50 protein-coding genes and 3 tRNA genes (1 of these 53 running past the window's edge) are annotated in these 57,671 nt (G+C 52.5%); 8 read left to right on the top strand and 45 right to left on the bottom strand.

The features are described from left to right. From JNK54_01940 to JNK54_01885, 12 genes are all read right to left on the bottom strand, one after another. A protein-coding gene (locus tag JNK54_01940) for an NUDIX domain-containing protein (GenBank protein ID MBL8023031.1) crosses the window boundary here: on the bottom strand, positions 1-2,021 show its 5' end (the start). 3,448 nt of this gene lie to the left of the window's left edge; the window shows 2,021 of its 5,469 coding nt (coding positions 1-2,021); the start codon lies at positions 2,019-2,021; its stop codon lies beyond the left edge, outside the window. A 113-nt stretch (positions 2,022-2,134) separates the two neighbouring features. After that, positions 2,135-5,572, bottom strand: coding sequence for a hypothetical protein (locus tag JNK54_01935; protein ID MBL8023030.1), 3,438 nt, complete (start codon positions 5,570-5,572; stop codon positions 2,135-2,137). Between the two features lie 148 nt (positions 5,573-5,720). After that, a complete protein-coding gene (locus tag JNK54_01930) occupies positions 5,721-6,872 on the bottom strand; it encodes an aminotransferase class V-fold PLP-dependent enzyme (protein ID MBL8023029.1) in 1,152 nt (383 codons plus the stop codon). Between the two features lie 7 nt (positions 6,873-6,879). Then, positions 6,880-7,920, bottom strand: coding sequence for an NAD(P)-dependent alcohol dehydrogenase (locus JNK54_01925; GenBank protein MBL8023028.1), 1,041 nt, complete (start codon positions 7,918-7,920; stop codon positions 6,880-6,882). Positions 7,921-7,927: 7 nt separating this feature from the next. Then, positions 7,928-9,331 carry an ammonia-forming cytochrome c nitrite reductase subunit c552 gene (locus JNK54_01920; protein MBL8023027.1) on the bottom strand — a complete coding sequence of 468 codons (1,404 nt, stop codon included), beginning with the start codon at positions 9,329-9,331 and terminating at the stop codon, positions 7,928-7,930. 11 nt (positions 9,332-9,342) lie between these two features. Then, positions 9,343-9,804: a cytochrome c nitrite reductase small subunit gene (gene nrfH / locus JNK54_01915; GenBank protein MBL8023026.1), complete on the bottom strand. Its 462-nt coding sequence runs from the start codon at positions 9,802-9,804 to the stop codon at positions 9,343-9,345. Continuing rightward, positions 9,804-12,569 carry a bifunctional acetate--CoA ligase family protein/GNAT family N-acetyltransferase gene (locus tag JNK54_01910; protein MBL8023025.1) on the bottom strand — a complete coding sequence of 922 codons (2,766 nt, stop codon included), beginning with the start codon at positions 12,567-12,569 and terminating at the stop codon, positions 9,804-9,806. Before JNK54_01910 ends, nrfH begins: the two co-directional genes overlap by 1 nt. Before the next feature lie 94 nt (positions 12,570-12,663). Further along, positions 12,664-14,553, bottom strand: a complete 1,890-nt coding sequence (locus JNK54_01905; GenBank protein MBL8023024.1) for an FG-GAP repeat protein — start codon at positions 14,551-14,553, stop codon at positions 12,664-12,666. 79 nt (positions 14,554-14,632) lie between these two features. Further along, on the bottom strand, positions 14,633-15,586 hold the full coding sequence (locus JNK54_01900) for a hypothetical protein (GenBank protein MBL8023023.1): 954 nt from the start codon (positions 15,584-15,586) through the stop codon (positions 14,633-14,635). 12 nt (positions 15,587-15,598) lie between these two features. Beyond that, a complete protein-coding gene (locus JNK54_01895) occupies positions 15,599-16,390 on the bottom strand; it encodes a PorV/PorQ family protein (GenBank protein ID MBL8023022.1) in 792 nt (263 codons plus the stop codon). 106 nt (positions 16,391-16,496) lie between these two features. Continuing rightward, complete coding sequence (locus JNK54_01890) at positions 16,497-17,183, bottom strand: response regulator transcription factor (protein MBL8023021.1); 687 nt, start codon at positions 17,181-17,183, stop codon at positions 16,497-16,499. Next, positions 17,180-18,571: a HAMP domain-containing histidine kinase gene (locus JNK54_01885; protein MBL8023020.1), complete on the bottom strand. Its 1,392-nt coding sequence runs from the start codon at positions 18,569-18,571 to the stop codon at positions 17,180-17,182. Before JNK54_01885 ends, JNK54_01890 begins: the two co-directional genes overlap by 4 nt. Positions 18,572-18,777: 206 nt before the next feature. On the opposite strand from JNK54_01885, the gene JNK54_01880 reads away from it, so the two are divergent. Further along, entirely contained in the window at positions 18,778-20,097 is a 1,320-nt protein-coding gene (locus JNK54_01880; GenBank protein ID MBL8023019.1) for a hypothetical protein, read from the top strand. An 11-nt stretch (positions 20,098-20,108) separates the two neighbouring features. Next, complete coding sequence (locus tag JNK54_01875; protein MBL8023018.1) at positions 20,109-21,290, top strand: NAD-dependent epimerase/dehydratase family protein; 1,182 nt, start codon at positions 20,109-20,111, stop codon at positions 21,288-21,290. A 215-nt stretch (positions 21,291-21,505) separates the two neighbouring features. Here the strand turns inward: JNK54_01875 and JNK54_01870 are convergent, their stop codons facing one another. The 8 genes from JNK54_01870 to JNK54_01835 form a co-directional block, all read right to left on the bottom strand. Continuing rightward, positions 21,506-22,204, bottom strand: coding sequence for a nucleotidyl transferase AbiEii/AbiGii toxin family protein (locus tag JNK54_01870; GenBank protein ID MBL8023017.1), 699 nt, complete (start codon positions 22,202-22,204; stop codon positions 21,506-21,508). Further along, positions 22,182-22,403, bottom strand: coding sequence for a hypothetical protein (locus JNK54_01865; GenBank protein MBL8023016.1), 222 nt, complete (start codon positions 22,401-22,403; stop codon positions 22,182-22,184). The genes JNK54_01870 and JNK54_01865 overlap by 23 nt, the downstream gene beginning before the upstream one ends. 72 nt (positions 22,404-22,475) lie before the next feature. Next, on the bottom strand, positions 22,476-23,174 hold the full coding sequence (locus JNK54_01860; GenBank protein ID MBL8023015.1) for a response regulator transcription factor: 699 nt from the start codon (positions 23,172-23,174) through the stop codon (positions 22,476-22,478). Then, complete coding sequence (locus tag JNK54_01855) at positions 23,171-24,541, bottom strand: HAMP domain-containing histidine kinase (GenBank protein ID MBL8023014.1); 1,371 nt, start codon at positions 24,539-24,541, stop codon at positions 23,171-23,173. The genes JNK54_01860 and JNK54_01855 overlap by 4 nt, the downstream gene beginning before the upstream one ends. Then, the gene (locus tag JNK54_01850) at positions 24,538-26,331 is read right to left on the bottom strand and encodes a PorV/PorQ family protein (GenBank protein MBL8023013.1); all 1,794 of its coding nucleotides are present in this window, start codon (positions 26,329-26,331) and stop codon (positions 24,538-24,540) included. Before JNK54_01850 ends, JNK54_01855 begins: the two co-directional genes overlap by 4 nt. Continuing rightward, positions 26,331-27,575 carry an FG-GAP repeat protein gene (locus JNK54_01845; protein MBL8023012.1) on the bottom strand — a complete coding sequence of 415 codons (1,245 nt, stop codon included), beginning with the start codon at positions 27,573-27,575 and terminating at the stop codon, positions 26,331-26,333. The genes JNK54_01850 and JNK54_01845 overlap by 1 nt, the downstream gene beginning before the upstream one ends. Beyond that, complete coding sequence (locus tag JNK54_01840) at positions 27,541-28,230, bottom strand: VCBS repeat-containing protein (GenBank protein MBL8023011.1); 690 nt, start codon at positions 28,228-28,230, stop codon at positions 27,541-27,543. The genes JNK54_01845 and JNK54_01840 overlap by 35 nt, the downstream gene beginning before the upstream one ends. Positions 28,231-29,224: 994 nt before the next feature. Beyond that, complete coding sequence (locus JNK54_01835) at positions 29,225-31,096, bottom strand: FG-GAP repeat protein (GenBank protein ID MBL8023010.1); 1,872 nt, start codon at positions 31,094-31,096, stop codon at positions 29,225-29,227. A gap of 295 nt (positions 31,097-31,391) precedes the next feature. Between JNK54_01835 and JNK54_01830 the strand changes: the two genes are divergently transcribed. The 3 genes from JNK54_01830 to JNK54_01820 all read left to right on the top strand — a co-directional run bounded on the left by JNK54_01830 (position 31,392) and on the right by JNK54_01820 (position 36,688). Further along, positions 31,392-33,920 carry an MMPL family transporter gene (locus JNK54_01830; GenBank protein MBL8023009.1) on the top strand — a complete coding sequence of 843 codons (2,529 nt, stop codon included), beginning with the start codon at positions 31,392-31,394 and terminating at the stop codon, positions 33,918-33,920. A gap of 28 nt (positions 33,921-33,948) precedes the next feature. Further along, positions 33,949-36,027 carry a ThiF family adenylyltransferase gene (locus tag JNK54_01825; GenBank protein MBL8023008.1) on the top strand — a complete coding sequence of 693 codons (2,079 nt, stop codon included), beginning with the start codon at positions 33,949-33,951 and terminating at the stop codon, positions 36,025-36,027. A 193-nt stretch (positions 36,028-36,220) separates the two neighbouring features. Next, positions 36,221-36,688, top strand: coding sequence for a type II secretion system protein (locus JNK54_01820; GenBank protein MBL8023007.1), 468 nt, complete (start codon positions 36,221-36,223; stop codon positions 36,686-36,688). Positions 36,689-36,888: 200 nt separating this feature from the next. On the opposite strand, the gene JNK54_01815 is transcribed toward JNK54_01820, so the two are convergent. The 16 genes from JNK54_01815 to JNK54_01740 form a co-directional block, all read right to left on the bottom strand. After that, positions 36,889-37,881: a TerC family protein gene (locus JNK54_01815; GenBank protein MBL8023006.1), complete on the bottom strand. Its 993-nt coding sequence runs from the start codon at positions 37,879-37,881 to the stop codon at positions 36,889-36,891. Beyond that, a complete protein-coding gene (locus JNK54_01810; GenBank protein ID MBL8023005.1) occupies positions 37,815-38,621 on the bottom strand; it encodes a 3'-5' exonuclease in 807 nt (268 codons plus the stop codon). The genes JNK54_01815 and JNK54_01810 overlap by 67 nt, the downstream gene beginning before the upstream one ends. Before the next feature lie 17 nt (positions 38,622-38,638). Beyond that, on the bottom strand, positions 38,639-39,337 hold the full coding sequence (locus JNK54_01805) for a metal-dependent transcriptional regulator (GenBank protein MBL8023004.1): 699 nt from the start codon (positions 39,335-39,337) through the stop codon (positions 38,639-38,641). A 24-nt stretch (positions 39,338-39,361) separates the two neighbouring features. Beyond that, entirely contained in the window at positions 39,362-41,329 is a 1,968-nt protein-coding gene (feoB, locus tag JNK54_01800; protein MBL8023003.1) for a ferrous iron transport protein B, read from the bottom strand. Beyond that, positions 41,326-41,790 (bottom strand): transcriptional repressor, encoded by a 465-nt coding sequence (locus tag JNK54_01795; GenBank protein ID MBL8023002.1) that lies wholly within the window; start codon positions 41,788-41,790, stop codon positions 41,326-41,328. The genes feoB and JNK54_01795 overlap by 4 nt, the downstream gene beginning before the upstream one ends. Positions 41,791-41,919: 129 nt before the next feature. After that, positions 41,920-41,993, bottom strand: a tRNA-Arg gene (locus JNK54_01790). 410 nt (positions 41,994-42,403) lie between these two features. Then, on the bottom strand, positions 42,404-43,123 hold the full coding sequence (locus JNK54_01785) for an OmpA family protein (GenBank protein MBL8023001.1): 720 nt from the start codon (positions 43,121-43,123) through the stop codon (positions 42,404-42,406). Between the two features lie 121 nt (positions 43,124-43,244). After that, positions 43,245-43,320 (bottom strand) — tRNA-Gly (locus tag JNK54_01780). Positions 43,321-43,353: 33 nt separating this feature from the next. Beyond that, the gene (locus JNK54_01775; GenBank protein ID MBL8023000.1) at positions 43,354-43,746 is read right to left on the bottom strand and encodes a DUF59 domain-containing protein; all 393 of its coding nucleotides are present in this window, start codon (positions 43,744-43,746) and stop codon (positions 43,354-43,356) included. Positions 43,747-43,755: 9 nt separating this feature from the next. Next, entirely contained in the window at positions 43,756-44,214 is a 459-nt protein-coding gene (locus JNK54_01770; protein ID MBL8022999.1) for an SUF system NifU family Fe-S cluster assembly protein, read from the bottom strand. Continuing rightward, positions 44,211-45,479 carry a cysteine desulfurase gene (locus JNK54_01765; GenBank protein ID MBL8022998.1) on the bottom strand — a complete coding sequence of 423 codons (1,269 nt, stop codon included), beginning with the start codon at positions 45,477-45,479 and terminating at the stop codon, positions 44,211-44,213. The genes JNK54_01770 and JNK54_01765 overlap by 4 nt, the downstream gene beginning before the upstream one ends. 1 nt (position 45,480) lies before the next feature. After that, a complete protein-coding gene (locus JNK54_01760; protein ID MBL8022997.1) occupies positions 45,481-45,795 on the bottom strand; it encodes a non-heme iron oxygenase ferredoxin subunit in 315 nt (104 codons plus the stop codon). Further along, on the bottom strand, positions 45,788-47,134 hold the full coding sequence (gene sufD / locus JNK54_01755; protein ID MBL8022996.1) for a Fe-S cluster assembly protein SufD: 1,347 nt from the start codon (positions 47,132-47,134) through the stop codon (positions 45,788-45,790). The genes JNK54_01760 and sufD overlap by 8 nt, the downstream gene beginning before the upstream one ends. Next, complete coding sequence (gene sufB / locus JNK54_01750; protein ID MBL8022995.1) at positions 47,127-48,542, bottom strand: Fe-S cluster assembly protein SufB; 1,416 nt, start codon at positions 48,540-48,542, stop codon at positions 47,127-47,129. Before sufB ends, sufD begins: the two co-directional genes overlap by 8 nt. Next, positions 48,539-49,315 carry a Fe-S cluster assembly ATPase SufC gene (gene sufC / locus JNK54_01745; GenBank protein MBL8022994.1) on the bottom strand — a complete coding sequence of 259 codons (777 nt, stop codon included), beginning with the start codon at positions 49,313-49,315 and terminating at the stop codon, positions 48,539-48,541. Before sufC ends, sufB begins: the two co-directional genes overlap by 4 nt. Beyond that, positions 49,312-49,800, bottom strand: a complete 489-nt coding sequence (locus JNK54_01740) for an Rrf2 family transcriptional regulator (GenBank protein ID MBL8022993.1) — start codon at positions 49,798-49,800, stop codon at positions 49,312-49,314. The genes sufC and JNK54_01740 overlap by 4 nt, the downstream gene beginning before the upstream one ends. A 148-nt stretch (positions 49,801-49,948) precedes the next feature. Here JNK54_01740 and JNK54_01735 point away from each other — a divergent pair, with 148 nt between their 5' ends. From JNK54_01735 to JNK54_01725, 3 genes are all read left to right on the top strand, one after another. Further along, complete coding sequence (locus JNK54_01735; GenBank protein MBL8022992.1) at positions 49,949-51,136, top strand: phosphoglycerate kinase; 1,188 nt, start codon at positions 49,949-49,951, stop codon at positions 51,134-51,136. 10 nt (positions 51,137-51,146) lie between these two features. Further along, positions 51,147-51,533, top strand: coding sequence for a preprotein translocase subunit SecG (gene secG, locus JNK54_01730; GenBank protein ID MBL8022991.1), 387 nt, complete (start codon positions 51,147-51,149; stop codon positions 51,531-51,533). A gap of 25 nt (positions 51,534-51,558) precedes the next feature. Further along, positions 51,559-51,640 (top strand) — tRNA-Leu (locus JNK54_01725). 150 nt (positions 51,641-51,790) lie between these two features. Here the strand turns inward: JNK54_01725 and JNK54_01720 are convergent. The 9 genes from JNK54_01720 to JNK54_01680 all read right to left on the bottom strand — a co-directional run bounded on the left by JNK54_01720 (position 51,791) and on the right by JNK54_01680 (position 57,647). Beyond that, positions 51,791-52,273, bottom strand: a complete 483-nt coding sequence (locus JNK54_01720; GenBank protein MBL8022990.1) for a hypothetical protein — start codon at positions 52,271-52,273, stop codon at positions 51,791-51,793. A gap of 189 nt (positions 52,274-52,462) precedes the next feature. After that, a complete protein-coding gene (locus JNK54_01715; protein MBL8022989.1) occupies positions 52,463-52,936 on the bottom strand; it encodes an N-acetylmuramoyl-L-alanine amidase in 474 nt (157 codons plus the stop codon). A 126-nt stretch (positions 52,937-53,062) separates the two neighbouring features. Next, positions 53,063-53,470, bottom strand: a complete 408-nt coding sequence (locus tag JNK54_01710) for a hypothetical protein (GenBank protein ID MBL8022988.1) — start codon at positions 53,468-53,470, stop codon at positions 53,063-53,065. A gap of 1 nt (position 53,471) precedes the next feature. Next, on the bottom strand, positions 53,472-53,858 hold the full coding sequence (locus JNK54_01705) for a hypothetical protein (protein MBL8022987.1): 387 nt from the start codon (positions 53,856-53,858) through the stop codon (positions 53,472-53,474). Between the two features lie 8 nt (positions 53,859-53,866). Then, positions 53,867-54,085 (bottom strand): hypothetical protein, encoded by a 219-nt coding sequence (locus JNK54_01700; protein MBL8022986.1) that lies wholly within the window; start codon positions 54,083-54,085, stop codon positions 53,867-53,869. Further along, a complete protein-coding gene (locus JNK54_01695; GenBank protein ID MBL8022985.1) occupies positions 54,085-54,336 on the bottom strand; it encodes a hypothetical protein in 252 nt (83 codons plus the stop codon). The genes JNK54_01700 and JNK54_01695 overlap by 1 nt, the downstream gene beginning before the upstream one ends. Before the next feature lie 9 nt (positions 54,337-54,345). Next, entirely contained in the window at positions 54,346-56,493 is a 2,148-nt protein-coding gene (locus tag JNK54_01690) for a hypothetical protein (GenBank protein MBL8022984.1), read from the bottom strand. 184 nt (positions 56,494-56,677) lie between these two features. Next, the gene (locus JNK54_01685) at positions 56,678-56,983 is read right to left on the bottom strand and encodes a hypothetical protein (GenBank protein ID MBL8022983.1); all 306 of its coding nucleotides are present in this window, start codon (positions 56,981-56,983) and stop codon (positions 56,678-56,680) included. Positions 56,984-57,011: 28 nt separating this feature from the next. After that, positions 57,012-57,647 (bottom strand): tail fiber domain-containing protein, encoded by a 636-nt coding sequence (locus JNK54_01680; protein ID MBL8022982.1) that lies wholly within the window; start codon positions 57,645-57,647, stop codon positions 57,012-57,014. Positions 57,648-57,671: the final 24 nt, after the last annotated feature.

Below are 57,671 nucleotides of genomic sequence, written 5' to 3'. Positions count from 1 at the left end.
TTCCCTTCACGGAGCCATAAGTTGACCGCGTGGCCCTGGAGAAAGTGATGAACAGGGATGAGAACTTCCGTAAGCCAAGCGAAAGGCGGGCGTTCCTCATTTTCGGTTAAGTTGAATGATTTAATACGGAATTCGTGATCTGTTATGAGCGTAAAACTCTTTTCTTCGTCCCCGACCTGAACATGGACCTCAGCCATCCATCCACTGTCCGGCATTTGATGAGGATCTTTAAGTGATAATTTCATGCCCGGGTGAAATTCATTTACATAGCCAGATATTTTTTCCAGGTCCTCCGAAGCAATTCCTTCCAACTGGGCTAAAGACGAAGACAACACAGCCGCTGACGGCACACCCGCCGCAGGGTTGATGCCTAAGAATAATTTATTCCCAGAAAACAGCTTTTCCAATGGGGATTTCTCTTGACTGAAAACACTGAGGTAGGCCGATCCCTGGGTCGTGTCAATTTTTTCGATTTTCGGAACGTAGGAAATGACCGTGGTTCCACTTTCTGTTAATTTTTTGGCAATCCCTTCCGCGTGATATCCACCGGTAACCAAGATGGAGACCCTTTTCCCCTGGGGCATTTGCCCCACAGCGTTCAGGAGATTATCCGCCATGGCGCCGTCACGGGCATGGGCTTCCCGATAGAACGACTCGAACGAAAGCAGATTCTCCCGCCCCGGCCTGGAAACGGTGGTATCGTATTCTTTCCATTCCGCTGGTGTCAGGGAAAAATCCAACAACTTTTCGGTTAACCAGAGTTCACGGGACCGGGCGATCAAATCTTTTTCTTCCGACGTTGCCGCCAATCGATCATAGGCACGTTTTTCCTGGATCGAGATCTCTTCCAATAACTGTTCAGCATCGATTCCCTCAGCCAGAAGCACATAGCGAACGTAGGCATCCAGGGCAGGATAATTCGACAAGGAGAGCCCCTTCGCCCGGCACGTTTCCCTCAATTGCGTATAAAATTCGGCGTAGTTGAGTTGCCCGGCCCGATAAGCCAGGCTTAGGGCCATCATCGTTTTGGTTTCTTGAGGATCCAGTTTTTGCGTTAGTCCTTCGATTACCTTGGCCCGCTCAAGCTCCACCTGAGAGAAGTTGAGTGTGCGTTCCATTTCCAACGCCTCGCCAAAATGGCGGAGGGCGATTGGGACAGGAGAATCGCCCCCCACTTCCATGAGGGTCCGAACATAGTCCCCCAGGGCCATTTTTTCTGCCCTGTAAGCTCGGACTTTCTGGTCAAACGCACGTAAGGTGGGAGAAAAAACAACTCCTTTCTCAGCTTCGATCTGAATCGATAAAACGTGGACTTCTTCGCGCATTTTCAGCAACCGCGGAGCGGAATCTTTGTAGGCCTGGACGTTGGCTTGATAGTGGGCAGGATCATCAATTCCGCGTAGGAGAGGCAGTTTTCCCGTTGCGGTGAAAGCCGCGTGAATGGGGCCGGTGATTTTGTTCTGCTTGAGGAGGTAATCCGCCGTTGACTTAACGGCTCTTCGATAGGGAAAATCCACAAAAGGTTGGAGGTTCAGTTCCTCTGTGGCTCCTTCCAAAGCCACCAAGCCCACCTGGCCCGACTGAATTAACGATCGAACCGTTTCGCGGATATTCCACTGGGCCTCTTGATTCATATGAACGTCTTGAATATGAATGACCACGGGGCCGGAAAAGGGAGAGGGGTGCCCGAGAGATACTTTTCGGATATTTCCAAATGCGGGAGACAGCACCGCCAAAAGGTTGGCGTGGTCTTTTAAAAAACTTTTCGGAAGTGATTTCGAAACGTTAGAGGAAAGAGAAGAATTGAGGATCGGAACAGGGGCCAATGCGCCCCCTCCCAGGGAAGGAGATCCCATGGACCGGGAGGCCAATTGGGTTGGAGATTGCCGCTGGGTGGCTCTCCGCCGGTCTTCCCAAAATCCATTTTCAGATTGGTAGGCAAAAAGACATTGAGAAAAAAACAGGGAAACGGAAAGAATGGCAACCGTCACCCTTTTGAATTGACCGGGAAGGATCAACATGCCAACACTTTACCGAAAAACACCAACAATACACCTTAAGGAATTGTAACGGTTTTGTAAATTTTCTCACACCTCACCTTGACCCAAATCAAATACGGGTAAAAACGTGAGCCCTATTTGGAAGAAAGAGAAGCTGGATCGACGCCAAGGCACCCCACGAGGGACTCCCGATAAGCGGGACTTTTGACTTCGGCCAACATCTTTTTAGCGTGAGCCCATCGATCGTCAATGCCCATCAGAGGATACTCTTCGGGAGGAAAGGATTTGAGCGACGCCTCCATATGCTTCACGTGGCGCTGCCAGAGAGCGATGTCTTTTTTCTGTTGAGCGGAAAGACGGGCCTGATACCAGTCGCTCTTGAGCAGATTTTTACGGTCAAAAAGGGCTCGAACGTCCGGATGAGAGGGCCCTTTCCCTTCAAAGCTTCCCTTCGCCATTATATGTAAGAGTGCCTTCAACGGCGGGCAGGCCAGGGCTACGCTGCCGTCAGAAAAATAGTCTTCCGCCACACGCTGCTGAGCCTCGACAATGGCGTTCACCCCTTGGACAAAAACGCCCAGATCCTGCAATTCCGGCTGCAACATTTCCGGAGTGAACACGATGGTCGGGTTATTGAAAATTCTTCCAAGGAATCCACGCACAAATTTATCGGTGATCCGATACCCCAACCGGCTGGCCAAAACCGTTTTACCCTCATGAACAAAGTCCGAGACAGGTTCCAAATACCCTTCTCGAATGAGGAACGCTGGATCCAGCTCTTCGGCGCTCAAACGGGCCCAGATTTCGGGGACCAGCAAACTGATGTCGTGGTCCACTTGAATATGGGGCCCCACATGACCCGCGGCGGTCGTGAACCCTTGATACCCGGTCAAAATATAGGAGACCATCGCGTTGTTCAGGTCAATCACCGGCGGAAGAGCGTTGAATGGGCCTTTCGTTAAAGCCCCCTCAGACCCGAAACCCGTCGTTGAAGGAGATTTCCCTGTGAGACTGCAAACAAAATCCATAAACAGTTCAGGAAGTTCCTCGAAATGAATCGGATTGTAGACGCAGAGTGGTGGTGCTCCTATGCCTTTTTTCGTGTTTTCGGGGGGATTGTTCCGCCGCGCGGGCAGCACCGCGTCCACCACCCAGGGGACAGGTTTTCCCATGGGGATCTTTCGATACAAACGGGTCCCCATTTCAGAGACGTGCACCAACCGTGGGTTCATCAAGTCGGGACGTTCCTGCAAATACCGGGGATTCTTGGAGGGCTTCCCATCAACGATGCGCGGTCGAGCGGACGACACGATATAGGCTGGTTTTCCATCGGCCAGGAACCGATGAAATAGATCCCGAACCGGGGCCGTGAACAGCTCAAAGGAGAGAGCGTCATCCACCAAGGTCCGCGCTTCCGCCGGGCCCATGGGTTCCCAGTTGGAGAGGAACACCTCGTTCCCAGACAAATCCGCCTCAGCTTGTTTGTCATATCCGGGATGAATCGCCTCATCCGGGCGCTGAAACAAGCGTCGTTCGCAATTGGTCACAATTTTAACGCTCGGGTGAATTTCCCCCGCACGCAACCCAACGATGGACTCGCGCGGAACAACCACGGAGGCCGTGATGTCATCTTCGGTCTGCACTTTTTCTGTGGGAGAAAAATCCTGGCGCACGCGACAGATCCGGCGGGATCCGTCCCGCTCAAAACCCACCCGAAGATAGGTGGCCCGCAAGCGACGCCCGTCCAACTTTAATTCATGGCCCGACGTACCGTTCACCATGTCCACACTGAAATGACTGCGCCAATCGGTTCCCCAATCGGAATGGTAAAAACGTTTGACTATGAAAACCAGATCCTTGATATACGACGGAATGGAACGAAGCCACTCGTTGAATTCGTTACTGTAAGACGCCGCTGGAGTTAATAGTTTAATCACTGAACCCAGGGATCGATCAACACCCAATATCGGTCGGGAAGGGTTCTTAACCAGTTGACGATCTTTGAAACGGTCCTCATAGGACCGGCGAATAATGGCTTCCACTCTGTCCATGTCTTTGGGAAAATCCGCCACAAACACGGGCCCTTGAACCATGGCGTCCTCAATCGATTTTGAAATTTCCGACTTTCCCCCACCGCTGACGGTGCTGGGCTTATGACAGACCGTTCCTTCGGCCGAGGTGCCTCGCAAATGCCATCCTTGCCCCCCTACCGAGTGAGACAGAAACACTTTGTACCCATTGGGAAGAATATAAACGTTTCGCGCGATGAGTTGAAGGGACCGTTTCACACCGTCCCACTCCCAGGAGACGGTTTTCGAGGTCATGTCGAACACCGCGTCCTCCGGGACATAGAGAACGTCCGGAAACCGGCGATCCACCCCATATCCTTCAGGTTGGACCTCCATAAGGTCTCCGTAATTTTTGGCAATATCGGCGAAAGTAAAACCGTTTTGCGGGAGCGCCCGGACTTCCTGGGCAAACCGAACCCCGAGGTCGTAACTGGAAAACGCGATCGCTCCACCGGCGTGCTCTTCCTCAGCCCAACCGTAAAGATTGGCGGAGTAACTGATCTGCGTCTTCACTTCCTTCTTGCAGTACCCAAAATAATTATCTGCAATCAGGGTGACCATCACGCCCCGCTCATCCCGCGCGGTAATCTTAAAGGCTTGTCCGTCATTGTAAAGGTCGTCGGGATGGTCCCAACACATGCCATCTCTTTTTTGACGCTCAGTGGCTTGGTCCCGAGTGGGTAACCCGAGGTCTTTTTTCTTTAACGTAATCAAGTGGGGAGCCAAAATAACGCACCCCGTGTGTCCGGTCCACCCATCGATATCAAGGGCGGCATCGTTGGCGGGAAGGGAGGGATCGCCCGCGTTCCCAAAAATGCGCTCCAGGAAATCGAGGTTGCTGATCAACGATCCCGGAGCAAAGAAGCGGACCTCCGTTCGTTTTTCAGGACGAAGCCCCGGAACGGCGGGGCAGACCAGTGGACGGAGGAGAAGGGACACCCATACGCGAACTTTCTCCTTTTGGCTCGAGGTGAACGGAAGAATTTTGTTGTCCTCCGGGGGTTGTACCGCCGCCGCAAAAAGGTTCCGAAACGCGACCTTGGGAACAGCCTTCTTATCCCAGGGAACCGCAAACCCACCCTCGGCCACGTGAAACACGCCCGCGGTTGTCCGTCGATCACTTTTGGGATTGTGCAGAATACCCTGTTTCACTCGATACGTGTGGATGATCGAAGATGAAAACTCGTCTTGGTCCGGGGGAAGGGAAAGCGTTCGGGCCAAACCGGGCCGATCCAACGTGAACGTCAAATGGGGAAGAGACACAGGCTCCAATCCCTCCGGCTCATGCAAATAGGCGTCAAGGAAATCTTGGATACGTCGGTCCGGCGGACAAAGATGTCCCGCCAACAATCGGCTTTTTTCCTGATGGTTTTGCAACAGGGGCCAGGCCACTTCCAAGAGATCCCCGGAAACGCCCCCGTAGGTCGCCTGCCCCCGGGCCGCCAGCTTCAAGTTGATGTACTGGATGATGCGCGCTTCTTCGTTGGTGTCTTTCGGGTTCATTGGTTTCTCCCTTCGTCGCTCTCCGCTAAAGATTTTAAGGGCACACGTCTCCCCGTGGGCCATCCCCTTCAAGAGGGATTTTATAACTTATCGGCTAAAACGCCAAAAACTGTGATCGATGGCTCTTCTGGGAATCTATCGGAACACCTTATGTCCCACGGGCCAGGCCCCGAAGCGCGCCCAACGCGCGATCGATCTGCGCCGAAGTGACATACGGCCCAAACGAAAATCGAAACGTCCCCTGGGGAAAAGTCCCCATCTGTTTGTGAGCCCAAGGGGCACAGTGAAGACCGGCCCGAACCATCACCCGCCCTTTTTTCCACAACCGGGCCGCGGAAAGCCGAGGGTCTTCATTCGCCAAGAGAAGGGAGACAACCGCCACCTGGTGGGTGGACTTGGAAGGACCAATATACCGTATTTGAGGAATCGTGTCGATCCCTTCCCGGAATTGGTTAAGGAGGGCCCGTTCATGCCTCCGGATCGAGGCCACGCCCCGCTGGGCGACATACTGTACCCCTTTCCATAAACCCAACAACCCCGGGGCATTATGACTGCCTGTTTCCAGCCGATCCGGGTAAAACAGGGGCTGAACTTCCAGCTCGGAGAGACTGCCGGTCCCCCCCTGCCGATAAGGTTCCAGATCCATGTTTTCTGAAAGGACAAGGGCCCCAGTACCCAGAGGCCCCAAGAGCCCTTTGTGTCCGGGAAAAGCCAAAAGATCAATTTTCATCGCGCCCATGTCCAAGGGAATCGCACCAGCCGATTGAGCGGCATCCACCAGAAAGGGGATCCCTTTTCTTCGAGCGAAAGCCCCCACTTCCGCCACGGGTTGGATCACTCCCGTCACGTTTGAAGCGTGCACACAGGCCACCAACTTTGTCCTCGGGCGAAGGCTTACGGACAATTTCTCCAACCGAACCCGCCCCTCCGGATCAACGGGCAAACAATCGATGAGGATCCCCCTCCTCGCCTTCAACGCGTGGAGAGGGCGAAGCACTGAGTTGTGTTCAAAAGGTGTGACAAGAACACGATCCCCGCGTCGCCAGGGGATCCCCTGAATAGCCATATTGAGGGCATCCGAACAATTGAGTGTAAAAATCACTCGTTCCGGGTCCGGGGCGTTGACCAGAACCGCCAACGCCTTCCGGCAGGCCGCGAGTATCGATCCCGAGGCCTGGGCCCGGGGGTAAGCCCCGCGACCGGCGCTCGCGCCCACGGTGCGCTGGTAGGTCTCAAAACTTTTTAAGACGGCGGGTGGTTTCGGCCAAGAAGTGGCCGCGTTGTCAAAGTAGAGGTCCATCGTGTCGTTACAGGGTCTTCAGGTCCAACACAAAGCGGTAACGAACGTCCCCCCGAACCACTCGATCGTACGCCTCGTTCACCTGAGACAAAGGAATCACTTCCACGTCCGCTTGAAGACCGGCTTTCGCGCAAAAATCCAACATCTCTTGTGTCTCCCGAATTCCGCCGATCAAGGAGCCCGCCATGTTTTTTCTTCCAAAAATAAGCGAGAAAGGGCTCACGGGCAACGGGTCTGGCGAGGCACCGACGAGGATGAGGGTTCCTTCCCGTCGAAGGAGGGTCAACAACCCATCCATATCATGAGGCGCCGAAACCGTGTCCAGGATAAAATCAAAGGAACTTTGGAGTTCTCCCCTTCGGGTCAAATCTTTCGTGACCACAAAGTCGTGCGCTCCCAAAAGGTGCGCTTCGGCCCGTTTGCTTGGGGAAGAACTTATAACGGTCACCTGAGCTCCCAGAGAAACCCCAAACTTCACCGCCATATGCCCCAACCCTCCCAACCCCACCACGGCCAGGCGATGGCCACGGCCGACCTTCCACTGTTTTAACGGGGAGTAGGTGGTGATTCCCGCGCAGAGGAGCGGCGCGGCGCGTTCGGGGTCAAGTCCCGACGGAATACGCAGGACGTAGGATTCATCCACCACGATGTGGGACGAATAGCCTCCCCGGGTCACCTGCCCGGCCTTGTCCTCCGCGTTGTAGGTAAAGAGGGGACCCTTTTCACAATAATTTTCGGTCCCCTCTTTGCAGGGTGGACACACCCGGCAGGAATCCACAAAACACCCCACCCCCACCAGGTTCCCCGGTTTAAATTTCGTCGCGCCGGCCCCCGAACGGCTTACCCGCCCAACGATCTCATGGCCGGGAACCATGGGGTACCGCCCATGAGCCCACTCGTTACGAACCGAGTGGATATCGCTGTGACAAATTCCGCAATAGAGAATTTCGATCACCACGTCTTGGGGGCCGGGATCCCTCCGTTCAAACTGAAACGGGGTAAGGGGGGCGTCCGAAGCCTGGGCGGCGTATCCGTTAGTTAAAATCATTTTCAGCTCAATAGGATGTTGATTTCGGCGCCGAAACCAACGATTTCTTTCCATCGCGTAAAGCCACCTGCCCTTTCCGGCTCCAATCGATGGATTCCCCGAGCAGGCGAGCCGCCTCTTGGGGGGCGTGGAACCCGTTGGAGTTTTCCGACTCTACAAAATCCAACCGAAACTGGGCTTGCCGCTGGGCGTTCCGGGGAATGGCCAGGCGTTCATCGGTGGCCCCCTCCTCTTTGGCTTTCTTGATGTCGTGGATCAATTCCACCAGAGCGTCCATGGCCTTGTCCCGCAATTGAACAGTCCGGGTTTGAATGATATCCACCCGGGCTTTCATTTCATCCTCTGAAAACTTGTGGCATGTGAGACAGGCCCGGCTGACGTTCAAGAGAGGGCTTCGCACATGGTGATCAGAGATCTTCTGTGCGCCAATGCGGGTGTAGGGCATATGGCAATCGGCACAAGCGACACCGGATCGGGAATGAATCCCTTGGCTCCACATTTCAAATTCCGGGTGCTGAACTTTCAAAACCTCGGCCCCTGTGTCCGCGTGAACCCAATCCTTATGGCCAACTTCATCGTAGTAGGCCAACATTTCCTCGGCTTTCAGACCCTTATGCCAGGGGTAAACCAACCGTTTCTCTTTCCCCTTGAAATAATATTCCACGTGGCACTGACCACACACAAAGGAGCGCATCTCTTGACGCGTGGCGTCCCGGTTCACGTCATAATCTTTCACCCCTTGAGAAAGCTTAAGCGTCCGGATTCCCTCCAAAAATCCCGGCCGGGTGACTCGAAGTTGCATCGTGGCCGAGTCGTGGCAGTCAATGCAGGCCACCGGGTGATTGACCAACTTCCGCGCTTCCGGGTAAGTCATTTGGTTCATGGCTTCAAAGCCTTTGGTTAAATCTCCGTTCCCCAATTTCTTATAAGGGACATATACCGAAGCGTGGCAATGCATGCAGGTCCCCGGCTGGGGCGCCACCCGTTGACGTTCCGTGTAAGTCTGATCCTCCAACATGTAAGCGTGCCCGCGTTCTTCTCGGAAATCTTTTGAAAAAGCGTATCCCGCCCACATGGTTTTCAAACGGGGATCGGATTCCAGTCGCGACGTGGCCACCACCGATCGAGGATCGGCGTCGGTGGGCGTCCGCGGGAGCGCCTCGGACCCCCCGTATTTCGTTCGGACCATATCCACCGTGCGTTTGTAGGCGTCATACTGTTGGGGGAAATTTTTTCCCCACACCGCGGGATCTTCCGTTTCATCCGTCAACTCCACCACACGAAAAAAGGGATTTTTGGCTTCTTGTTTCTTCTCGAAAATATCCACCAACAAAGCGGTGACCCCGGCGGTTGAAAGGACCGCCAAGACCAATCCGCCCGCGTAAAGCTTCCAACCTTTCGTTGCATTCATGGGGTCTCTCCTTAGGAATGGCCGACTTCGCCGTGGCACCGAACACAGGACAGCTGACGGGAGGACAACAGCGGTCCCTCCATGGCCTCCACGGTATCCCCGTGACACCGACGACAATTGGCTTCCACCACATCACGATTGTGAGGTTTAATGCGAATCGGATCGGGGTAACGACCCGTGGTAAAATAAAAACTGTGCCAAAAACCATTGGACCCTTTGGTGTACGCCTTTCCCACCAACCCTTCCGGAAGATGGCAATCGTTGCACGTGGCCACCGCGTGATGCGTGGATTTAACCCAACCGCTCAGATGGCCATCCATGGCGTGGCAATTGGCGCAGGCGGCTGGGTCATTGCTCATGTAGGAATAGCCCTTAGCGTAGATAAACGTAAAAATCCCTAATCCTCCCGCCGCCCCAAAGAAAAGGACCAATAAAAAAACAACGATCCGCTTGGGGCGCGGCCGGGTTTCCATTAGAGGGATAGGGTCACTCTTACCGTCCCATCCGTACAGGTCGTGTGACGGAATCCCAAGCGCTGGGAAATATGAAGCATGTCTTTATTTTCCTGCCGGATTTCGGCCCAGAGAGTTTTAACGCCCTCCGCCCGGGCAATGTCCACCATGTTTTTTAAAAACGCGGTTCCCACCCCACGGTGCTGGTAAGGGTCCGCCACCAACATGGACCACTGGGCATTCAGGGTGGAAGAACTCCGAGAAAGGCGGCCCACCGCCCAGAGGCAGGCGGGTTTTCCGTTAGATCCCGGTTGCTCCGCCACGATCACCATTTCCCGATCGTAATCCACGAAACACACCCGGCGCAACCGTTCGTGGGCCACCCGTTCACTCAATTCGAAAGACCGCATATAACGACTGACCACGCTTCGGTCCGAGACTTTAGCGTGATACTCCACCAGAAGAGGTTCGTCTTCCGGCCGCACGGGCCGAAACCGAACGGACGTCCCGTCTTTGGTCACGGCCGGTTTATCGTAAACCGATGGGTAAGGCCGGATGGCGGACCGAACACGGGTCTTCTCCTCCTCCGGGGTGTAAAGAGCGACGCGAGCGTCCATGGCAATAACACCCTCGGGAGAAACCAACAAGGGATTGATATCGATTTCTTTCACCGCGGTTTGTTCCAAAACCAACCAACTGAACCGAATCATCACCCGTTCCAACGCCGCGAGATCGGAAACTTTTTGCCCCCGCACCCCTTGAAGGGCTTTCCAAATCTTCGTTTTGGCCATCATCCGTCGAGCCAATGTGCTGGTGAGGGGAGGAAGGCCCAGAGCCTTGTCCTGGTAAATTTCCACCAATTTTCCCCCAGTGCCAAAAAGGAGCATCGGTCCAAATTGAGGATCTGGGCTCGCCCCGCAAATCACTTCATACCCATCCCAGCGGATCATCCGCTGAACGGTGACCCCATCAAAATGACCGGGCCCCTTTAAAGCCTCCACATTCTTTTTAATCGCGTCAAAAGCCCGGCGCACAGCCGCCGCATCTCCCAAGTTGAGGAACACTCCCCCCACATCGGATTTGTGGGTGATGGTCTTGGAATGGAGTTTTAAAACGATCGGATACGTCAGAGAGTCGGCTTCCCTTACCGCCTCGTCCGCGGTTGTGGCCAGTTTGGTTTCAACCGTTGGAATACCGTAAAGGGCCAAAAGCCGCTTGGATTCATCTTCCGTCATCACGGTTCGCCCGGAAGACCGCGCGGTCTGAATTAATTCATCCACACTTTTCCGATCCACCGGCGCATCCCCCCCCACAGAAAGGTGGGGCGTTTCGTAGAGAGATTGCAGATTGGAATTATAGGAGTGCATGGTGCAGAAAATTTTGGCGGCGGTGTCGGGATATTTAAACACGGGGACACCGGCTCCCGCAAGAATGGTACGGCCCGCCTCCACAGATTCCCCCCCCATCCAACTGGCCAGAATCGGTTTCCCCCTCATGGCACCGGCTTTAAGAGCCAACTGCTGGGCCGACCCCGTGGGATCGGTCATGTCTTGGGGCGTGAGGATCAGCAAAAGCCCATCGGAATTGGGGTCTTTGGCCGCCGCCTCAAACGCGTGGCCATAACGGGCCGCGTCGGCGTCACCCAACACGTCCACGGGGTTTCCATGACTCCAGGGAGCCGGAAGAAAACTGTTCAGTTCCTTCATGGTCTCCAGGCTGAGATTCGCCAAATGTCCCCCGTTTTCAATGAGGGAATCCGCCGCAAGAACCCCGGGCCCACCCGCGTTGGTCACGATGGTCAAACGGGGCCCCTTGGGACGCGGTTGACGGGCCAACACACCCGCCATTTGAAAAAGATCAGAGATCGCGTCCACCCGAATCACGCCACACCGCTCAAACGCCGCGTCCAAAACATCGTCACGACCAACGAGAGACCCGGTGTGGCTCACCGCGGCTTTCGCGGCCGCGTCGGTGCGCCCGGCTTTAATCACAATAATAGGTTTGGAAAGGGAAACTTCCCGCGCCGCCGACATAAAGGACCGCGCGTCGCCCACGGACTCCATGTAAATCACAATGCTTTCCGTTTTGGGATCGTTGCCCAAATAGTCGATAAGATCGCCCCACCCGATGTCCAACATTGAGCCGAGGGAAACAAAAGCGGAAAACCCAATCTTCTCGCGGAAACTCCAATCCAAAACCGCGGTACAGAGGGCCCCCGATTGACTTAAGAAACCCACATTCCCCTTCGCCGCGATCCCCTTGGCAAAAGTGGCATTCAGACCGGAGGGCGGACACATGAAACCCAAACAGTTGGGCCCTAAAATACGCATCTTTCCCCGAGCAATCTCTCGAACGCGCTTCTCAAGGGCGGCGCCCTCGGCCCCGCTCTCTTTAAATCCCGCCGAAATAATGATCGCGCCGGGAACCCCCAGGGACACGCATTCCGCAATGATGTCGGGGACGGAGGGAGCCGGAGTGGCGATGACCACCAAATCCACCGCGTCCGGAATGGCCGACAACCGGGGATAGGCCTTAATTCCTAAAACGCTCGGCCGCTTGGGATTGACCGGATAAACAGTTCCGCCGAAAGAAGAAGAAATCAAGTTCCAGAGAAGGGTTCGCCCCACAGTCCCCGCGTGTTCCGTCGCCCCCACAACCGCCACGGATTTCGGTCGAAAAAAAACATCCAACGACCCCTTGTCCCCTCGAAAAACGTCGTGGGCGGGATCCCCCGGGTAGAGGGAAGGATCTGGGGATTCGGTGTTTAATGGATTCGAAATATTCATGGCGATGGAACCTCGTGGTTTGGCCTTTGATCAATAGACAACAATTCCATTTTACAATAACGTGGGTGCGGATGTTCCTTTCATGTGATTCATTTCAATGCCGCAAAAGGATTTTTTTCTTTTCAATCCGACCCTCTATATCAATGGACATGTAATAGACACCGGGCGACACAGACTGGCCCGTGGAGTTTTTTCCGTCCCACTCAATAGGCCATACCCCCGGGGCCAAGGTGGAGTCCATCATTTGGCCCAAAAACACCCCGGCCTGATCAAACAGGGAAGCTTTCACCCGCGCCGACGTTAAAAGATGACAATCGATCCGAACCTTGGGGCCTCCAAGCTCAAAATCGTTGTGCACGACCTCCAAACGCGGGAAACCCGGTTCAACGAGAACATTTTGGACAGCTGAGGAACTTGTCCGCCCAAAGGAATTTCGAAATAAAACCCTCAGATGCTTTTCTCCAGAAGTTTGAGTCAATGTCACCGGCACCGTCCGTTGAAAAGGCACCCATTTGCCGTTCGTATTTTCCAGAAAATCACCGGACAAGTTCATTTCTTTGGGGTCCCCTTCAACGGACAATTCAAGAACGGCCTGAGGCAAGGCCATGGGGATTTGAACGTGAATGGCGGGGTTATCCAATGGGTGGTACCCATAAATAATTCCGACACTCCCACTGGGGCCTCCCTCCGGCGTCACCACGAGATCTTTTTTTCCATCCCCATTGATGTCTCCGAGACTCCAACTGGACGTCACCGAAAATTGAAAAGCCGCGGATGGCACAACCGGCTGGCCCGAATAATCGTTCGATAAAAATGCCCCCAATTGGGAATGAACCGGGGAAAAAAGGTCCGCTTTTCCATCCCCATCAAAGTCCCCCGTAGGAGATCCAATTCCAAAGATAAAATCCCCGAAAGCGATCGGGGTGTTGGCGGGGACGTCGGTGGTCATATCAAAAGAGCTGGGTCCGTTGGCGACACTTAAACCATCGAGCAAATACCCTTTCTGTTCCGTTTCATCCAAAATGAACAAATCGTCAATGCCATCACCCGTCCAATCACCCACAGCAGGACTATTTATTGCGTTTGTTCCGAAAAGAGTGTAATCGGCAGGTTCCGTATCCAAATTCCACTGAGTCGGGAACCCGGCGGAACCTAAAACGACATAGATCTTTCCCTTCTCCGTTGAGGCCCCATTGGAATGAGTTTTATCAGAAAGGATCAGGTCCGACTTTCCATCGCCATTTATATCACCACTCGCCAGGGTTTGGCCCAAAAAGGTGTCTGAACTTTTATAAATGTGGGTGGCCGAAACTCCGTCATCCAGGAAAATAGATGAACTTGAATAAGAGGGTTTTCCCATAAATAGATAAACATTCCCCTGAAGAGCATCTCCTCCGCTCACCATTAAATCGCCCCGCCCGTCTCCGTTGAAATCCCCTTTGGCAAGTGAACAAAAGGTTGGAGAGTAGGATAATTTCAACTCAAGATCCGCTGAAGTTTGATTCAAATCGAGGGTCAGGGGAGGGGTGGTCGAACCCCATACCGCGTAAATCGTATACAGCCAAGGGGCGGACCCGTTGACCCGGTACCCTTTAAATACAAGATCATCGAAATGGTCCCCATTTAAATCAACAAACAAAATCTGATCAAGGATAAAGGGAACAGGTGGGGGCACAATCTTCAGGAGCACTCGATTTGGAAAAGTATCTGTTGGGGGAAGGTTCGGACCCCCTGGAAACAAATTAATTTCCTGAGCAACCCCATAGTTTGAATAGGTGATGATGGCCACATCCGCAAACCCATCATGATTAAAATCGCCACCCGACGCACAGATCCCCCGATTAATAAAAGTTCCTGTGGTCGCAATTAGAACATCCAAATCACCGATTCCAAACGTTTGCCCCCGCAACGGAAGGGTCCCAAGACACAAACCCAAAAAAACTAAAACCGATGAAACAGAAAAAAATTTTTGTCGGAGGATCACGAACGGAACCCCACCGCTAAGACAGATCCAAGGAAGCGGGGGCCTGCGCCGGACGCCTTGAACCAGGACCAGAACTCTTTCATCGGGCTTTCCTCTCTTCGGTCCCACGCTTGGTCTCTGTTCGAACCCGGTCCCGGGCACGGGCGGCGGCTTCATCGTTGGGATTCAACCGAACCGATTCCTCAAAGAGGGGTAAAGCTTTCTTAAGGTCGCCGGCGTCATAGACACGGACCCCCTCTTGATACAGCTCTCGGGCCCGTGTTTCGGCTTTCCGTGTCGCTTCCCGCGTCAGTTTTTCAATTCGCTGGGACACGGCAGGGTCGAACCGGTCCTCTTGAAGGGCACGATAGTGGAATACCGCCATCTCTATGGCTCCCTCTTTTTCCGCCGATTTCGCCAAGGCCACCATTTCCCTCCGGCACTGGATCACCTTTGCCAAAGCTTCCGCATCTTTCGGAAACCGCACTAAAATATATCGCCAACTCTTCAGCGCCTCTGACCAACGTCCCCGTTCCTGAGCTTTCTGGGCCGTCCGGGACAGCGCTCTCCTTTGCCGTTCAAGACCATGGGCCAATTCTTCCCGCGCCCGGGACTCTCTTCCCTTGGACAACGTGGACTCGGCTTTTTTCAATAGGATGCTCGCCTCCGGGTAGGACGGATCGAGCATGACCAGTTTTCTTAAATAGTCTCCCGCCGCTTCAAAATCTTTTTCCTCATAAGCTCGAAGACCCAAATTATACAAGGTGTCTGGTTTGAGGCTCTCTTCGATTCGCCGATTGACCTCTTTGCCCAAGACTTCGGCAGGGTAATAGTGGGGTGAAAATTCATTGATCTCCTCCAACAGATCCGCCGCATGGGCCGTTTGTCCCTTCTCCCAGGCCGATTGGGCCGTTTCCAGGAGAGCTCGACGCTGGACTTCACGGCCGAGGGGTTTTCCAAACCGAAACCCCACATCCATTCGATGGACCGCTCCCAAATTCTCATTGGGACCGTAAGCGTAGTTCACCACGATCGGCCCACGACCGAATCCCACCCCCCCCGTGATTCACGTCGCTCCCGCGGTTTGGCCTCCCAGTCGAAACGCGAACACCCATTCTTCCCCAGGGATCACATAGTCCAACCCCATTCGGCCCAGCAAGACATCATCCGATGGCGCATCGATTTGACCAGACCAGCAAAGCCGATTTCTTTGTCCTAAAAAAAAGCCTTTCGATGCCCCCCAACGCATCACCAGAGGAGGCGCCAGGGTTCCCTCCCCCAAGGTCATCGTTGTTCCCAAATTCGCCAGGGTAACCCCCCAATTAATTCCCATCTTTTTTGATGTGCCCTGGAGCCCGGCGTCCAGCAAATAGCTTTGCCCTGAAGCGCCGGGGAATTCCTTGCGGGCGAGCTTGCCCGTCACCCCCCAAAAAAGGTTCCGAAAAGGTCTCGCGTAGGAGAGTCCGACCACCCCTTCCCACGGGCGAGCAGACCCTGCGGGATTGCCATTCTTAACCAAATCAAACCGATCGACCGCCAGATACGAGGCCTGGACTCCCCAGGTTTCCCTTTCTCCCCGCCGCCAAACAGGCAAAACCCACGCCAGGTCGTCGCGTGTTTGGTCCTCAAATACCTGGGAATGCCCCGCCAAGAATTCTTGACGAGGAACACGCTGAAGTCCGGCCGGGTTCCAAAAGAGAGCGCTGGCGTCATCCGCTGAGCCCACAAACGCGCCTCCCAAGGAAGACGCGCGAACGCCTGTGTCCATTTTAAGCACGGTCGGACCCCGCCGCCCCCGGTCCCTTTTGGAAAAAAAACCACCCAAGGTCGGAGAAACGAAGACGACCGCAAGGATCAAGCTACCGCTCAAAAGATATAGGCGCGTTCGAAATAACGGGATTCTCTGTTTGGCGCGGGAGTTTCGTTGGAAGAATAGCCCATCGGACCCATATTCCAAGAGAGGGTTATTCATCATTAAATCGATAGCCTTCCCCCACGAGCGTTTCGATCCTGTCCCCGTAGGCTCCGAGGAACGACCGAAGGTTCTTGATGTGAGAGGTGAGGGCATTTTCGGATACGATCACGTCATCTGACCACAGTGACTGAGTGATTCGAAGACGGGTCAACAAACGCCCAGGGTTGTTGAGAAACAACACCAGCAAATCAAATTCCTTGCGGCGGAGGGAAAGGGATTTCTCGTTCAAGGTGACTTCGCGGCGGTCCAGGTCTACTTTGAGTTTTCGAAATTCCAAAGTCGGAGTGTTTGCCTGCCGGACTCCCCCTGTCCGACGCAGAAGGGCTTCGACCCGGGCCAGAAATTCGCCCGGGTCGTAGGGTTTTGTGATGTAGTCATCCGCTCCCATTTTCAAACCCCTCACCTTATCAGGCTTTTTGCCAAGAACCGTCAGGAGAATGAGCGGAATGGATTGGGTGCGCTGTTCTTGCCGAAGTATTTCGCATAACCGAATCCCCGATATCCCCGGCAATTGAATATCCGAAACCACGAGATCAGGGAATTCTTTTTGGATGGCCGCCAAGCCTTCCTCCGCAGACCCGGCTTCGGCCACGCGATACCCCGCCCGCTCCAAAACCAAGTGAGTGACCTCCCTCATTTCAGGATCATCCTCAATGACCAGGACCCGTTCTTTCATACGGGTTCCTTTGCGGCGGGAAAAGTAACGATAAAACGAGTCCCCTTCCCTAATGAAGATTCAACACGCACGCGACCTTCGTGCCCCTCGACAAGGGCCTTGACGATGGAAAGACCGAGCCCCGTTCCTTGTTGGGGAGGAGCGTCGGGTTTCTCACTGGTTGAGTGGAAAGCCTCAAAGAGGTGCGCCATTCGGTCCGATCCGATCCCCCACCCGGTGTCTTCCACTTGGAATTCTACCCATGCCCCCACCACGCGCCCCGACAGTGAAACGCGGTCCCCTTCTTTCGTAAATTTAAACGCATTCGATAACAAATTAAGAAAGACACGGAGAACTTTTTCTTCATCCGCGTAAAGAGCGGGCAAATCGGCCGACAGGTTCAACGTGAGCTCTTTCCCGGACTTTTTAGCCAGAGGAGCAAACAGAGCGGCCAAATCCTCGAAAAGTTTCTTCGGATGAAACACTGATTTTTCGTAGACCAATCGCCCCTCACGCATTTTCGCTGTATCAAGGATGTTATTAACCATTGTGCGCAACCGAATGGCGGAGACTTCGATCACACGAAGAAGAGGGAATGAGGGGGGTGGAAGGTCGTCCGTTCGAAGCATCTTCGCGGAGGTGGCGATGGCACTGAGCGGATTGCGAAGGTCATGGGAAACATTGTTAATGAACTGATCTTTAAGTCGATCCAACTCACCAAGACGGTTGGACATGGTATTGAATTCCCGGGCCAGTTCCCCGATTTCCCCTGGAGCGTCATCCGATACGCGCGCCGTCCAATCCCCTCCTCCGACACGACGAACACCCTGGGCCAGCCGGCGAAGGGGGCGCGTTAAAGCGCGGGCCGTCCCCCACGCCAGGAGAAGAGCCAAGCCCAGAACCCCGCCGCCTAACCCCAACGATCGCCGGACCAGGCTCGACAATCGATCGCTCACCACCTTTTTAATTCCACTCGAATCATAAACCACGCGCGCCAGAACCTCGGATTTTTCATTTCGCGTGGCAACCTGGGAATAGATCCATTCGCTGGAGTTCGGTCCCGGCTGCCCCATAGCCGTCCAAGGAAAGGAAAACGCTGTCAACGTTCTTCCCAACAAGGCCAGATCCGTGTGCGCCAAGACTTTTCCTTTCCGATCCACACAAAAGGCCTCCTCGAGATCTGGGGACCGTCCAAGCTCTTTCAAAAAATTAACCAACCCCAGTTCGTCATGAGTCACGAGGGCCTCGGCACAGAGATGGGCCAGGTGTTCCGTGTTCGTTTGTTGAGATTTCTGTCCTTCCTCAATGAGAAAACGGCGTTCGACTCTCAAAAACCCCGCAATTAAAACAGCTCCCGTAAAGGCAATGGCACTGGTGATCAGTAATGTGAACCGCAAACCCAGTCTCATGAACAATTCCACATATTAACGGAAACCCCATCTTTTGAGGAACCCACCACTCAGGATCAGCACTTCTCATATATAGCTTGAAAAATCCTTTAAATCAATGGATTTCTCCCCCTAAAAAGATCACACGCACGCCACATGGGAACCATACCCATTCCACCTGGTGCCATTAAACTGGTGGAGAAGGTCAGCCACAGGGAGGATGAACCATGGAAACCACGAACCGCACGAGAAAACAAAAAATGTCCAATCAAAATGTTATAGACGGCTCCCCCCACGGTCTTAACCTCACGCCGGGTCGGCGCGACACCCAAGGGAATAAAATCCTTTTTATTGCCGAAGCCGTCACCTTAGCGCATGTCGGTCGAATGATCACCCTGGCTAACGGGATTGACCAGCCCCGCTTCACTCCAATTCTTGCTTGGGATGACCGTTTTAATGGAATCGTTGGGGATCTTCCCGGACCGTATTTTCCCCTCTCCAGCATTCCCACCTCCCTTTTTCTCGAGCGGCTGTACAAAGGTCAGCCCACCTACAATTTTGAAACGTTGGATCGCTACGTGAGAGAGGACCTGGAACTTATCCATACCACATCCCCCACCGCCATCGTGGGGGACACGCGCCTCTCTTTGGCCGTCAGTGCGGCGCTCGCGGGAATCCCCTATATTAACGTGGTCAACGCCCATTGGAGTCCCTTCGCTCAAACCAAATGGGTCGTCCCTCAATGCTCCTTCGTTGATACGGTCGGTCCTCTTTTGGGTCAATGGGGTTTTGATCTTCTCCGGCCCCTATTATTTCGCTCTTACGCAAAGGGATTTGATTCTTTGTTGAAAAAATGGGGACGGCCCAGTCTCGGCGCGGACATACGAAATATCTATTGCGCGGGAGACCGAACGCTTTATCCCGACCTGCCCGACCTGATCCCAACAACAGGGCTTCCCCCATCCCACCGATTTATGGGGCCCGTCGCCTGGTCTCCCGATGTCCCCGTTTCGGATATTTTAAACCGCCCCGCTCCTGGAAAAAAGACGGTCTACGTCGCCATGGGAACTTCCGGCAACACGCGCGCCCTTCCCGCTATCCTGGAGGGCCTGGCAGGACGGCCTCTCCGCGTTTTGGTGGCGGCGGGACTCCAGCTTTCCGTCCGAAATCCCGACCCAACACGATTGGAATTGCATACCTCCCCCTACTTTTCGGGCCAGGCGGCTTGCCAAGCGGCGGACCTTGTCATCAATAATGGCGGAAGTGCGGGGATCAACCAATGCCTGCTGGCCGGGGTCCCTTTCCTGGGGGTGGCCTCCAACCTGGATCAGTTTTCCTCCATGTATTTTTCGGAACGCGCCGGGGTCGGGAAAACCATCCGGGCGGATCGAGTTAATCCCGGCGCCATTGCCAGACAAGCGGGGGAACTTTTGGATGACCCCTCCTGGGGACGAAAGGCCAAGGCCATCAGCGCTATCGCCCATTCCTACACCCCGTCCGACATCCTCATGGAAGAATTGAAATCGCTCGGATCGGTCCAGGCTTAAGGTGAGCAACCATGGAACATATTCTCATAACCGGTGGCGCAGGGTTTATTGGGTCCCGCACCGCAAAAGCTCTTTTGGGAAAGGGTCATCGTGTGCGAATTTTGGATTTATTAGACCCTCAGATCCACGGGGAGAAACCGAAATTTCCGAACTCACTCAACCCAGGGGTGGATCGTATCCGTGGAGATGTGCGGCGCCCCGCGGATCTCCAAAAAGCCCTAAAGGGGATCGACACCGTCTACCACTTCGCCGCCAAAACCGGGGTGGGGCAAAGCATGTATGATGTGTCGGGGTATGTGGACACGAATGTGGGGGGAACGGCGACACTCCTGCAAGCCATCTTGCAAAACAAGTCTCAGGTCAAGAGACTCATTCTGGCTTCGTCCCGAGCGGTCTATGGGGAAGGGGCCGCCCTGTGCCCCCGGCACGGAAATATTTTTCCAGAGAAGAGATCGAGGGAATTGTTGGAACGGGGAATTTTTCAAGTCAAATGCCCCCACTGTGGACGAACGGTGAAACCCATTCCCACTCCGGAGGAATCGCGAACCGACCCCGGCTCGATTTACGCCCTCACCAAGAAACACCAGGAAGACCTGTGCCTTCAAGCGGCCTCCGCCTACGGCCTTTCAGTGGTAATTCTTCGTTATTTTAATGTTTACGGCTCCGGCCAAGCGCTTCAGAACCCTTACACAGGGGTCGCCACGGTCTTCTTCAACCGCTTAAGAGAGGGAAAACCGATATCTCTCTATGAGGGAGGACTGCCCAGACGGGATTTCGTTCATGTCTCCGATGTCGTCCAAGCGAATCTGGCGGCATTAAACCCAAAAATTCGATCCGGTTCTCTATTTAATGTCGGAAGCGGTCAAGCCATCACGGTCCGCCAACTGGCCCAAACCCTGGGGAACGCCATCGGTCGTTATCCTGTATTAGAAAGCAAAGGCGAGTTCCGGGTGGGAGACATCTTTGCTTGCACCGCACATATGGAACGCTCCCGCCACGTTCTGGGGTACCACCCCCGAATGACGTTAAAAAAGGGGCTTCAGGAATTTGCCACCTGGGCCAACGGTGAAAAAAGAGCTAAGGAAGGCGCCTACGAACAAACAGTGAGCGAGCTCACTCATCACAATTTGTTTGGCAAGGCCGCGCCGCCAAGAAAGACAAAGAGAAAAATCCGTTTTTCTTATACGGCATGAGGGTTCTTCCAGCCCGAAAAAATATCGATTTGTTTTCGAGTATTCCCCAGGGAGCGGGACGGAATTTCTTTATTCATTTTTCGGGATTCTCCTCGTGGTAAATGACAGGCCTGGTTGTTTTATCTATCCCGCTGACCTGATCATTCTCTGAGAGAAAAGTTGATTTCGAAACGGCGTCTTCTTTGGCTTTGGTTAAAGGAAATCTCTCCTATTTCTTAACCCGCGTTTTCCTCCGTCCCAAGGATCCGGTCAAAAACAAGGATTGAGATCTGCAAGGCGACGGCTTTAACGGCGGTCCAATCATGCCAGCGGGATTCCAAGCCTTTATAGGTGGAAAGGTCCATATTCTTGAGGTCGTAAGGCAGGGGATTCGCAAGCTGAATTTGGAGTTGAAGGAGAGCGGATTTCCCTCCCTCTTGCGGATAGAATTGGGAAAACTTTTTAAGGGCCTCGACGATTTTCTCAGGGCCCATCCGGTCCGCAAGCGCGATAAAATCAATATAGTCGCGCGAGGCGTTTCGTTTAAGAATGAGAACTCCCTTGATCCGTAAGATCTCCTCTTCTGTGGGAAGAACTATTTTTTTCCCTTTAAAATTCACCGTTGTCGTTTCAAGCGGTTGATCGCGAATCAGTTGACGAATTCCTGTCTCAATTCCATCCAAACTTCCCAAGATTTGGACGGGGCGTAGAACGCGGGCCGTTTTCCAGCCCGCCACAGATTCGAGCTCGGCCAAAACCTGGTCAAATTGATTTTTCAAATCAGGAAGAACGTGATCGGCATCGATGGACATTCGATGTTCCGCGAAATAGGCCGCGGCCGTTCCACCCACAAGCACCGCGTCCGGAAAATATTCTTGAAGGCGCGCGGCCGCCGAGAGAACCTCTTCCCACTCAGGCCAGTTTTTGGCGGGCATAGTAATTCCAAAAGTGATAGCGCTGGGCGAAAGGATCGGAAATGTGCGCGCCACAAATCCGAACAACGTCCTCTAAAAGGGCCCGATTTTCGAGGACCGCTTTTCGAAGGGCCACCCAATCGTCGCGCTCCCCGCGACCAATGATGTCGTCAATGGCCGGGAGGCTAAAGTCTTCCCCATCCAGATGCCGATGATTCATGCTTTTTTTTACCTCTTTGTTCAGACCTTATTGGGAACAGCGGATTACATGCTAGCACATGAATCTTAATTATTAAATTGACTTTTGATCCTCAAACCGATAGCCGAGCCCTTTGATCCCTTGGAGTTTAATCCCTTCGGCCTTGATTTTGGCCCGGAGACGGGCCACGGTCGTATCGATGGCCCGGCTGGTGGCAAAATATTCGTTTCCCCACACCGATTCTTCCAAGAAATTGCGCGAAAGGAGACGATCTTTATTTTTCAAGAAAACGTGCAGGAGGGCGAACTCCTTCGCTCGAAGTTCTACGGGCTCTTTCCCCACAAAGACCCTGTGCTGGGCGGTGTCCAACGAAAGGGTTCCTGACCGAAGGGTTTCGCCGGCGGATTGGGGTTCCGTGTCCCGGCGTAAAACCGCCCTCACACGGGCCACCAACTCTCGGGGACGGAGGGCTCGCTTGGATATAAAATCGGCCGCCCCCACTTCCAAACCCACCACCACATCGGTTTCGCGTCCTCGGACGGTGAGCATAATGATGGGAATGTCCTGGGTCGCGGCATCGGCCTTTAAGGCGCGACACAACTGAACACCATCTTTGTCCGGCAGGTTCCAATCCAATAAGATCAAATCCGGGTGGGATTGCACAGCCGATTTCATACCGCTCTGAGCGTCCCCAGCACTCAACACTAAAAAACCGTCCTTTTCCAATATTTGTTCAATCAGGCGACGAAAATCAGCCTCATCATCGATGATTAATACTCTGGGTTGGCTCATTCTGGAAGATGCAAGGAAAACCGACTGCCCCGCCCAACGTCACTCTCCAGGGTGACCACTCCGCCTTGAACTTCCACGAGTCCCTTGACGATGCTCAGCCCCAACCCCGTTCCCTTCACCCCACCGTGAGCGGACGGAATGCCACGCGCCTGTTCGAATTTATCGAAAATCCTTTTTTGGTCTTTTGGCGGAATTCCCGGACCCGTGTCCGATACCGTCATCCGAATATGAGACGCCTCCCCGTTTATTTGAAAAGGATTGGAGGCTCCCGCCGACAAAATGACTTCCCCTCCTGAAGGCGTAAATTTAAGCGCGTTTCCAATGAGATTGGTCATGGCCTGATGAATCTTATCCCGGTCGGCGATGACCGTCAAGCCAGGAGGCACATTGATCTGGAGTTGAACATGGCGTTCTCGCGCCACGGGACCAAACAAGTCCGTTAATTCGTTAAACAGCCCCATCACATTAAACCGTTCCTGGCGAATGTCCATGGCCCGCGACTCGATTTTTGAAAGGTCCAAAATATCATTCACAAACCGTCCCAGCCGCGTGGCGTTGTTTCGGATGATCGCGAGATTGTTAATCGCCTTCGACGCCTGATTCGGCGGGATTTCTTCCATCATAAAATTGGCGTAAGATTCAATGGCGGACAAGGGAGACCGAAGTTCATGGGTCACCCTAGCGACAAACTCCCGCTTCATTTGGTCCAATTCCCCTAACTTGATGGCCATGTGATTAAAATCCTGTGCCAGATCCCCCAGTTCGTCCGCGCGGGTTTCAGTGAGCCTGTGGTCCAATTCTCCAGCCGCTAATCGGTGGGTACCCCGGGCGATTCTTTGAATAGGCCGGGTTAAATGCAAGGCCAGGAGCCAGGCCCCCAGCAACCCTAAACCTAAGGCCGCCCCGAGAGGAGGCAATAAACGGATTAATACATCCCGGAGGGCCTGATCCACTTCTCGATCCATCGCGGTTTTAGAAAAAATGACCACTGCCTTCCGAGCCGGCCCTTTCGTGACGGGAACCGAAATCGGAACCAGATCCCGCCCGACCAATGAGCGTGGTATTTTCCCCAAAAGGGCGGTATCGGCATGGGCCACCAGGCGTCCTTTGCCATCAAGGCAATAGGCGTCAACAACACCCACATTTCCCCGCACGGCCGCAGCGGCATTTAATGCCGCCAACTCGTCTTTCACCACCAGGGCGTCCCGACACGTTTGGGCCAAATGGTCGGCCATGGCCGTATGAGCCTCAGCCATTTTGCGAAGCAACGTCCGCCGCTCCGTCAGATAAAAGCCCGCCGCGGCGACTCCCGCCACGGCCACGGAAAGCCCCACCGCCAAAACCCCGATTTTGGCCCGAATCTTCATGGCGCCCGGGGACCGGTTTCCTGGCGAACTCGCTCCAAAGCCCGCCGATACGTTTGGTTATCCGGGTCCAATCGAACCGCCTCTTCAAAAAGGATCTTCGCTTGCGTTAAGTTCCCTGAGCGATAAACCGCCCGCCCCTCCTCATATTTCGTCAACCCTTCTTCCCGGCGCGATTGGGCTTCCAACGCCCGAGAGCGGGCTTCTTTTTCCAATAGCTTCTTCACAAGGTCGGCACTGTCCCGATAGCTGTCCACCCCGTCTTGGGAGGCGCGGAACAAAGAGAGGGCTTTTTCCCATTCCCCCTCATGTTCCGCGCGCACCGCCTCCTGGTAAAGAGCTTCCCGACAACGAAGGATCTCCTGTGAAGCGATGGTGTTTTTGGGGTCCTGAACCAGGATCTCTTGCCATTGCCCCAAAGCCAGTCGCCAGCCGCCCCGCTTCATGGCGTCACGGGCACGGCTCCCCATCTCTTGTTTTTTGCGCTCCTTCGCACGCGCCAAGGCCACCCGAGCTTCCTCGTTACGCCGGGCGACCAAAAGGGCCGAGAGACGGTCTACCCCCTTCTGGGCCTCGCTGTTCCCCGGGCGAACCAGCAAGACTTTCCGATAGGCCAGTTCCGCACCGCCCAGGTCTCCTTTGGCAAAGGAACGGCGCGCTTGGTCCAGAAGAGTGGCCGGGTCCAGTGTTTCCGCCATTCGGAGCGATGTTTCCTGTTGCAGTCGTTTCCCTTCTCGATCGCGAGGCGATAAGGAGCGCGCCGCTTCCAAAGCCTCTTCCGCTTGAACCAGTTGTCCTTTATCCAACGCCGCTCGAGCTTGGACGTAAAGGCTGGTCCGGCGGGTTTCGTGGGCCAGGGGAGCCCCAAACTTCCAACGGAAATCGATCCGGTTGGACGCTCCCAAATTGTCGTCTGGTGAAAAAGCGTAATTCACCGCCAACCCTTTTAACTCAACCCCCGCCCCAACCGTATAACGAGAGGAAATGGAGGAAGCATACCCCGTTCGTAAAAACACCGCCCCGTCGTCAAGCAACTTCCGACCATATTCCAGGCCGGCCCTCACTTGGAGATTGTCGTCAGCGGGGATATCGATCTGCCCCGTCCCAAGCAAAAGGCCCCCTTTGAAAAATGGAAACCTTCCAGAAACTCCGGATCGCACCACCAAGGGAAGTTTTGACCTTGAAGACCCCAAGGACATCTCTGTCCCCACATTGGCCAGAGACAGGCCCCAGTCTCCCCGTCGACCTAAGGCCCCTTGTATCCCCGCGTCCATCGCATAGGCGGACCCCTGCTCCTCGAACCCAACTTGCCTAATGTATTTTCCACTCACTCCAAAGGACCCCAACCCAAGCGGCCGGGAGTATCCCAAACTCATCACGCTTTCGCTGGGGCGCGCCGTTCCCAGATTTTCTCCCTCTTCCACCAAGTTGAGAGGAGCGTCCGCCAAATAGGTCAGGCCCACCGCCCACGTCTCCCGTTTGCCCCACCGCCACGCGGGGCGAACGTAGACCGCGGAATCCTGAGTTTGCTCGCCAAAGAGAGCCGCGTGAGAAAAACTCAGCTCTTGTCGGCTCACTTTCTGCAATCCCGCCGGGTTCCAAAACAACGCCCCCCCATCATCGGCGGGAGCCACAAACGCCCCCCCCAATCCCTGGGATCGGACCGAAGGGTCCATCGTCAACACCAGGGGTCCCCGTCGCCCATGATGTTGATCAGAAAACCATTCCGCCTGAATGGAAATGGCAAGGCCCGTGAAGATTCCCAATAAAAGGACAAACGGGCGGGCACCCATTACTTCACCAAAACACGGGCACGGTCGATGCGCCCACCTACGTCAAAAACAATCGTGTAGATTCCCGGAGCCACCCGTTGGCCCTCGCTATTGGTTCCGTCCCATTCAAGGACATATACCCCTGGCTCTTTCTCCTCATCGATAAGAACGCGGAGCAATCGCCCCTCACGGGAGTAGACCGACGCTTTTAAATGCCCCACCAAACCCAGATGAGCCCCCCATTGGGCCCGCCCCCCTTCTTTTAATAGATTGGTGATCGAGGATACCCCCACCTCCCCTAATGCCAATGGAATTGATAATGAAAGGGTATCACTCTCTCGTCCCTCCTTTGTTCGAAACACAACCGTAATTGTTTTGTCTCCAACCGATGGCGTTAACGTGGCATCAATTTTTAACCGATAGGGAATCCAAATGTCAGGAGGGGGTACCAAAATATCCCCGCTTAACTTCATTTCGGTAGGATCCCCTTCCACACGGAGGTCAAGGACGGCTTTTGGTAAGAACGGGTTCCCCCTCACTTGTATCGTCGGGTTATCCAAGGGATGATACCCGAAAATGATGCCGACACTTCCGTTGGGACCCCCTAGCGGTAATACCACTAAATCTTGTTTACCATCACCATTCACATCCCCAAGACTCGCATCAAAAGGAACCGAAAATCCAAAAGACGCGGGAGGGACGATCGGGGATCCAAAAACATTGGATAAAAGGACCCCCCTTACCTCCTCATTAATCGTTGGGAATAGATCCGCCTTTCCATTCCCATCAAAATCGCCTGTAACAATCGACATACCCGAGAGCGACAAGGGAGGAAGCCCCCCGAACATGGGCGGCGAATAACCGGGTATCCCTGTTTGCATATCGATGCTACTCAAGCCATTGGACAAAACAGAACCATCCAAAAGGAATCCCTTTTGTTCCTCATAATCAATAACGACCAAATCACTTTTTCCGTCTCCATTAAAATCCCCCACCGCGGGGCAATGAAAATACCCCCCCTCATTCCCTCCCATGATGGTTATATCCGCTGGAGTGGAATCGAGATTCCACGGGGTGATATAATGTGTGGACCCACGGATAATATAAATCTCCCCACTCTGAACCCCTCCCAGACGTGTTCGGAGAGGGGACGAAAGAACCATGTCCGATTTCCCGTCTCCATCAACATCCCCAATGGCTATGGTTTTGCCAAAATATCCATCGCCGTTACTATGAACCCAAAGTGCCGAATTTGCGCTGTTCACCGCGAATGAGGAACTCGTGAATACCGATTGACCAAGAACAAGATAGACATCCCCCCCCCGAGTCATTGGTCATTCCCACCAATAAATCGTCTCTCCCGTCCCCATTAAAATCTCCTGGTTTCACCATGATCGACCTGTCCTGAACGTTGTAATTGACTGTCAGTTCAAGATCCGCCTGATCCGGACCCCAAGACAAGGAAACCGGGGGTATGGTCGTTCCAAATACCCCATATATTTTAGAGCCAAAATTTCTAAAACCATAGTAGAAAAGATCATCCTTTCCATCTCCATTAATATCCGCGAAAAACAGGTGTCCATTCGAAACCACTGTACTCGGTAAGTATATTTTCATATTGACCAAACTTTCAATATTGGATTTTTCTGGAAAGTCTGCCCTCCCCAAAATCAATTGAATATTTTGTGGTCCCTGTGGACCACCCACCTCGTTAGAATCCATGAGAACGGCCACGTCATCATACCCGTCGCCATTAAAATCCCCTTCGGCGGATAGTTTAGAACGGTTGGAATATCCCATGGGGGCTGTAACGAGAACATCCAGATCGGCGATCCCAAAGGATTTACCCCAAACAGGGGAATTCCCCATCCACGTTAGAGAGAGACCAACCCAAAGAAAAAGGTGCATTCTGGTCATCATGATTTTCTCTTTGCGCAGGATTTTTGGTGAAAAAAAAGTCCCTCAAACCATCGGCCCCATTTCGAAAAATTCATCACTAGACCATGTCCCTCCCTACTGCCCCCTAGGCTCCTAGAAACGAGCGAAGGGTCTTGATGTGTGATGCGAGCGCTTTTCCAATCAGATCGCATCTTTGGACCCTAGCGACGGGGTGATTCGAAAATACGTCGGAATGGCTCAGGTCCAGACGTTTCTCCCTCTCCCGCTCGCGGGAGAGGGGCGGGAGAGGGTGGGGGTTCCCGATGGGGAACCGATCGGAGACCTGCGTAGTCACGACACGTCAGCAAACACCCAGAGATATTGACAATGAAAGACTGAGCCCTGTTCTTGTTGGGGCCGAGCGCCGGGTTTCTCGCTCGCGGAGTGGCCCAAGCGTTCATGCCCAATCGCTCACCCGATGTCCTCCAGATAAACCAGCAACTTCAGATCAACACTCATCCTATATATGTCAAAAAAGCTGAAAATGCAATCGGTTTCTCTCACTAAAAAGATCCCACGCGCAGCACATGGGGACCACTCTCCTTCAACCCGGGGCCATTAAACTAGCCCAGAATCCCCAGTTGAGCGCGAGGACCGAGACGAAAAAAGCGGCCTTTTTTACGAACAAAAAAGTGCAGGTCGTAGCGGGGACTACGGACAAACTTTTTTGTGAAGGAAAAAGGACCGATTTTTTTGTCGAATCCCGCGATTCAACTGGGGATTTTGGGCTAGTGGGGTAGGTCAGCCCGAGGAGAGAGCCGCGTGAGAAAAACTCAGTTCTTGTCGACTCACTCGTTGCAACCCGCCGGATTCCAAAACAACGCCCCCCCCAAGCCCTGGGACCGGACGGACGGATCCACCGACAACACCGCGAGTCCCCGTCAACCATGGGGTCGATCAGAAAACCATTCTGCCCGAAGTGACAGAGAAAGGCCCGTCAGGATTCCCAATAAAACAGCACCTGGTCGTACCCGCATTACTTCACCAAAACACGGGCACGGTCGATGCGCCCACCCACGTCAAAGACAATTGTGTAGATTCCCGGAGCCACCCGTTGGCCCTCGCTATTGGTTCCGTCCCATTCAAAGGCATAAACCCCTTGTGGTTTAGCCTCATCTATAATGACGCAGAGCAACCTCCCTTCGCGGGAATAGACCGACGCTTTTAAATGCCCGGCCGAATCCAAATGAACCTCCCACTGAGCCCGCCCTCCTGCTTTTAATAAATTAGTGGTAAAAGAAACCCGCTTTTCACCTAGGATTAATGGAATTGAAATCGATAGGGATTCGCTCTCCCGTCCTTCCCGTGTTCGAAACACAGCCGTAATGGATTTGTTCCCAACAGATGGCGTTAACGTCACATCCATTTTTGACTGGTAGGGAATCCAAATGCCAGGGATGGGAACTAATAAATCCCCCGTTAACTTCATTTCCGCTGGCTCCCCATCCACAGTAAGAGTCAACTGAACAACCACTTGATCGGGCGTGCGGGGGCTGACCAAAATAGACGGATTTTCCAATGGACGGTACCCCTTCAAAACAGCTAATGCCCAGGTGTTTCCATTAAGGGCCCCTACCACCAGGTCTTTTTTATTGTCCCCATTAAAATCCCCTACCGACACCCGATTCGGAAGGAAGAAACGAAAAGATTCCGTCCAAGAAGTGCTGGGCCCAACAAACCCTGTAGAGAGTAAACCTCTCACGTGGGATGAATCCATGGGAAAGACATCGCCTTTCCCGTCTCCATCAAAGTCCCCGATGGGGGATACGATTCCATCCACCCACCAGGGGGCGGGAAGAGAAAACACAACGGGAGGAGTCCCAGGGAATCCCCCGTTCATCGCAAGGGTCGGAGGCCCATTGGCCAAAGAATACCCATCAAGGATCGATATCTTTTTGCCTTCTAAAGTCACTTCCTGAACGACCAGTTCATCAAAGCCATCGCCATTGGTATCGCCTGAAGATCGACACATAAGTTTACCGAGTGACGGTCCCGTGATTTTAACGTTGGCCGGGCGAACATCCATATCTGTCAATAGGGGGAGGTCGCTTTTCCCATAAAGAACATAGACCGCTCCAGCGTTGGTCGCTCCCCCTGATTCCTCAGGAGCTGAGATAATGAGATCGGACACGCTATCCCCATCGACATCCCCCCCCACCACGTGTTGACCAAAATTTCCACTTGCCTTTTGAAATCGGAGAGCGGATACGCCATCGTCCAGAGTGAAAGTTTGGTCGGGAAATATTTCCTTCCCATAGAGGAGATAAACCACATTGTGAGGGCCATCTCCCACAAGAAGATCTTGAATATGGTCTCCGTTAAAATCCCCTCGCCCAAGGGAGAGCGGAGCTGAAAACGAAGTCATATTAATCTCGAGATCGGCTGAAGTTAAATTCAGATTAATTAGGGAAGCCGGATTCGTGGTCCCAAAAACAACAAAGATTTTTGGGGTTTTGCTGCGGCTGTAGTACAAGGGAAGAACCAGATCGTCCCTGTGATCCCCATTGAGGTCAGCAAAAAACACTGTCCCCAGGACACTGTGTCCTGGCAGGGCATCCGGAGGAATGAGGACCATCCGGCGCAAGGCACTCAAAGAATTGGTGGTGGGAAGATCCCCGCCAAAGATAAGATCAACGCTCAGAGTAAATAGAAATTGCTGAAACACAGCCACGTCGCTAAACCCATCCCCATCAAAATCTCCGTCCGCCACCATATCCATCGAGGTAACCACCCGCTCCGGCGCGGCGATAACGACATCCGCGTCTTGAAACCCAAAGGATTCTGTAAGAGCTAGGCAAGGACTAAATATCGTAGCCAGAACAACAAGAAGTAAAGAACCCGGCCTCATTAAACCCCACCGCCTTCGTTCGCGCTCGAGTTCCATAAACGTTTCGTAAGGGTCCTCCCCTTTCTACCCACGACGAGACACTTGGAAATAAATTCCCGCCGAGGGCATCAATTTACAGATGAAACATCCGTTCTGATTGAAAAGATATCCGCCCTCTGAGTATACCTCAAATATCAATTCCCACAAGACCCCCCATTTTTCAAATGTAACCCACAGGAAACACAACGGTAACACTGGGGAAAACTGAGTTCTCTATACTAAAACCAGAAAAGAAAATATCGAAGAGGAGGTTTCTATGGTGACGGTCAACAATCAGGAAACTCCAGAGAAAAGTACAGGATTCGCGGCGGATCGACATTTTTCCTTCCAACGGCGTGCATCCCTTTTCATGGCCCACCTCCTCATGAGAAAAACAGGATGGATTTTGGTCGCGGCGATCCTTCTCGTTGCGTTTTTCACCTCTTTTCTTCCCCAATTGACATTCAGCACAAGCGCCGACCAATTTGTTTTAGACAAAGATGTTGCGGTTGAATTCCACGAACGGTTTAAAGAAAGCTTCCCGAAAAACGATTTTTTTGTCATCGCCTATACACGAGACGACCTTTTCACATCAAACCGGTTAAATGAACTTAAAACCCTTACCGAAGAAATCCGCACACTGGACGGAGTGGAGGATGTTGTCAGCTTGGCCAACGTAACAGACATGAAAGGCACTGAAGACAGTTTTGAATCTGATGCCTTCTTAATTGAAGTCCCCGTCGACCAGACTCGTCTTAGCCAGCTCCGAAACCGCGCCCTGACAAATCCACTTTACCAGAAGAACCTCCTATCGGATGACGGACGAACGACAGCCATAATTGTTTACGTTCATAAAACAAATTCAATTTCAGAACAAACGTCCCAGAAGCCCCTGATTCAAAATGTCCAACAAATCTTAAAACCCTACCAAGAGCTCGGTTATCAGTTTTATTACGCCGGTCGACCGACCACAGACTACTACCTTGCCCATTACATGAATTTCGATGTGAAGATTTTTTTCCCTGTGAGCGTTATTCTCGCAATCGGTGCGATTTATTTTTTATTTCGAAACATTCGTTTATTGGTCTTAGCGGGAATGGGAATACTGACAACCTTAGGGGCGACCCTGGGCCTGGCTGGTTTAACCAACATCCCTCTTAATAATGCGTCCGTAGCCGTCATCCCCTTGGTGGTTTGCCTTGCCCTTTCCGACATCATCCACATATATTCAAGTCTCGACCGCCGTCTTTTGTCCCACAACTCTTCCCCCCGCAACGCCATGATGCAAATCCTCAATAAACTATTGTTCCCCTGCTTTTTAACCAGCCTCACCACAGCGATCGGGTTCTTTTCTTTTACGTTCAATCGTGTTCCCGCGATTCGAAGTTTCGGTTGGTTGGCTTCCGCCGGGATGATATTCGAATTTCTCGTGGCCTTTGGTATCGTGGCCCCCTTATTGACCTACTTCCGACCCGACACGATTTATCGGGACCCCGTCACCCAAACCAAAAGAGAAATCCCCCGTTTGATTCATTGGTTTCATCATGTGGCCACACGTCGACCCCTGTGGGTGATATCGCTATGCCTCTTGGCTGTCGGCTGGGGGGCCATGAATTCTCGCCATTTGAAAGTCGAAACCAATCTCATCGAATGGTTTAAAAAATCTTCCGTGGTTCACCAAGACATCTTGTACATCCGAAACCATCTTTCAGGCACGGATGCCTTGGACGTATCTTTTCAAGCGGACCAAACAGGAACGTTCAAAAACCCGGACATTTTGATTCAGATTGAGCGCATTCAAAAACAAATCAAAGCCCTCCCAGCGGTGGACGTCTGTACGGGAGTGACGGATCTCTTTAAAGAAATGAACAAAGCGTTCCATGAGGAAGATCCTTCTACCTACGTTCTCCCTTCCTCACGATTTTTATTGGAACAATACCTCCTCCTTTACGGCCGCAACGATCTTGGGGATTACGTCACTCCGGGGTTTGACCATACGCGACTAATCGTTCGAGCAAACGTCCCTGGATCTTCCCAAGCCGCTTTGTTGATCAAAGATATTGAAACTATATTAAAAAACAACAGCCTCCCTGGAATTACATCTCAAATAACGGGGAGGACCAAACTCGACACCGCCACGAATGCCGTCCTGGTGAGCGACCAAGTCGTCAACATCACACAAACCGTGATGGGCATATTTCTTCTCATGGCTTTGGTATTGCAATCCTGGCGGCTGGCCCTTCTGTTTCTGGTTCCCAATCTTTTCCCCATCATCATTAACTTCGGCATTATGGGTTGGGCAGGGATTCCCCTTGACTCTGGAACAGCTCTCATCGCGGCATCAGCCTTTGGGATCCTGGTGGACGACACCATTCACTTTTTTTGTGCCTACCGGGGAGCGCAGGAGGAAGGCCTGCCCTCTGCCAGGGCTCTGGAAGAGGTGACCAACCAAAAGGGAGAGGCTTCTCTCTCTTCCTTTTCGATCATCTCTATTGCCTTCGGCGTATTGATGTTTTCCCATTTCAGTCCCATTTTTTTCTTCGGTTTACTGAACGTCGTTATTTTATTGGTCGGACTTGTGGGGGATCATTTTCTCTTGAAATCAATCTTTGCCCTTGGCTTTAGAAAGAATGGCGATCAAACAGGGGATAACTCTTCCCGCCAAACCCGAGGCAAAGAACCAACGGTCTTCCGCGAAACTGTATCAAAATCATACTCAGAGGATATTCCTAAAGACATTTCGCTAAAAAATCACCGAGAAATCACACAAGAAACACAGCCCAAACACCTGGACCCGGTAAACTGACGTCGTGGATATTAAAAGGAGATCACCCATGCAAACCATTGACCGCGTTTCCACTTCTTACCAGGAACAAGGAAAAACCGATGAATCCAAGGAACCCTTTGACTATCCCAAGGCATTTTCCCGGAATTTGGGTTTGGTCCAGCCAGACGAACAACTTCAATTAAAACGGAGCGTCGTCGCCATCGCGGGGTTGGGGGGGGTCGGAGGGGTCCATCTGACGACCCTCGCTCGCCTAGGCGTTGGCGGGTTCCATATCGCTGATTTCGATTCGTTCGAAGTCCAAAACTTCAACCGCCAGGCCGGGGCCACTGTTTCAAGCCTGGGGCGATCCAAAGTGGATGTCATGGCGGAACAACTCCTGGACATCAACCCCACAGTCAAACTCCAACGGTTTGAGAAGGGTGTTCAACGGGGAAATGTGGCGGCTTTCCTTGACGGGGTCGATGTCATCGTGGACGGCTTGGATTTTTTTGCCGTTGAAGCTCGGGAACTCCTTTTTGACGAAGCCGAACGGCGGGGGATTCCCCTTGTTACCGCGGGTCCCATTGGAATGAGCGTCGCGTGGCTCGTCTTTCGGCCGGGCAGCATGTCCTGGCGAGACTATTTCGCCTTTGACTTGGCCCGGGGAAAAACCGACAAATTCCTTCTCTTCGCTTTGGGCTTAACCCCCCAAGCCACACAAATGTCTTACTTGGACAGGACCTATGTGAACCTAGAAGAACATCGTGGTCCCTCCATGGCCCTGGCGGTCCAATTGTGTGCCGGCGTTGCCGCGGCGGAGGTGCTAAAACTGATCCTCAAACGGGGTCCTATTTCTTCCGCGCCCCATTACCACCAATTCGACGCTTATAAAGGGAAATTGGTTGAGGGAAAATTGCGTTGGGGCAACCGCGGTTGGGGGCAAAGACTCAAAGCCACTATTTTCCGCTGGATGCTAAGTAAAAAAACAGTTTCAGAGCCCCCTTCCTCACCGATAGAACAGGTGAAAATCGATGAGGGAACCTCAGCGCCCCCTCCCCACCAACCAGGCCAACCCAACGTTGCCCAGGTCACCGCTATGGTGGACAGTGCCCGTTGGGCGCCCTCCGGGGACAACGTTCAACCCTTTTCATTTGAATGGGATGGAAAAACCTTGTTTGTTAACGAGGAAGTAAACCGGAGCCAAGCCTTTATTAATGTGGGAAACGTCGCAAGCCAAATGGCCCTGGGCATGTGTCTCACGAATATCGAGATCGCTGCCGAACAGTGGGGATGGGTTCCACGTTGGACCACAGAAGCGCGAAAACCTTCAGTCGCCCAGATGACTTTTGAACCAGGTCTGGTTCGACATTCTTCATTGGCCGCGGCTATTCGTTCACGGTGTGTTGACCGTCGGCCGTTTGGCAAGGACCGGATGTCCGATCGGTTCATTGAAAAAATCAAGAATCAGTCAAACAATCCTTGGGGAATCCAGTTTCACCTTATGGACGATACGGAACAGATCAAAACCCTGGCTCGGATCAACAGCCGGTTCGAATCCTTCTTACTTGGACACAAAGCCCTGCACAGCTATTTATTCCACTGGATGAGATGGTCAAAAAAAGAAGCCCAAACATTCTCAGATGGAATGCCCATATCCACCCTGGGGCTTACCCCTGTGGACGGCTTAAGTCTTCGTCTTCTCGCCCAGTGGAGTATCGCTCGGTCAATGAAAACCATGGGGGTAACTCGACTGGCCGCTATACGGGCCCGACACATCTACAGGCAATCCGCCGCCTTTGGCGCGTTCACCATTCCCAACACCGAACCCATGACCTATGTCCGCGTGGGAGGCCTTTGGCAAAGAGTGTGGCTCAATCTCACGGCGGAAGGATGGACCCTTCAACCCGTCATGGGCCATTCGCTGATGGCTCACCGATGCAAAGAATACGAGGGAGAGGGATTGACCATCCAGGAACGAGAACGATTCGAACGGGAAGATAAAGAGATACACGAGATCATGGGTGCTCTCCAGTCCCAAACCATCGCTTGCCTGTTCCGAATGGGCCGTCCCCGCTCCCCTGTCTCCAGCCGAGCCCCACGCCGAGCCCTATCTTCGTTGCTCAGCTTTAGAAAGAAAACCGCCTAACACACGTCTCAAGCGGGGGAAAAAATAACCTGGCCGAGAAACTTAGTGTGAATCAAACATTTTTTGACGACCGTTCGCTTTTTGATAACGCGCATTGGGGAAACGCAGACGAGCATTGATGATGAGATGATTCTGCCCATTGACACGATGAAATACGGGATATAACCTATCATTGAGATAGGAGAACGCTTCCATGAAAATAGACTTACGTAAGGGCGGAGGTTTTACCCTCATAGAACTGATCCTCGTGGCGGCCATTATCGGGCTTCTGGCCTCCATCGCCATCCCTAAGTTCGGAAATATGATCCGCAAAGCCAAAGAGGCTGCCTTAAAGGCGATTCTCGGGAGTCTCCGATCAGCGCTGTCAATCTATTATGCTGATAATCTGCAATTATGCCAATGGCCAATGATGGGGGGGTCTTCCCCCCTCGTCCCCAAATATATCGAGAAAATTCCAACGGGAAATATCCCCTATTGGCATCCAAACATCAACAACAGTGATTGTTTGTACTATACTGTCTCAGACCCCAATGCTGTCTTTAACAACTATGGTTTTTCTTACATCTGCGACGGAGGGGCGTTAATACCCCACACTTTCGCTTATTTAGTTGTCAACTGCACCCACCCCGACGCTTCAGGCCGGGTCTGGAGTACCTGGTAGAATCGGACAAGACCAACAATAGGGACCAAAGGGCCGAGTCACTTGGGAGGGATAGAAGAATAACCACCTATCAATGTATCAGTGCCTGTTTCTTTACGAAACCGATAGCCCCCCGAACCCTGTCTTCGTTGATCAGCTTTCGCAAGCAAACAGCCTAATACACGTCTCAATCGGGGGACAAGATAACGCGGCGGAGAAACTTAGTGTGACTCCTCCGTTGCCTTTTCCTTTGGCCGGAGAAAGATCGAAAAAACGATGGAAACCGCCAGGACTCCGATCACCACTCCCAGTGAAACAGATGTGGAAATATGGACCCAGTGCATGATTAACATTTTAACGCCCACAAACGCCAATATGAGCGCGACCCCGAATTTTAGATACGTAAAGATTTGAACCAGACCACTAACCAAGAAATACAGGGCCCGTAGCCCCAGGATGGCAAAGATATTTGACGTAAAAACAATGAGGGGATCGGTCGTAATTGAAAAGATGGCGGGAATAGAGTCAAGTGCAAACACCAGATCACTGAACTCAACCACCGCCACGGTCAGGAACAAGGGGGTCGCGTGCCACCGCCCATCAATGGTCGCCAGAAAACGGTTCCCGTGCATTCCCGTCATGGGAAGAATTTTTCGCAATCCCCGAAACAAAAAATTGTCATTGGGGTTAAATTCTTTTTCCACGCTGAACGCCATTTTGTAGGCGGAATACAATAAGATGGCGCCGAACAACAGGAAAACCCACTGAAATCGACTGACCAGGATCGTCCCTAGGAAAATTAAAACAAACCGCATCACCACAGCGCCTAAAATCCCCCATTTCAGAACACGGGGTTGATGGGAAGGATCCACATTGAAATAGGAAAAGATCATGATAAAAATGAACAGATTATCAACGCTTAAAGATTTTTCGATCAGGTACCCGGTCAGAAATTCGGCGGCTTTGGCGGGAGACAACAACCAATAGATGGCCCCACAGTAGAGGAGGGCGGCTAAAATCCATTCCATGGAACGCAACGCCGCTTCCCGAAGCGTGATGGCTTTTTCCGAACGGGATTGAAACAAGTCCACATACAACATCGCGACCAGGGCCACAAAAAAAATAACCCAGAGGGTCGCCGTGGGCGTCACGGGTGAGGCAGTGGGGTTACCGATTCCCGCCGCGGGTAAATTCCGAGACGGGCCTGGCGACATATTTCAATAAAATCAGGGGAAAAATCCGCTTTCTCGACAACCCATCGAATGTAATCGGGGTCTTCTTTCACCACATCGGCCAGCTTGTGATATCGATGTTTTCCAAAATTAAAATAAGCCTCACCATCCCGCCATAAAAGACGACCATCTTTGTCCACCTGAGAAGGCCCGGGCGCGGTACAAAATTTGTGAAGACCGTCCATGTCTTTGGGTAAGTCCTCATAACGATCCAACTGGGCCAGAAGGACCTCATAAGTGGCCTCCGCGTCGGCCTCCGCGGAATGAGCGTCCACCAAATCTTTTCCACAATAAAACTGATAGGCGGAGCTCAGGTTCCGTCGCTCTTTTTCACGAAAGATGGTGCTGGCGTCGACCATACGACGCCCTTCCATTGAGAAAACATACCCCGCCCGATCAAATTCTTTTGTCAGCATCGGGATGTCCAATCGGCTCAGGGCAAACCCCCCGATGTCGGCGCCGTCAAAGATCGCATAGAGACGTGGAGCCCATTCACGAAAGGGCGGTTGGTCTTTCAGCATCTCATTGGTGATCTTATGAATGGCAATGGATTCCACAGGGATCTTCATGAACGGATTGAACCGCTGGACCAGCCGTTCCGTTCGTCCATCGGGAAAGATTTTAACGAGCCCGATCTCAATGATTCGGTCCAGTTCAACCAAGAGACCGGTGGTTTCCAGATCAAAAACGACAAGCGGGCGTGTGAGCGGTGAAAGGGGCATGGCGTGTGGGATGGATTCTATGAAATTTTCGATTCTTCCGCACGCCGAACAAAAATCCGGGCGGCGATAGAGGACTCCAACGCCAATTGACTCTCCCCCACTTCCACCACAAAGGCGGGAAAGGTTTGGTGCAGGTGAACCGGAGCGCCCGGAATGACCCCCAAGGCGAGGAGACGGTGAAGTTCCGGATGATCTTTCAATTGCAAATAAGCCACCCGGCCCGATTCTCCTACCGCCAATCGGGAAAGAGGGACCACAATGGGCGAGAGGCGCCCGTCCTTGCGCCCACAACACTCCCCTGGAGGGATCGTGTGACCGTGAGGACATTCCACGGGATGCCCCAAGAGGGTGCAAATGGATTCGGTGACCTCGGGAGAAATGGTGTGTTCCAACACACACGCATTGGGGTCCACGGCGCTCCGGTCAAGACTGAGAACATCCGTTAAAAGCCTCTCGGCCAACCGCAATCGGCGTGTCACGTCCCGCGCCAATTCATCTCCAGAAGAAGTCAAGAGCACGTGATCGGATTCTTCCCGAACAAACCCGTGCCGAACCAGACGATCAAACCCTTCGGGACTCCCCGCCGCGTGAAGAGCCCCACGCAAAGTCGCCCCATCCGTCACCCCCAACTCCCGCTGATACCATAAGAGGCCCAACGCCTCCTCCACGTCCTCCCGTTCAGCGGAGGGGATAGGAAACTTTTGTCTTTCGGTCATCAGAAATCCTTCCTTCGCACTTTTTTAACTCACCAAAAAAGGAAATAAAAGAAGCAATCGGTTCAACACCCCAGCGATCCCTAAAGCGACCACCAACACCGCCACCGTAATCGTGAGCGCTCCTTTCCATCCCCGTTCTTTAAACATCATCAACCACTGGGCCACACAAGGCATGAACAACGTAATGAGCACAAGGCTCACCGTCACCTGACGGAAATCAAGGAACCCCGCCTTTTGAATAGAGTAAAGCCCCGCCGCCCCGTAATCCCGTCTTAAGAACCCGATCAAAAAAGCTTCCGTCGCTTGTGCCGGGAGACCCAGCCACGATTGGACCACCGGGGCAAAACCCCGTTCCGCCATTTTCAACAAACCCCACCGGTCCATAAAAAACAACGCTAAGGTCCCATAAACGAAGAGAGGCACGACTTCTTTTAAATACCAGGCCAATCGCACCTGCATTTTCATCCATATGTTTCGGAACAAGGGCCGCCGAATGGGTGGAATTTCCATCAGGAAGGTGGAACGCGCCCCAGGAAGAATTTTCGATGCTGCCCAACCTGTCGCTAACGTCGTCCCCACGAGGACGAACAACCACACCCCAAGGACTTTAGGCGAGAGCCCCGCCGCCATCCCCAAGATCACAGCCAACTGAGCCGAACAAGGCACGGTTAAGGCCAACAAAAGCGTCACGATAATCCGTTCTTTTTTCGTGTCCAGTATCCGAGTTGTCATGGTCGCCATGGTGTCGCAACCCAAGCCTAAAATCATGGGCAACACCGCTCGGCCATTGAGACCCATAAGACGGAAAACCCGGTCCAACAAGACCGACAAACGAGGCAAGTATCCAGAATCTTCCAAGAGGCCAAACGCGATGAAAAAGGTGGCCACAATGGGAAGGATCAAGGCAAAAGCGTAGGAGAACGCCATGCGGATCACCCCATACGGCCCCACCAGGATGTCTCGGAAAAATTCCCACGGCAAAACTTTTTCCACCACCCACGTGGCGCCCGGCGTGATCCATTTGCCAAAAACAGTTCCTTCTAAGAAGTTGACCGCCGTGCCGGCGCCGAACACTCCCACAAACTGATAGACGGCAAAAAGAACGATCCCCGCGATCAAAAAACCCGGCCAGGGACGAAGTGCCCAAACCCCCAACCGTTGAGAAATTCGCGGGGCCAACTTTCCCCGAACAGTCACCACCTCCGCACAGATTTCTCGGACCCGCCCCTCCCTACCCTCAAATAGGATTTGTCGCGGAGGACGGGCGAACCGGGACCGTTCCGTTTGTCCAGCCTTGTAGAGAACGTCCTCCCCGATCCCCGGCGCGCTCCCCGCCCCCACCCACGTGAGGACCGTGTCATCCCCGGCCAAAAGCGCTAACTGAACCGCGCGAGTTCCCGGAAAGCCCTTGGCGAAGAGGGGGTCCAGGATCTCCAATGACCGGCGTATCTCAGGAGTGGCGGAACCGGACACCGTGGCCACCGTCGCCCGTTCCACGGCCCGTTTTAAATCGGCCATCCCTTCCCCCGTGGTGGCCACCGTTTGAACAACAGGAACCCCAAGACACCGAGAGAGAGCCGCGGCATCCACCACGATCCCCCGGTCCAAGGCTTCATCGGCCAGGTTCAGAGCCACCACGAATGGAATGCCAAATTCCACCAACTCCAAGGTGGTCATCAATCCGCGTGCTAGGTTTTTTGAATCCAAAACGTTCAACACAACTTCCGGACGATCTTTCAAGAGGAAGTCCCGCGTGACCCTTTCGTCTTCTGAAGAAGGATAAAGGGAGTTCACCCCAGGGGTGTCCACCACCCGCCACGCTTCCCCGGCGAGCCAACTGACTCCGGAGGAGACTTCCACTGTGGTCCCCGGATAGTTGGAAACCGTTGCGTATTTACCCGTGATCCGTCCAAAAAGGACGGATTTCCCCACATTGGGGTTTCCCAGCAGGATAAGGGTCTTCCGATCGGAGGGGGAACGCGCCTCGCTCATCCCTTCCCCCCCACGCCCACCGACCGGCGCACCGGTTTGGAGGAACACACGGAACACCGCCCAAACATTTCGTGACGATGCCACCGCAGCTCAAACCCTCGCGCACGAGCGGCCTCTGTTTGAAGCCGTTCGATGGCAGGGCTGGAAAACTCCAACGCTTTGCCGCAATCCACACAAATCATGTGGTCATGGTGTTCTCGCCCATAAGCGTATTCGTACCGCGCCTGACCGTCCGCAAAGGTGACCCGGGAAACAAGTCCAATCTCTTCCAACAACTTCACGGTGCGAAACACAGTGGCCCGCCCAATCCCTGAAAGACGGGAACGAAGAGCTTCATAAATATCTTCCAAGGTTAAATGTCCCTTGGCTTGAGCTAAAAAACGCAATACCCCCTCGCGCTGGGAGGTCTCCCGCAACCCGCGGGCCTGAATCGATTGACGAAGGAGGAGAAAGGGATCCATATTGATATTGATTCTCAATTTCAATTCTAACCTAGAACTCCCCCTTTGTCAAGACACCTCTAAAAGCAAAAAAACCCCACCTTCGCCCCCAACGCCGTGGGGGAAAGGTGGGGTTTTGATTATAAAAATCGACCCCAGTAGGACTTGAACCTACAACCTTCTGCTCCGTAGGCAGACGCTCTATCCAATTGAGCTATGGGGTCACCGGCGAAAGTCAAAGTGCCCAATGGCACTTTGGGAACTTTCGCCTGAATGGTGACGGGCGCGAGTTCGTGAGCGCCCCGGCCCGTGACGCTCAAAATCTTTTGTGCGTCACGGGATCAGCAAAGTCAAAGTGCCCAATGGCACTTTGGGAACTTTCGCCTGAATGGTGACGGGCGTGGTTTCCGGGCTTACGCCCTCCAACCATTTCTTCGGCTCCCACGCCTCAGTCACGAGTTCGTGAGCGCCCCGGGTCTAAACCGCATTCCTTCTAATTATCAGGCGGTTCAGACCATCAAAAAAGAACAACAGAGTCGCCTATCTAAATTTCACCCTCGATCGCAGAGGGATTTTACCATTTTTTACCCGGTCAAATCTGACCGGGTTCCCTCACCGAGAGAACCCCGAAAACCTATTGAGTCTCGCTGGATTTTTCAATCGCTTCAACGAGGGATTTGTCCAACAGCATGATTTCGATCCGCCGATTCTTCTGTCGCCCTTCAGCGGTCTCGTTTGAAGCGATGGGTTGATATTCGCCCTGACCAGAAGCGATGAGGCTTTCCGGGGACAAGTGGGCTTTCTCTTGAAGAAACCGCACCACCGTGGTTGCTCTCATAACGGAAAGCTCCCAATTGCTCGAGAAAGGGGATCGCTTTGAAACGGGGACGTTGTCCGTGTGCCCCACAACGCGGATGTTTTTGTCGGAAAAATTCGCCAGAGCTTCCCCCACTTTAAGAAGAACAGCTTCACCCTCTTTCTTTAAGCTGGCGCTTCCCGAAGCAAAAAAGATCTTTTCCGCCACATCAACCGAAAGCATGTCTTTGAATTTCCGAACCTGCAACTTCCCCTCGTTGACCTCCGAGGACAGCCGGCTCACCAGTTCGTTGTATCCCTTCTCCCGATTCTCGGCTTCCTGTTGAAGGGCCTGTTGCTCCGCTGTTAATTGTTCGACGTCTTGGCTCAGCATTTCTTTTTGGGAAGACAACGCATCAATCTGGGCTCTTAATTCTTCCGCCTGGGTTTCAATTTCCAATTTCGCCGTTTCCATTTTCTTAAACCGCGATGAGGAAACGCACGCCGACAGCGACAAGACCAAAACACTCAGAAAAGAAACAAAAATGTTTTTCTTCATTTGAAACTCCTTTCAAAAATAATACAACCTACCGTCAGAATTGTACCATAAGAAATGAACATGGGGGACAAAAGCGTCAAAAAAAAGACCCCGAGTCGAATCGGGGTCTTTTTCCTGAAGATGGAGCGGGCGATCGGGTTCGAACCGACGACCTTCTCGTTGGCAACGAGACGTTCTACCAACTGAACTACGCCCGCAAAGTTTCCTCGTTCTTGCGGTGCTATTATACCTTACTTTTGAGGTTTGGAAAGGGAAGCGGCCGCACTCTCTGACGTGGGCTCGTCTTCGTCGTCATCGTTCAGCTCAAAAAGACCCATCTGAAGCTTGGCTTCATCCGACGCCATGGTACGCGGGTCCCAGGGAGGAATCCACGCCAGGTCCACTTTCACATCCGAAACCCCGGCCATGGCGCCGAGGTCGGCGTGGACTTTGCTGAGTAAAGCTGGACCGTAGGGACACGCCGGCGTCGTCAGTGTCATACGAACGGCCACCTTGTCTTTTCCATTTCCATCCGGGGTCACCTCCACACCATAAATCAGACCCAAATCCCAAATGCTCAAATGGATTTCCGGATCAAAAATCGTTTTCAAGACTCCATTGACCTGTTCAACCGTGACAGACATAATTTCCCCCTATCCTTGAATCGGTGACTGCGTTTTTTTATCTTCGAATTCCTTGAGTCCCTGGAGAAAGGTGTTCCACGCCAACAGAGCGCATTTGATCCGGACTGGGTATTTACGAACCCCTTCGAGCGAGGCCAACTCTTCCAGATCTTCTGGAAGCTGGTCAGCGGGAGCATTCTCCAACATCATCTTCTTGAACGCGTCCGCCAAACCGGCCGAATCCGTTAAACTTTTCCCTTTCAGCGCCTCCGTCATCATCGACGCCGACGACTGGGAAATGGAACATCCGTTGCCCGCCATTTTGATATCGTCAATACGCCCGTCCCGCACCAGAAAGGTCAGTTCAATGGCGTCCCCGCAAAGAGGATTCACCCCATTCACACAAATATCCGGAGTCGGGATTTTTCCCATGTTCCGCGGATGTCGGTAGTGATCTAAGATCACTTCCCGATAAAGATCATCGGTCATCGGACCCCCACACCAAAAAGACGTTCCACCTCTTCCAACGAACGAACCAAGGCGTCCACTTCTTCCCGGGTGTTGTACAAATAAAAACTGGCGCGAGCGGTTCCAGAAATCTCCAGTTTCCGCATGAGGACTTGGCAACAATGGTGGCCCGCCCGAATGGCCACTCCTTCGCGATCCAAAATGGTCCCCACATCATGGGAATGGACACCGGGAAGATCAAAGCTGATGACACCACCACGTTGCGTGGGATCCGACGGGCCGTAAAGAATAATTTCAGGAAAGCGTTCTTTCAAACGTTGGAGGGCGTAGCCCGTCAGCTCAATCTCGTGAGCTCGGATACGGTCCATCCCCATCCGGTTCAGGTAGTCCACGGCCTCACCCAACGCGATGGCCCCGGTAATATTCGGCGTTCCCGCTTCGAATTTATAGGGGAGATCGTTCCAGGTGGCGTGATCGGTCCAGACTTCCTTGATCATGTCCCCGCCACCTAAAAAAGGTTCCATGGATTCCAATAGACTCCGCCGCCCCCAGAGGACTCCCAACCCGTTCGGACCCAGCATCTTGTGGGAAGAGAAAGCCAGGAAATCACAGCCCAGGGTTTTCACGTCTACAGGCAAGTGGGGAACGGATTGGGCTCCATCAATTAACACGAGGGCCCCCACCGCCCGGGCACGCCGCGCCAATTCTTCAACGGGGTTAATGGTGCCCAGAGCGTTTGAGGCGTGGGTCACAGCCAAGATTTTCGTTCGTGTGGTGAGGAGTTGAGGCAAGCGATCCAAATCCAACACGCCGTCCCGACCGGTGATGGGGATAAACTTCAACACCGCCCCCGTGTCCCGCGCCACCAACTGCCAGGGGATCAGGTTCGAGTGGTGTTCCAATTCGGTCAACAAAATTTCATCCCCGGCCTTTAGGTTGCGGCGGCCCCAGGCGTAAGCCACCAGATTAATGGATTCCGTCGCGTTTCGAGTAAAGATCACCGTGGCCGGATCGTCAGCCCCAATGAAACGGGCCACCCGGGCCCGGGACTCTTCCATGAGAGACGTGGCTTCCTGGGAAAGGGTGTGCACCCCCCGGTGAACGTTGGCGTTGGTTCGCTCGTAGTAGGCGGTCATGGACATTATGACCGACATGGGTTTTTGTGTGGTGGCCGCGTTGTCCAGATAAACCAGAGGTTTTCCGTGAATGCGCCGGGACAGGATCGGGAAATCCAGCCGAGCCACGGCGGGATCAAAAGCGACAGGGCGTTGACCGTTTGATTTCATATTAATCTTCCAATTTAACTTGAATGTTTTGTCCGTCCACTCGGACTTTATGGCATTTCACCGGGACCACCGCAGGCATGCGGAGGGCCGCCCCGCTTTTAACACTGAAGCGCGCCCCGTGGCGGGGACATTCCACTTCGTCCCCATGGAGAACACCTTCACCCAAAGGCCCCTCGTCGTGGGAGCAGAGATCATCGATGGCGTAAAAGGCGCCATCCACTTGACTCATGGCAATGCGCCGTCCCCTCACGCGAAAAACTTTAAGGACCCCCGGAGGGACCTGATCCAAACGGGCCACCGTGAAATAATCACCCATGATCTCGGCTCAACTTTTCATCGATGGCCGAACGGAGCCGCTCGTGCAAGGCCGGCACCGGGGCCCGCTGAAGCACGTCCTCAAAAAAACCTTCCACCATGGCCCGTTCGGCCTCGAGCCGATCCAGACCCCGACTCATCAGGTAGAAGCGTTGATCTTCTTCCAGCCCCCCCACCGCCGCCCCATGACCGCACTTCACATCGTCTGTCAATATTTCCAGCATGGGAATGGCGTTGGCCCGCGCTTGACCTGACAACAAAATATTCTTCGACGCCATGTAGGCCTCGGATTTCGTCGCCTCTTTTTCAATACGAATCATTCCCGTAAAAATGGACCTCGATTGATCCATCAAGGCGGCTTTAAAAAGAAGATCACTCGTTGTTCGGGAAGCCTGATGTTCCTGGCGTGTGTGATGAGTAAAACGTTGGTCTCCCTCACCAAAAACCAATCCGTACAGTTTAGCGTCAGCCCCTGGCCCCTGGAGTTGGGACCCGAAATCGGCCCGGGAGAGTTTCCCGCCCAACGCCACAGCGACGGTGGTTAACCGAGCGTCCCGGGCCAACCGCGCGTTCTGAAAAAGGAAATGATTGACGGACCGCTCATGGTGTTGGAGATTCACGTAGCTCACCTCGGCGTTTTCCCCCACCACAATTTCGACACCCGCCACCGAAAGGGCATCCCCATCTCCTTCAGGTCCCGACGCCGCGTAATCTTCCATATAGGTCAAGCGAGATCCCGGCTCGGCCACGATCAGCGTGCGCGTGACCGCGGACTCTCCCGCCGCCAAATGAGGAGCGTAGCCCCCCCGAAGAACAACACCCGCGTCAACACCCTTGGGGACATAAACGAAAAGACCGCGATTCCAAAACGCCGTGGACAACCCCGCGAACTTCCCGTTCGAAGGGGAAACCACTTTGCCCAAATGAGGCCAAACGAGCTCGGGACATTGACGAAGGGCCTCGGCCAAACTGAGGAAAACAACCCCGGAGCCCAGCGATTCCGCTGGAGAACGTCGATGGACACCGTTGGGGCCCCACAGAACCAAGGAATCCGTTGGGCTCACAAATTCCGTAAACGCCACGGGAATCTCCGCCAGCGTTTCCCCCGACGCCGGCGCCAAGGCGAATCCATTCAAATTTAAACCTGAAAGATCCGTACGCCGCCAGGCTTCGTCTTCCTTCGTGGGCCAGGGTGTCTTTTCAAACCGTTCAAAAGCATCACAGCGGAATACAGAAAGGTCGGAGGTTTCGTTTCCTCCGGCCACGAGCGCCGCCAACAACTCCCGGGAGAACCCCGCCGATGTTGAAACCGGTTCCATGACGTCGGATGGTTCAGCCAACGGACCCCTCCATTTCCATTTCCAAGAGACGGTTTAATTCCACCGCGTATTCCATGGGAAGTTCTTTGGTGAACGGCTCAAAAAATCCGTTCACGATCATCAGTGTCGCTTCGTGTTCGCTCAAACCCCGACTTTGAAGATAGAAGAGCTGCTCTTCCCCAATCTTCGATACCGTGGCCTCGTGACCCATGGACACATCCTCTTCATCAATTTCGATGGTCGGATACGTATCGGAACGGGACTTTTCATCTAAAAGAAGCGCGTCACACCGAACGTTGGACTTGCACCCGGTGGCGCCCCGCACCACTTTCACAAGACCGCGGTAGCTGGATCGCCCCCCTTCTTTGGATATGGATTTGGAGGTCACCACGCTTGTGGTGTTGGGAGCCCCATGAACAATTTTTGACCCGGCATCCTGGTGTTGATCTTTGCCGGAGAACGCCACGGAGAGAACTTCCCCGCGGGCCCCCTCCCCCATCAAATAGATGGCGGGATACTTCATGGTGAGCTGGGACCCTAAATTCCCGTCGATCCATTCGACGGTGGCGTTTTTGTGGGCCACCGCGCGTTTGGTCACTAAATTGAAAACGTTTTTGGACCAGTTCTGGATCGTGGTGTACCGAATTTTGGCCCCGGGAAGAGCGATCAACTCCACCACGGCGGAATGGAGCGAATCCGACGAATAGGTCGGCGCCGTACACCCCTCGATGTAATGCACGAAAGATCCTTCATCCGCAATGATCAACGTCCGCTCGAATTGGCCCATGTTCTCCGAATTAATTCGGAAATAGGCTTGAAGCGGAATGGGAACGCTGACTCCCTTGGGGACATAAATAAAGGAGCCGCCAGACCAGACAGCGGAATTGAGCGCAGAAAACTTATTGTCCGCCGTGGGGATCACTGTGGCAAAATATTTTTTGACGATGTCCGGATACTGTTTCAGTCCATCGTCCATGCTGAGGAAAGCCACCCCCAACTTCTGCAAATCTTCACGCAACGAATGATAAACAACCTCCGATTCGTATTGAGCTGTAACCCCCGCGAGAAATTTTCGCTCGGCTTCGGGAATACCCAAACGATCAAAGGTGTTTTTAATGCCCTCCGGAACTTCTTCCCAGGTTTTTCCCTGTTTGTCCGTGGGTTTCATGTAGTAGTGGATATTGTCAAAATCGATCTTGGCCAAACTCGGAGAATCCGCCCACGTCGGCATGGGTTTTTTCAAGAAAGTATCGAGAGCGTTCAACCGAAACTCGCGCATCCAGGCCGGTTCCTTCTTCATGGAGGAAATGCTTTCAACAATTTCTCGCGTCAGCCCCCGGCCCGATTGAAACGTGTAATTCTCCATGGAATCATGGAACCCATACTGGTAGTCCTGCCCTAGAGTTTTGAGATCGGGTTTTTCTGTCATGAGGCCACCAGGGATCCCCCGGCAACTGGTACAGCGCCGGTAATCCATTCGTATCCTTTGCTTTCCAATTCCAGAGCCAGGTCCGCCCCGCCGGACCGAACGATGGTTCCTGCGGAAAGGACATGGACAAATTGCGGTTTGACGTATCCGAGCAATCGTTGGTAGTGGGTGATCAACAAAATTCCTCGGCTGGGGTTGGCCAAACGGTTGATGCCCTCCGCCACAATCTTCAAGGCATCGATATCTAACCCCGAATCGGTCTCATCCAGAATGGCCATCACCGGTTGCAGGAGCGCCATCTGGAGGATTTCCAAGCGCTTTTTCTCCCCTCCGGAAAAGCCCTCATTGAGATAGCGGTTGGCAAAAGCCGTGTCCATTTTAAGAATTTTCATGTTTTCTTTCAGTTCTTTTCGAAAATCCTTAAGCGCAATGTCTTGTCCCCGGCGATTCTTCATGGCCGTTCGAAGGAAGTTGACCACGCTCACGCCCGGAACCGAGACAGGATACTGGAACCCGAGGAAAAGTCCTTTGATGGCCCGCTCATTCGTTTTAAGTGCCAACAGGCTTTCACCGTTAAGAAGAATATCCCCGGACTCGATCTTATACCGCGGGTGCCCCAAGACCGCATAGGAAAGGGTGCTTTTTCCCGAACCGTTCGGTCCCATCATGGCGTGAATTTCCCCCGCACCCACCCGTAAATTGAGCCCGTGAAGAATTTTCTTACCCTCCACCGAAACATGTAAATCTTTAATTTCAAAGAAGGGCGTGTTCATGAAACGACCTTCTCACCCATTGAATGAGTTGCCTGGGTTCCGATTTCATTGATATCTTCCACCACACGGGCCTCCTCTTTGAGCAATTGCTCAAGGTTGATCTTCTCCAGAAAACCGTAAATATAACGGGTTAAAAGTCCCCAAATAGGGCGAATACTGCACCCCCCCGTGTGAACACAGGTTGATGTGTTTCCTGTAAAACGACGGCAAAGATCTTTTCCCAAATCCACTTGCCCCAAAGCCGAAAGGACAGCCCCAACCGAAATATCCGCAGGCTTCCCAGCCATAATGTACCCCCCGTTCACTCCCCGCAAACTCTTCACCAGCCCGGCCCGTCGCAAATTGACCAATATTTTCTCAACGTAAACAGGGGTTAAATGCTCGCGTCGAGCGATCTCGCGCACAGGGAGAGGCGAGGGTAACTTGTGCGCCGCAATCTGCAACATACAACGAAGGCCATATTCCTGCATGGCGGTGACGCGCATAAATCCGGCTCCTCAAAAATCGAAATCTTACTCTTACAGAGGTATATTACATGATATATGACTAATTCGTCAAGATTAGTGGCCTTTACATTTTCCATCGAGAATTGTAGCATAGCCACTTCTTGAACGATCCTGGGGAGGTTTTAATATGGGACAGCTCAAATCAGTGAAAGATTTGGATGTGAAGGGCAAGCGCGTCATGGTTCGCGTGGATTTCAACGTCCCTATGGAAAAAGGGGTCGTGAAAGACGACACCCGGGTCCGCGGTGCGCTCCCGACCATTACCCACTTGATACAAAACGGTGCTCGGGTTATCCTCGTTTCCCATTTAGGGCGCCCCAAGGGCACAGCCAACCCCAAATACACCCTTGCTCCTGTGGCACAACACCTTTCTCAAATCCTTAAGAAACCCGTGGCGTTTGCTGCCGATTGCGTGGGGCCCGCCGCGGAATCGGCTTCGAAAAATCTTCAAGACGGTGATGTCCTACTCCTGGAAAACCTGCGTTTTCACGGAGAAGAAGAGAAAAACGACCCCGCTTTTGCCAAAGCCCTTTCCGGCCTTGCGGACCTCTTTGTTCAAGACGCCTTTGGTGCGGTCCACCGGGCCCACGCCAGCACCGCGGGGATCCCAAAACTTCTTCCCAGCGCGGCGGGTTTCTTACTCCTCAAAGAATTGGAATTTCTTGGCCGCATTAAAAACAACCCCGCGAAACCCTTTCTGGCGATCGTGGGCGGGGCAAAAGTCTCGGACAAAATCGAAGTATTGGAAAAACTCCTTGATAAGGTGGACACCCTGGTCATCGGCGGCGCCATGGCCTACACCTTCCTTAAATCCCAAGGGATAAAAATTGGGAAATCCCTCGTGGAAGCCGAAAAAGCGGAAACCGCAAAGAAGCTCCTCCTCTCCGCGGAAACCAAAGGGGTTAAGGTCCTTCTGCCGAAAGACCATTTGGTCGTTTCTTCCATTGACGCCCCAGATTCCGCCATTGAAACCGATGACGCCAATATCCCTAATGATCTCATCGGGGTGGATATCGCGACCAAATCAATCCAAAACCTTACCGCTTCGATTGCCTCAGCCAAAACCATTTTCTGGAACGGCCCCATGGGAATTTTCGAAGTGGACCGTTACGCGCGTGGCACACGGGAAGTCGCCAAACTGGCTGCCGACGCCGCCTCCAAAGGGACCACCGTTGTCGTGGGCGGAGGGGACAGTGTCGCGGCGGTTCAATCCACGGGTCTGGCGGAAAAGATTTCACACATATCGACGGGTGGCGGCGCCTCGTTGGAGTTCCTGGAAGGAAAGGAACTCCCGGGCGTGTCCGCCCTCAACTAGGGGACTTCCCATGCTCTTTAGTGTTATTCTTTCAATCCATGTGGTGGCGTGCGTTTTGGTCATTTTGGTGGTTCTCTTGCAGTCAGGGAAAGGAGCAGGATTTTCCGGTATTTTCGGGGGAGGGGGAAGCGACGCTGTTTTTTCGGCCCCCTCCGGGTCTCAATTTATTCGAAAGGTCACAACGGGGTTTGCCGTGGCTTTTTTCATTTCGTCCCTCTTTTTAACTTATTTGGGGTCACGGAGAGGCGTTCGAACAGTGACACGGGAGTTTGCCATTCCGACGTCTCAGGAAAATGTGACGGAAGCGGAGACGACACCTAAAGGAACGGCCGTGCCCGCGGAGAAGACAACACTCCCAACCGCACCCAAAACGGCGGAACCCCCAACGAAAAAATGACATCCTGATTTTTCGTGTCCAGCGTGCGCGGGTGGCGAAATTGGCAGACGCGTACGCTTGAGGTGCGTAAGCCGAGAGGCGTGGGGGTTCAAGTCCCCCCCCGCGCACGCTGGACATGAGATCGACGGCAGGCCCGATCTTCGACGGAAGACGGGCCGGGATTCTTCGCTAAAACCCAAAATCCGCAATTCCCAAATTTCCAACATACACCACCACCAGCCACCACCTTTCCCACAAAGTCCCCACCATTCTCCCCACTAAAATCTAATGGTAAAAAGAACCGAAGGACGCCCTGAATTCACCCCGCCCATAAGGTCAAACCTATTCCGAAACGAATACCCCGCATACCCCGCCCAATACCTGGAATCCCGGTAGCTAAACGGGTTCCCCGCAATCCCGGCAATCCACCTATCAGAGCGCGGGACTGGCGGAAATACCGGGGTCTCATCTCTTAAGGATTCCTTAATAACTGAAACAGGTCCCCGCTCCTCCGTCACCACCCTCTCAACCCTCCCAGGGGTTTCGATGGTACGGGTAACGATGCGAACTGGTCCCTCAACTCGAACGGTCTTCACCTTCTCAACCACCGCTGGATTCTGGTAAATTAGCTGGTTTTGTTTAAGGGCGATGTGTTGGAGGTAGCAGTAAATCAGGAGAAGGACGAAAGCCCCGGCGGCCCCTATGGCCCCAACGCGCTTCCATCCTATCTTGTTAATGCTTTTCAGGAGGAGTAGAACCATTTTTCCCCTTGAGATAGGTGTCGATAACCGTCCCCCCGCCGATCAATGTAGACGCGAGGAAAATGCATGTTAGCCATTCGTTTGGAGATATTAGCTTTGCGATTAAAAGGGCGGTAGAAACGACGTAAATGTGAAATCCGAATCCTACCTTTCGAGATTCTTCAAAGAGGATGATCTCACCAAGTTTACTCATAGCGAATCTCGGAATGCGCCCATGTCCCACGCCTTGCCAGGGCACGATTTCCTTTGCTCAACGGGGACGCCACCCATGGCCTGCGCTTCCCGGTGCCCAAGGACCCTGTCTGCCGTGATGATGTTCTGGTTCATAAGTGATCTGCAAAGGTGTCTTAATGTGGCAAGTGTGTCCAGCGGTGGCGGCTCTTGGTCGAAGTTCCCAATTACGCATATCCCAATCCCTGATGCGTTAAAGTCAAGCTCTTTACAGTGCGCCCCGCGCTCGTCCAGCATCCGGCCACAAACGATTTCGAGGTGCCCGTTGATTCGGTCCAAAAGGAAATGGTATCCGACGTCCACCCACCCATTAACGTTTACGTGGTAGTTCCGAATGGCCCCGACGTTAGAAAGTGTTGGGTGGTCCGCGCTAACACTGTGATGGAGGATTATATATTTCTTCTGGTTGGATCGGCTCTTTAAGGGTTCCATCTGTCGGCCTCCGGATCGTCGAATAAATGGCCCATGCGTCACGTTCGCACTGAGGGCAAGTCTTAGTTATCATCGAAAATTCAGGGCTACCACATTGCCCACAAATTTGAATGGGAGACCCCTCTATCATTGTGGTATTGTCGCGTCGTGCCTGAACTCTTTATTTATTACTTTCCCGTCAAAATAGATCGAATACCACGGGAACCATTTTGAATGTTTCCTGACTTTAGGAATAAGCTGTTCGACATCTGCGAATTTCCAATCAATCCGTTTCAGCCATAGGACATGGGGGAGAGGGAGGAATTTCATAAATCCATTACCGTCCGCCTTCCGGATTGCAAGATATCCCCCATATTTCCACCATCGCGCAAACGTATATGACCAACAATTCCCCTTGCTCGCTCCTGGAATTACACGGTCCGCAATCAATGACAATCCTATACATACTGAATAAAATGCGTTTGCCACTCCCCAGATAACAAATCCGAGTAGAGCCAAAATCACATGAATAGATTTAAGGATGAACTTTTTCATATTAATGGTTAGGCATTTTACCTACGCTGGAATTTGACATAAGCCAAGTAACGAATTGAAACACCACCGCCGACGCCCCGCCGACCGCAACAATCACAGCCGTTATTTTCAACGGGAATGCCCACAATCTCTCAATCTCGCGCTTGTTATTCTCTATCCTTATAGATGCCTTTTCTTGGTTTATCAAAACAAGCTCTAGTTTGTCTGTGATCGTTTCCAGTTTCCGGTGGATATCCGCGTTCCGCCGCCCGGTATCCTCCATGGCGTTCTCCACCGTGTTCATACGTGCTTCAATCAATTCGTTTTTGTTCATGTTTATATTAATGGCCTTCCATAGCTTAGACGGCCACTGTTCATCGTCCGGTTCCCCGGTGTCCTGGTTCGCCATTTAGACTATTAGACGACTACAACGGGTTCCCACCCCGCGAAATGATGTTTGAACGGCTCCGTCAATGTTGGCTGTAACACGCTATCGTAGTAAACCGTTCCCGTCGTCTCAAAGTCATCTTCAACAATAATGTCTATCACGTCTTTGTTCATAACAGGAAGATTGTAATAAACACCACCTTCGGGGATATACTCATCAACGCCTGGCTCATAAATTATTCTTTTCATTATCTCACCTTTGGCGGTTTGCCCTTACCTTCTGGCTGTCCGGCTTTCTTTAATTCGGTTCTTGTCTTTGTACTCTCCCCACCTTTTTTAAACTTTACCGCCGCAGTTTCGTCAACCTCTAACAGCTTTTCTTTGCAGACTTCCGGCAACTTGTCATCGTCCACAATGAAGTCAAATTTCTTGCTCCCCCTGTAAATGCTCCCAGGAGGGACAAACACCATGTTATTAAGTGTTGCTATGTAGTTTCTCATTGTTCCCCCTTACGCTACTATTTGACGCATTTGATTATTAGTTAAAGCATTCGACCAAATATAAACATCTTTTATATTTCCAAAAAGGACAGAACCGGTTGCAGTTGAAAACGTTCCAATATATAAATATGATCCACTCCCCATAGTTCCATTAAAAGCACCAGAAGAAACTGACAGAGATCCTTCGCTAATATTTGTTAATGTTGTTCCACTCCAACTGACTGTGGCTTTTTTAAGTATTCTATCGTTCCGAAATGTACCTAAACTACTCAAAACATTAGTACCATCATATGTACGGATCAGTCCATGAGAATCTCCCGGATTACTGTAAATTATCTTGCCGTTAGTTTCAGTAGCAAGAGTAGTCATCTGTCTACTAGTTAATGATCCGGCATCCTCTGTGGAAAAGTTACATAAAGCAGACCCTGCAGTGAATGATATATTGTTTGCAGAATAATAATAAAGCAAATCAGAATTTCTTGTAACCGCTACGGTAGTGGTTGAGATAGGATTAGTTGCAAAAGAATCTGATTCATCCTGACAATAATCAACGTCGATAGCGTCGCCATTAGTAACTATCCGAAACCCACACGTAGGATTTGTAACAGACGTTCCAAGAATATTCACACGTGTATAAGCCGACGTTGATAACAAAGCTGTAATATCCGTCCAACTTGTTCCGTTATCTCGCGTAATATTAACCGTTCCCGTTCCTGTAATCCGCTTAACGTACGCCGAAAATGTCCTCGCCGCCGATGCCATCGTGAATGTTTGTAAACATGTTGCATTTCCAGCAGTCGCCGTTAACAGTGTTGACGCACTCGCTTGACCATCAATCCCTGTAGAAGTAAGAGCGGTTGTCATGGTAGTCTTAACCCACGCCGCATTTGTCAGGTCACGACACCACAATAGATTATTCGTTCTAGCACCCTCGTTTAGATATCCTTTTAGATATCCAGAGGCGATAGGCGTTCCGTCTTTGTTGGTGTTGAAGTATTTCACGCCATCAACCCCTGAACCATGTGGATCATAGGCCGCACCGACTGGCGTGTATGATGGGGTAGCTACTACACCACGCATAATAGTAGGACCATAGAAATAGGCATGTTCCCCAGCATTAGCAGATATTGATGGATACCCGACAAAAAGACGAACCACGTCCCCAGTAGAAAAACCTGTCGCAGAGCTGAGAACAACAAACCACCATCCGTTACCTAAGTCGGTTGCTGTTGCACCTACTCCTGTCACGAACCCTGTGTCGTAATTTAATGAGGCATAAATAATTGTGCTACCAGATGTTAGGTTGTATAGGTTAAATATGTTAGCGTGATTTGCACCAGATCCTTTTTTCGCATAAATACACGCTGTCATACCCGTAGATACTGCTATCCCTGCTGTAGTTGCTCGGCATGCTGTACCGGAAGCAGTGGCGGAAGCCTCAACCTTAGTTGCATTTACTCGTCCGTCTATCGGGTTTGCAATCGCATTTTTTGTAATTGTTATGTTTGTATTAATCCATGCGCTTGAGGCAAAGTCATCAGTATAAGTTAAGTAATTAGTATTATCCCTGCCCGAATGAACATACTCGCTGGCGCTCTGGTCTGCTTGTCCGGTAACGTCTTCAATTTGAAGCCCAGTAGCATAAACGAATTCACTACTTCCCGTGTAATTGGTGGCAGTATTCCATACTGCGTTAAATGTCTTGTATATGCCAAAAGCAAAAGTTCCTGTTACTGGGGGTGTAATCGTTACATATATTCTATACCATCCATCTCCTATAGATAATATTGAACAGGACGCAGATCCAATCGTCCCCTCGACAGAACCAGTGTCAAGGTTAAAGAAACATCCTATCGCTGATGTTGTGCTTCCAATATATACTTTGAGAGCTGTCCCTTTCTTTACATAGCAAGACGCTGTCATCGCTCTATTAACTAACCATTTACCAGAAGAGATAATCAAGTGTGAATTAGTTGTGTTATCTTCAACTATCTTGTTAATAGTTGGCAACGGTCCTTCTACCGTGCTATCTATAGCGACAGAGCAACGCAATGTTGAAAATTCAGAGGTAGTAAAATTCTCAGAAGAAGAAAAAGAATTACTAACTCGCCTTGCCCCTGTAAACCTAGCCGCACCAGCACGGACTTCTTTTAACATGCCTTCGTTGTCGAAGTATGTCGCCGTGGTCGTCCGCGTGAACGTAGCTGGGCCGTAGCCAGCCGACGGAATTAGAGTGTTCTTAAGCGGAGCGATGAAACGCGCCGTGCTAAGAGGATATTCTAGTGACGCCCCATTAGGGCCAGTAATTCCAGACCGTTGTCGTAATCGCATTGAAATCTCCTTAGCTAACTTTGTGGAATCGAAGCGTTCCCGATCCGGCCGCAATGGCTCCGATTCTGTCGCCGTCTCCAACCAACACGGGCACGGTATTGTTCGCACGGATGAGGTATCCCGTCGATGTCGTAACGTCGTTCGCCGTGGGAGCGACTTTAACGAAAACGTCGATGTCCGCCCACATGTCATACATTCCATCGGAAGCAAAAACTCCGGTTTGCGCGGCCGTCCCACTAACGGACAGCTGGGCCTGGCTGTTATCTCTTAATTTAATCCCGAACGCATCATATTGACGTATGTTGTATGTTGACATGGTATTCTCCTGTGTTTTTAAGATCCGATTACTTTATCCCGGCTTTATCAAGCCGCGCTTTCAATTCCTTGACTGAATTAATCAGTAGGGCGATCATGTTCTGGTAATACAAGGCATCCGGCCTTCCATCTTTGTCATACTCGACAAACTCTTTCATCCCTAAGGCGTCCACTTCTTCGGCTATGAGCCCAGCGAATTCCCGCCCGTCTTCTTCTTTCAATGATTTAAACGATACAGGGTTTAGTTTCTCAAGGTGTTCCATGCCTTTTTCATATGGCTTAATGTCTGTTTTATATCGGGCGGATGATGTGGACCTTTTAAGGTTACCCGTCGCATCGACGTTTACATTTGCCGCGCTTGCGGTTGTTTGGTTATATGCGCTTTCCATGCTCACATTACCATCCGTCACTGTCATGATTTTATGGAATCCGGTTTCCGCCGAATTCGGCGTCAAGATTACAAACCCATTTCTAAGTAATAATTCCCTACCATCACCTGTGAAACTCCCACTTGTGTTTTTGATTGGATCGTAATTTATAGCCACTGTGGTCCCGTTGTATTTAGTTCCAAGGACAAGACACGGGGAAGATGAACTGGAACCAAATCTTGATGCTTTGACGGCTTGCATAGGGGAACCGAGAGCGTTTCTCACATTCAGTGCCATATTAAAAAAGTCAATTTGTTTTGA

This window comes from Elusimicrobiota bacterium (assembly GCA_016788905.1).
Classification (GTDB): Bacteria; Elusimicrobiota; Elusimicrobia; order FEN-1173; family FEN-1173; genus JADKHR01.
This window is presented reverse-complemented; position numbering and strand designations above follow the sequence as displayed.

Bases quoted from the DNA above. Each gene is read 5' to 3' on its own strand.
- JNK54_01920 (MBL8023027.1), bottom strand. From the start codon at position 9,331: ATGAATGCAACGAAAGGTTGGAAGCTTTACGCGGGCGGATTGGTCTTG.
- JNK54_01810 (MBL8023005.1), bottom strand. From the start codon at position 38,621: ATGCCCCTTTCACCGCTCACACGCCCGCTTGTCGTTTTTGATCTGGAA.
- JNK54_01825 (MBL8023008.1), top strand. From the start codon at position 33,949: ATGCAAACCATTGACCGCGTTTCCACTTCTTACCAGGAACAAGGAAAA.
- JNK54_01765 (MBL8022998.1), bottom strand. From the start codon at position 45,479: ATGAAATCAAACGGTCAACGCCCTGTCGCTTTTGATCCCGCCGTGGCT.
- JNK54_01935 (MBL8023030.1), bottom strand. From the start codon at position 5,572: ATGAACCCGAAAGACACCAACGAAGAAGCGCGCATCATCCAGTACATC.
- JNK54_01700 (MBL8022986.1), bottom strand. From the start codon at position 54,085: ATGAAAAGAATAATTTATGAGCCAGGCGTTGATGAGTATATCCCCGAA.
- JNK54_01715 (MBL8022989.1), bottom strand. From the start codon at position 52,936: ATGGAACCCTTAAAGAGCCGATCCAACCAGAAGAAATATATAATCCTC.
- JNK54_01875 (MBL8023018.1), top strand. From the start codon at position 20,109: ATGGAACATATTCTCATAACCGGTGGCGCAGGGTTTATTGGGTCCCGC.
- JNK54_01855 (MBL8023014.1), bottom strand. From the start codon at position 24,541: ATGAAGATTCGGGCCAAAATCGGGGTTTTGGCGGTGGGGCTTTCCGTG.
- JNK54_01680 (MBL8022982.1), bottom strand. From the start codon at position 57,647: ATGGCACTGAATGTGAGAAACGCTCTCGGTTCCCCTATGCAAGCCGTC.
- JNK54_01865 (MBL8023016.1), bottom strand. From the start codon at position 22,403: ATGAATCATCGGCATCTGGATGGGGAAGACTTTAGCCTCCCGGCCATT.
- JNK54_01910 (MBL8023025.1), bottom strand. From the start codon at position 12,569: ATGAATATTTCGAATCCATTAAACACCGAATCCCCAGATCCTTCCCTC.
- JNK54_01805 (MBL8023004.1), bottom strand. From the start codon at position 39,337: ATGACCGAAAGACAAAAGTTTCCTATCCCCTCCGCTGAACGGGAGGAC.
- JNK54_01685 (MBL8022983.1), bottom strand. From the start codon at position 56,983: ATGTCAACATACAACATACGTCAATATGATGCGTTCGGGATTAAATTA.
- JNK54_01820 (MBL8023007.1), top strand. From the start codon at position 36,221: ATGAAAATAGACTTACGTAAGGGCGGAGGTTTTACCCTCATAGAACTG.
- JNK54_01880 (MBL8023019.1), top strand. From the start codon at position 18,778: ATGGAAACCACGAACCGCACGAGAAAACAAAAAATGTCCAATCAAAAT.
- JNK54_01850 (MBL8023013.1), bottom strand. From the start codon at position 26,331: ATGGGTGCCCGCCCGTTTGTCCTTTTATTGGGAATCTTCACGGGCCTT.
- JNK54_01835 (MBL8023010.1), bottom strand. From the start codon at position 31,096: ATGAGGCCGGGTTCTTTACTTCTTGTTGTTCTGGCTACGATATTTAGT.
- JNK54_01870 (MBL8023017.1), bottom strand. From the start codon at position 22,204: ATGCCCGCCAAAAACTGGCCTGAGTGGGAAGAGGTTCTCTCGGCGGCC.
- JNK54_01695 (MBL8022985.1), bottom strand. From the start codon at position 54,336: ATGAGAAACTACATAGCAACACTTAATAACATGGTGTTTGTCCCTCCT.
- JNK54_01860 (MBL8023015.1), bottom strand. From the start codon at position 23,174: ATGAGCCAACCCAGAGTATTAATCATCGATGATGAGGCTGATTTTCGT.
- JNK54_01815 (MBL8023006.1), bottom strand. From the start codon at position 37,881: ATGTCGCCAGGCCCGTCTCGGAATTTACCCGCGGCGGGAATCGGTAAC.
- secG (MBL8022991.1), top strand. From the start codon at position 51,147: ATGCTCTTTAGTGTTATTCTTTCAATCCATGTGGTGGCGTGCGTTTTG.
- JNK54_01775 (MBL8023000.1), bottom strand. From the start codon at position 43,746: ATGTCTGTCACGGTTGAACAGGTCAATGGAGTCTTGAAAACGATTTTT.
- JNK54_01795 (MBL8023002.1), bottom strand. From the start codon at position 41,790: ATGGATCCCTTTCTCCTCCTTCGTCAATCGATTCAGGCCCGCGGGTTG.
- JNK54_01740 (MBL8022993.1), bottom strand. From the start codon at position 49,800: ATGCGCGTCACCGCCATGCAGGAATATGGCCTTCGTTGTATGTTGCAG.
- JNK54_01885 (MBL8023020.1), bottom strand. From the start codon at position 18,571: ATGAGACTGGGTTTGCGGTTCACATTACTGATCACCAGTGCCATTGCC.
- JNK54_01720 (MBL8022990.1), bottom strand. From the start codon at position 52,273: ATGGTTCTACTCCTCCTGAAAAGCATTAACAAGATAGGATGGAAGCGC.
- sufB (MBL8022995.1), bottom strand. From the start codon at position 48,542: ATGACAGAAAAACCCGATCTCAAAACTCTAGGGCAGGACTACCAGTAT.
- JNK54_01760 (MBL8022997.1), bottom strand. From the start codon at position 45,795: ATGGGTGATTATTTCACGGTGGCCCGTTTGGATCAGGTCCCTCCGGGG.
- sufC (MBL8022994.1), bottom strand. From the start codon at position 49,315: ATGAACACGCCCTTCTTTGAAATTAAAGATTTACATGTTTCGGTGGAG.
- JNK54_01710 (MBL8022988.1), bottom strand. From the start codon at position 53,470: ATGAAAAAGTTCATCCTTAAATCTATTCATGTGATTTTGGCTCTACTC.
- JNK54_01830 (MBL8023009.1), top strand. From the start codon at position 31,392: ATGGTGACGGTCAACAATCAGGAAACTCCAGAGAAAAGTACAGGATTC.
- JNK54_01705 (MBL8022987.1), bottom strand. From the start codon at position 53,858: ATGGCGAACCAGGACACCGGGGAACCGGACGATGAACAGTGGCCGTCT.
- JNK54_01770 (MBL8022999.1), bottom strand. From the start codon at position 44,214: ATGACCGATGATCTTTATCGGGAAGTGATCTTAGATCACTACCGACAT.
- JNK54_01690 (MBL8022984.1), bottom strand. From the start codon at position 56,493: ATGTTAAAAGAAGTCCGTGCTGGTGCGGCTAGGTTTACAGGGGCAAGG.
- JNK54_01890 (MBL8023021.1), bottom strand. From the start codon at position 17,183: ATGAAAGAACGGGTCCTGGTCATTGAGGATGATCCTGAAATGAGGGAG.
- JNK54_01840 (MBL8023011.1), bottom strand. From the start codon at position 28,230: ATGATGACCAGAATGCACCTTTTTCTTTGGGTTGGTCTCTCTCTAACG.
- JNK54_01925 (MBL8023028.1), bottom strand. From the start codon at position 7,920: ATGATTTTAACTAACGGATACGCCGCCCAGGCTTCGGACGCCCCCCTT.
- JNK54_01735 (MBL8022992.1), top strand. From the start codon at position 49,949: ATGGGACAGCTCAAATCAGTGAAAGATTTGGATGTGAAGGGCAAGCGC.
- JNK54_01785 (MBL8023001.1), bottom strand. From the start codon at position 43,123: ATGAAGAAAAACATTTTTGTTTCTTTTCTGAGTGTTTTGGTCTTGTCG.
- JNK54_01930 (MBL8023029.1), bottom strand. From the start codon at position 6,872: ATGGACCTCTACTTTGACAACGCGGCCACTTCTTGGCCGAAACCACCC.
- nrfH (MBL8023026.1), bottom strand. From the start codon at position 9,804: ATGGAAACCCGGCCGCGCCCCAAGCGGATCGTTGTTTTTTTATTGGTC.
- feoB (MBL8023003.1), bottom strand. From the start codon at position 41,329: ATGAGCGAGGCGCGTTCCCCCTCCGATCGGAAGACCCTTATCCTGCTG.